The organism is Sulfitobacter sp. M05, from assembly GCF_029285175.1.
GTDB lineage: Bacteria > Pseudomonadota > Alphaproteobacteria > Rhodobacterales > Rhodobacteraceae > Sulfitobacter.
This window is the reverse complement of record NZ_JABEDH010000001.1, coordinates 1,080,075-1,134,933: the sequence shown is the minus strand read 5'-3', so window position 1 is coordinate 1,134,933 and position 54,859 is coordinate 1,080,075. Positions and strand designations below refer to the sequence as shown.

General features: G+C 58.1%; 59 protein-coding genes and 1 tRNA gene (2 of these 60 only partly in view). 32 read left to right on the top strand and 28 right to left on the bottom strand.

Going from position 1 to position 54,859, the window contains the following annotated elements:
• From cysS to HKX44_RS05735, 5 genes are all read left to right on the top strand, one after another.
• A protein-coding gene (gene cysS, locus HKX44_RS05755; RefSeq protein WP_276150323.1) for a cysteine--tRNA ligase crosses the window boundary here: on the top strand, positions 1-245 show its end. 1,159 nt of this gene lie to the left of the window's left edge; only the last 245 of its 1,404 coding nucleotides appear in the window; the start codon falls outside the window, past its left edge; its stop codon occupies positions 243-245.
• A gap of 106 nt (positions 246-351) precedes the next feature.
• On the top strand, positions 352-1,974 hold the full coding sequence (gene cimA / locus HKX44_RS05750) for a citramalate synthase (RefSeq protein ID WP_276150322.1): 1,623 nt from the start codon (positions 352-354) through the stop codon (positions 1,972-1,974).
• The gene (locus tag HKX44_RS05745) at positions 1,971-2,951 is read left to right on the top strand and encodes an alpha/beta fold hydrolase (RefSeq protein ID WP_276150321.1); all 981 of its coding nucleotides are present in this window, start codon (positions 1,971-1,973) and stop codon (positions 2,949-2,951) included. Before cimA ends, HKX44_RS05745 begins: the two co-directional genes overlap by 4 nt.
• Positions 2,941-3,666: a class I SAM-dependent methyltransferase gene (locus HKX44_RS05740; protein ID WP_276150320.1), complete on the top strand. Its 726-nt coding sequence runs from the start codon at positions 2,941-2,943 to the stop codon at positions 3,664-3,666. The genes HKX44_RS05745 and HKX44_RS05740 overlap by 11 nt, the downstream gene beginning before the upstream one ends.
• Positions 3,663-4,439 (top strand): squalene/phytoene synthase family protein, encoded by a 777-nt coding sequence (locus tag HKX44_RS05735; RefSeq protein ID WP_276150319.1) that lies wholly within the window; start codon positions 3,663-3,665, stop codon positions 4,437-4,439. The genes HKX44_RS05740 and HKX44_RS05735 overlap by 4 nt, the downstream gene beginning before the upstream one ends.
• A 4-nt stretch (positions 4,440-4,443) precedes the next feature.
• Here HKX44_RS05735 and HKX44_RS05730 read toward each other — a convergent pair whose 3' ends face one another.
• Entirely contained in the window at positions 4,444-5,652 is a 1,209-nt protein-coding gene (locus HKX44_RS05730) for an MFS transporter (protein WP_276150318.1), read from the bottom strand.
• 102 nt (positions 5,653-5,754) lie between these two features.
• Between HKX44_RS05730 and HKX44_RS05725 the strand changes: the two genes are divergently transcribed.
• The 4 genes from HKX44_RS05725 to HKX44_RS05710 all read left to right on the top strand — a co-directional run bounded on the left by HKX44_RS05725 (position 5,755) and on the right by HKX44_RS05710 (position 8,495).
• Complete coding sequence (locus HKX44_RS05725) at positions 5,755-6,492, top strand: precorrin-6A/cobalt-precorrin-6A reductase (protein WP_276150317.1); 738 nt, start codon at positions 5,755-5,757, stop codon at positions 6,490-6,492.
• 5 nt (positions 6,493-6,497) lie between these two features.
• Positions 6,498-7,124: a DNA-3-methyladenine glycosylase 2 family protein gene (locus HKX44_RS05720; RefSeq protein ID WP_276150316.1), complete on the top strand. Its 627-nt coding sequence runs from the start codon at positions 6,498-6,500 to the stop codon at positions 7,122-7,124.
• Positions 7,121-7,786 carry an alpha/beta fold hydrolase gene (locus tag HKX44_RS05715; protein ID WP_276150315.1) on the top strand — a complete coding sequence of 222 codons (666 nt, stop codon included), beginning with the start codon at positions 7,121-7,123 and terminating at the stop codon, positions 7,784-7,786. The genes HKX44_RS05720 and HKX44_RS05715 overlap by 4 nt, the downstream gene beginning before the upstream one ends.
• A gap of 124 nt (positions 7,787-7,910) precedes the next feature.
• On the top strand, positions 7,911-8,495 hold the full coding sequence (locus HKX44_RS05710) for an HNH endonuclease (protein WP_276150314.1): 585 nt from the start codon (positions 7,911-7,913) through the stop codon (positions 8,493-8,495).
• A gap of 444 nt (positions 8,496-8,939) precedes the next feature.
• On the opposite strand, the gene xth is transcribed toward HKX44_RS05710, so the two are convergent.
• The gene (gene xth, locus HKX44_RS05705; RefSeq protein WP_276150313.1) at positions 8,940-9,722 is read right to left on the bottom strand and encodes an exodeoxyribonuclease III; all 783 of its coding nucleotides are present in this window, start codon (positions 9,720-9,722) and stop codon (positions 8,940-8,942) included.
• Between the two features lie 351 nt (positions 9,723-10,073).
• Between xth and HKX44_RS05700 the strand changes: the two genes are divergently transcribed.
• Positions 10,074-10,358, top strand: a complete 285-nt coding sequence (locus HKX44_RS05700) for a DUF6749 family protein (RefSeq protein WP_276150312.1) — start codon at positions 10,074-10,076, stop codon at positions 10,356-10,358.
• A gap of 62 nt (positions 10,359-10,420) precedes the next feature.
• Entirely contained in the window at positions 10,421-11,503 is a 1,083-nt protein-coding gene (locus HKX44_RS05695; RefSeq protein WP_276150311.1) for a hypothetical protein, read from the top strand.
• Positions 11,504-11,505: 2 nt separating this feature from the next.
• On the opposite strand, the gene HKX44_RS05690 is transcribed toward HKX44_RS05695, so the two are convergent.
• On the bottom strand, positions 11,506-11,829 hold the full coding sequence (locus tag HKX44_RS05690; RefSeq protein ID WP_276150310.1) for an iron-sulfur cluster assembly accessory protein: 324 nt from the start codon (positions 11,827-11,829) through the stop codon (positions 11,506-11,508).
• Positions 11,830-11,911: 82 nt separating this feature from the next.
• Here HKX44_RS05690 and HKX44_RS05685 point away from each other — a divergent pair, with 82 nt between their 5' ends.
• From HKX44_RS05685 to HKX44_RS05655, 7 genes are all read left to right on the top strand, one after another.
• Entirely contained in the window at positions 11,912-13,063 is a 1,152-nt protein-coding gene (locus HKX44_RS05685) for a deoxyguanosinetriphosphate triphosphohydrolase (protein WP_276150309.1), read from the top strand.
• A 54-nt stretch (positions 13,064-13,117) separates the two neighbouring features.
• A complete protein-coding gene (argS, locus tag HKX44_RS05680) occupies positions 13,118-14,860 on the top strand; it encodes an arginine--tRNA ligase (RefSeq protein WP_276150308.1) in 1,743 nt (580 codons plus the stop codon).
• 77 nt (positions 14,861-14,937) lie between these two features.
• The gene (locus HKX44_RS05675) at positions 14,938-15,945 is read left to right on the top strand and encodes an SPOR domain-containing protein (RefSeq protein ID WP_276150307.1); all 1,008 of its coding nucleotides are present in this window, start codon (positions 14,938-14,940) and stop codon (positions 15,943-15,945) included.
• Positions 15,945-16,949, top strand: coding sequence for a beta-N-acetylhexosaminidase (gene nagZ, locus HKX44_RS05670; protein ID WP_276150815.1), 1,005 nt, complete (start codon positions 15,945-15,947; stop codon positions 16,947-16,949). Before HKX44_RS05675 ends, nagZ begins: the two co-directional genes overlap by 1 nt.
• Positions 16,942-17,736, top strand: a complete 795-nt coding sequence (locus tag HKX44_RS05665; protein ID WP_276150306.1) for a ScpA family protein — start codon at positions 16,942-16,944, stop codon at positions 17,734-17,736. Before nagZ ends, HKX44_RS05665 begins: the two co-directional genes overlap by 8 nt.
• Positions 17,720-18,388 (top strand): SMC-Scp complex subunit ScpB, encoded by a 669-nt coding sequence (gene scpB, locus HKX44_RS05660; RefSeq protein ID WP_276150305.1) that lies wholly within the window; start codon positions 17,720-17,722, stop codon positions 18,386-18,388. The genes HKX44_RS05665 and scpB overlap by 17 nt, the downstream gene beginning before the upstream one ends.
• 257 nt (positions 18,389-18,645) lie before the next feature.
• Positions 18,646-18,903, top strand: coding sequence for a hypothetical protein (locus HKX44_RS05655; RefSeq protein WP_276150304.1), 258 nt, complete (start codon positions 18,646-18,648; stop codon positions 18,901-18,903).
• A 79-nt stretch (positions 18,904-18,982) separates the two neighbouring features.
• Here the strand turns inward: HKX44_RS05655 and HKX44_RS05650 are convergent, their stop codons facing one another.
• The 8 genes from HKX44_RS05650 to HKX44_RS05615 all read right to left on the bottom strand — a co-directional run bounded on the left by HKX44_RS05650 (position 18,983) and on the right by HKX44_RS05615 (position 25,012).
• Entirely contained in the window at positions 18,983-20,056 is a 1,074-nt protein-coding gene (locus HKX44_RS05650) for a 2'-deoxycytidine 5'-triphosphate deaminase (RefSeq protein WP_276150814.1), read from the bottom strand.
• An 82-nt stretch (positions 20,057-20,138) separates the two neighbouring features.
• Positions 20,139-20,215: transfer RNA gene (locus tag HKX44_RS05645), tRNA-Pro, on the bottom strand.
• Between the two features lie 66 nt (positions 20,216-20,281).
• The gene (locus tag HKX44_RS05640; protein ID WP_276150303.1) at positions 20,282-21,508 is read right to left on the bottom strand and encodes a MerR family transcriptional regulator; all 1,227 of its coding nucleotides are present in this window, start codon (positions 21,506-21,508) and stop codon (positions 20,282-20,284) included.
• Positions 21,509-21,512: 4 nt separating this feature from the next.
• Positions 21,513-21,815 carry an integration host factor subunit alpha gene (gene ihfA, locus HKX44_RS05635; RefSeq protein ID WP_025044961.1) on the bottom strand — a complete coding sequence of 101 codons (303 nt, stop codon included), beginning with the start codon at positions 21,813-21,815 and terminating at the stop codon, positions 21,513-21,515.
• Between the two features lie 88 nt (positions 21,816-21,903).
• The gene (locus HKX44_RS05630) at positions 21,904-22,875 is read right to left on the bottom strand and encodes a beta-ketoacyl-ACP synthase III (RefSeq protein ID WP_276150302.1); all 972 of its coding nucleotides are present in this window, start codon (positions 22,873-22,875) and stop codon (positions 21,904-21,906) included.
• Positions 22,872-23,993, bottom strand: a complete 1,122-nt coding sequence (gene plsX, locus HKX44_RS05625; protein ID WP_276150301.1) for a phosphate acyltransferase PlsX — start codon at positions 23,991-23,993, stop codon at positions 22,872-22,874. The genes HKX44_RS05630 and plsX overlap by 4 nt, the downstream gene beginning before the upstream one ends.
• 43 nt (positions 23,994-24,036) lie before the next feature.
• Positions 24,037-24,243, bottom strand: a complete 207-nt coding sequence (gene rpmF / locus HKX44_RS05620) for a 50S ribosomal protein L32 (RefSeq protein ID WP_025044958.1) — start codon at positions 24,241-24,243, stop codon at positions 24,037-24,039.
• Between the two features lie 217 nt (positions 24,244-24,460).
• Positions 24,461-25,012 (bottom strand): DUF177 domain-containing protein, encoded by a 552-nt coding sequence (locus tag HKX44_RS05615; protein WP_276150300.1) that lies wholly within the window; start codon positions 25,010-25,012, stop codon positions 24,461-24,463.
• Between the two features lie 91 nt (positions 25,013-25,103).
• Here HKX44_RS05615 and bamE point away from each other — a divergent pair, with 91 nt between their 5' ends.
• The 3 genes from bamE to HKX44_RS05600 all read left to right on the top strand — a co-directional run bounded on the left by bamE (position 25,104) and on the right by HKX44_RS05600 (position 28,233).
• On the top strand, positions 25,104-25,568 hold the full coding sequence (gene bamE, locus HKX44_RS05610; protein ID WP_276150299.1) for an outer membrane protein assembly factor BamE: 465 nt from the start codon (positions 25,104-25,106) through the stop codon (positions 25,566-25,568).
• Between the two features lie 59 nt (positions 25,569-25,627).
• Positions 25,628-26,356, top strand: coding sequence for a GNAT family N-acetyltransferase (locus HKX44_RS05605; protein ID WP_276150298.1), 729 nt, complete (start codon positions 25,628-25,630; stop codon positions 26,354-26,356).
• A gap of 65 nt (positions 26,357-26,421) precedes the next feature.
• Positions 26,422-28,233: an ABC-F family ATP-binding cassette domain-containing protein gene (locus HKX44_RS05600; protein WP_276150297.1), complete on the top strand. Its 1,812-nt coding sequence runs from the start codon at positions 26,422-26,424 to the stop codon at positions 28,231-28,233.
• On the opposite strand, the gene HKX44_RS05595 is transcribed toward HKX44_RS05600, so the two are convergent.
• Together HKX44_RS05595 and tyrS are read right to left on the bottom strand one after the other, a co-directional pair.
• Positions 28,230-29,054, bottom strand: coding sequence for a GNAT family N-acetyltransferase (locus HKX44_RS05595; protein WP_276150296.1), 825 nt, complete (start codon positions 29,052-29,054; stop codon positions 28,230-28,232). The genes HKX44_RS05600 and HKX44_RS05595 overlap by 4 nt on opposite strands.
• A gap of 44 nt (positions 29,055-29,098) precedes the next feature.
• A complete protein-coding gene (gene tyrS, locus HKX44_RS05590; protein WP_276150295.1) occupies positions 29,099-30,349 on the bottom strand; it encodes a tyrosine--tRNA ligase in 1,251 nt (416 codons plus the stop codon).
• A gap of 83 nt (positions 30,350-30,432) precedes the next feature.
• Between tyrS and HKX44_RS05585 the strand changes: the two genes are divergently transcribed.
• Complete coding sequence (locus HKX44_RS05585) at positions 30,433-31,539, top strand: anhydro-N-acetylmuramic acid kinase (protein ID WP_276150294.1); 1,107 nt, start codon at positions 30,433-30,435, stop codon at positions 31,537-31,539.
• 139 nt (positions 31,540-31,678) lie between these two features.
• Here HKX44_RS05585 and HKX44_RS05580 read toward each other — a convergent pair whose 3' ends face one another.
• From HKX44_RS05580 to HKX44_RS05565, 4 genes are all read right to left on the bottom strand, one after another.
• Complete coding sequence (locus tag HKX44_RS05580) at positions 31,679-32,194, bottom strand: GNAT family N-acetyltransferase (RefSeq protein ID WP_276150293.1); 516 nt, start codon at positions 32,192-32,194, stop codon at positions 31,679-31,681.
• Between the two features lie 43 nt (positions 32,195-32,237).
• On the bottom strand, positions 32,238-33,512 hold the full coding sequence (eno, locus tag HKX44_RS05575) for a phosphopyruvate hydratase (RefSeq protein WP_276150292.1): 1,275 nt from the start codon (positions 33,510-33,512) through the stop codon (positions 32,238-32,240).
• A 75-nt stretch (positions 33,513-33,587) separates the two neighbouring features.
• Positions 33,588-34,457: a DMT family transporter gene (locus HKX44_RS05570; RefSeq protein ID WP_276150291.1), complete on the bottom strand. Its 870-nt coding sequence runs from the start codon at positions 34,455-34,457 to the stop codon at positions 33,588-33,590.
• A 138-nt stretch (positions 34,458-34,595) separates the two neighbouring features.
• Positions 34,596-35,024, bottom strand: coding sequence for a Fur family transcriptional regulator (locus HKX44_RS05565; protein ID WP_276150290.1), 429 nt, complete (start codon positions 35,022-35,024; stop codon positions 34,596-34,598).
• Between the two features lie 382 nt (positions 35,025-35,406).
• Between HKX44_RS05565 and HKX44_RS05560 the strand changes: the two genes are divergently transcribed.
• Positions 35,407-36,726 carry a DEAD/DEAH box helicase gene (locus HKX44_RS05560; RefSeq protein WP_276150289.1) on the top strand — a complete coding sequence of 440 codons (1,320 nt, stop codon included), beginning with the start codon at positions 35,407-35,409 and terminating at the stop codon, positions 36,724-36,726.
• 75 nt (positions 36,727-36,801) lie between these two features.
• Here the strand turns inward: HKX44_RS05560 and HKX44_RS05555 are convergent, their stop codons facing one another.
• Positions 36,802-37,662: a DUF533 domain-containing protein gene (locus tag HKX44_RS05555; protein ID WP_276150288.1), complete on the bottom strand. Its 861-nt coding sequence runs from the start codon at positions 37,660-37,662 to the stop codon at positions 36,802-36,804.
• Positions 37,663-37,795: 133 nt separating this feature from the next.
• Here HKX44_RS05555 and HKX44_RS05550 point away from each other — a divergent pair, with 133 nt between their 5' ends.
• On the top strand, positions 37,796-38,686 hold the full coding sequence (locus tag HKX44_RS05550; protein ID WP_276150287.1) for a DMT family transporter: 891 nt from the start codon (positions 37,796-37,798) through the stop codon (positions 38,684-38,686).
• A 98-nt stretch (positions 38,687-38,784) separates the two neighbouring features.
• Here HKX44_RS05550 and HKX44_RS05545 read toward each other — a convergent pair whose 3' ends face one another.
• The 4 genes from HKX44_RS05545 to mazG are packed head-to-tail and all read right to left on the bottom strand — an operon-like array spanning position 38,785 to position 42,485.
• A complete protein-coding gene (locus HKX44_RS05545) occupies positions 38,785-40,194 on the bottom strand; it encodes a protein adenylyltransferase SelO (RefSeq protein ID WP_276150286.1) in 1,410 nt (469 codons plus the stop codon).
• Positions 40,195-40,198: 4 nt separating this feature from the next.
• Positions 40,199-40,648: a GNAT family N-acetyltransferase gene (locus HKX44_RS05540; protein WP_276150285.1), complete on the bottom strand. Its 450-nt coding sequence runs from the start codon at positions 40,646-40,648 to the stop codon at positions 40,199-40,201.
• Positions 40,645-41,586 (bottom strand): nucleoside hydrolase, encoded by a 942-nt coding sequence (locus HKX44_RS05535; RefSeq protein WP_276150284.1) that lies wholly within the window; start codon positions 41,584-41,586, stop codon positions 40,645-40,647. The genes HKX44_RS05540 and HKX44_RS05535 overlap by 4 nt, the downstream gene beginning before the upstream one ends.
• 59 nt (positions 41,587-41,645) lie before the next feature.
• Positions 41,646-42,485 carry a nucleoside triphosphate pyrophosphohydrolase gene (gene mazG, locus HKX44_RS05530; protein WP_276150283.1) on the bottom strand — a complete coding sequence of 280 codons (840 nt, stop codon included), beginning with the start codon at positions 42,483-42,485 and terminating at the stop codon, positions 41,646-41,648.
• A gap of 63 nt (positions 42,486-42,548) precedes the next feature.
• Between mazG and HKX44_RS05525 the strand changes: the two genes are divergently transcribed.
• From HKX44_RS05525 to HKX44_RS05505, 5 genes are read left to right on the top strand one after another with little or no spacing between them, the layout of a single operon-like run.
• Complete coding sequence (locus HKX44_RS05525) at positions 42,549-43,718, top strand: M20 aminoacylase family protein (protein ID WP_276150282.1); 1,170 nt, start codon at positions 42,549-42,551, stop codon at positions 43,716-43,718.
• 1 nt (position 43,719) lies between these two features.
• Positions 43,720-44,685, top strand: a complete 966-nt coding sequence (gene speB, locus HKX44_RS05520; RefSeq protein WP_276150281.1) for an agmatinase — start codon at positions 43,720-43,722, stop codon at positions 44,683-44,685.
• The gene (locus HKX44_RS05515) at positions 44,682-45,083 is read left to right on the top strand and encodes a DUF5360 family protein (protein ID WP_276150280.1); all 402 of its coding nucleotides are present in this window, start codon (positions 44,682-44,684) and stop codon (positions 45,081-45,083) included. The genes speB (HKX44_RS05520) and HKX44_RS05515 overlap by 4 nt, the downstream gene beginning before the upstream one ends.
• Positions 45,080-46,027, top strand: coding sequence for an agmatinase (gene speB / locus HKX44_RS05510; RefSeq protein WP_276150279.1), 948 nt, complete (start codon positions 45,080-45,082; stop codon positions 46,025-46,027). The genes HKX44_RS05515 and speB (HKX44_RS05510) overlap by 4 nt, the downstream gene beginning before the upstream one ends.
• A gap of 48 nt (positions 46,028-46,075) precedes the next feature.
• The gene (locus tag HKX44_RS05505) at positions 46,076-46,510 is read left to right on the top strand and encodes a DUF1499 domain-containing protein (protein ID WP_276153195.1); all 435 of its coding nucleotides are present in this window, start codon (positions 46,076-46,078) and stop codon (positions 46,508-46,510) included.
• Here the strand turns inward: HKX44_RS05505 and HKX44_RS05500 are convergent.
• Positions 46,454-46,753 carry a hypothetical protein gene (locus tag HKX44_RS05500; RefSeq protein ID WP_276150277.1) on the bottom strand — a complete coding sequence of 100 codons (300 nt, stop codon included), beginning with the start codon at positions 46,751-46,753 and terminating at the stop codon, positions 46,454-46,456. The genes HKX44_RS05505 and HKX44_RS05500 overlap by 57 nt on opposite strands.
• 63 nt (positions 46,754-46,816) lie before the next feature.
• On the opposite strand from HKX44_RS05500, the gene prfA reads away from it, so the two are divergent.
• The 3 genes from prfA to HKX44_RS05485 all read left to right on the top strand — a co-directional run bounded on the left by prfA (position 46,817) and on the right by HKX44_RS05485 (position 49,501).
• Positions 46,817-47,872 (top strand): peptide chain release factor 1, encoded by a 1,056-nt coding sequence (gene prfA / locus HKX44_RS05495; protein WP_276150276.1) that lies wholly within the window; start codon positions 46,817-46,819, stop codon positions 47,870-47,872.
• Positions 47,873-47,889: 17 nt separating this feature from the next.
• On the top strand, positions 47,890-48,705 hold the full coding sequence (gene prmC / locus HKX44_RS05490) for a peptide chain release factor N(5)-glutamine methyltransferase (RefSeq protein WP_276150813.1): 816 nt from the start codon (positions 47,890-47,892) through the stop codon (positions 48,703-48,705).
• Positions 48,706-48,904: 199 nt separating this feature from the next.
• Positions 48,905-49,501, top strand: a complete 597-nt coding sequence (locus HKX44_RS05485) for a DUF4167 domain-containing protein (RefSeq protein ID WP_276150275.1) — start codon at positions 48,905-48,907, stop codon at positions 49,499-49,501.
• Positions 49,502-49,863: 362 nt separating this feature from the next.
• On the opposite strand, the gene HKX44_RS05480 is transcribed toward HKX44_RS05485, so the two are convergent.
• The 5 genes in view from HKX44_RS05480 to lptD are tightly spaced (at most 32 nt apart) and all read right to left on the bottom strand, a layout consistent with a single transcriptional unit that may run on beyond the window.
• Positions 49,864-50,448 carry a hypothetical protein gene (locus HKX44_RS05480; RefSeq protein ID WP_276150274.1) on the bottom strand — a complete coding sequence of 195 codons (585 nt, stop codon included), beginning with the start codon at positions 50,446-50,448 and terminating at the stop codon, positions 49,864-49,866.
• Complete coding sequence (gene rsmA / locus HKX44_RS05475) at positions 50,445-51,287, bottom strand: 16S rRNA (adenine(1518)-N(6)/adenine(1519)-N(6))-dimethyltransferase RsmA (protein ID WP_276150273.1); 843 nt, start codon at positions 51,285-51,287, stop codon at positions 50,445-50,447. Before rsmA ends, HKX44_RS05480 begins: the two co-directional genes overlap by 4 nt.
• Positions 51,284-52,258: a 4-hydroxythreonine-4-phosphate dehydrogenase PdxA gene (gene pdxA, locus HKX44_RS05470; RefSeq protein WP_276150272.1), complete on the bottom strand. Its 975-nt coding sequence runs from the start codon at positions 52,256-52,258 to the stop codon at positions 51,284-51,286. Before pdxA ends, rsmA begins: the two co-directional genes overlap by 4 nt.
• Entirely contained in the window at positions 52,255-53,451 is a 1,197-nt protein-coding gene (locus tag HKX44_RS05465) for a peptidyl-prolyl cis-trans isomerase (protein WP_276150812.1), read from the bottom strand. Before HKX44_RS05465 ends, pdxA begins: the two co-directional genes overlap by 4 nt.
• 32 nt (positions 53,452-53,483) lie before the next feature.
• Positions 53,484-54,859, bottom strand: partial view of an LPS assembly protein LptD gene (gene lptD / locus HKX44_RS05460; protein WP_276150271.1) — the 3' portion only. The gene runs 772 nt beyond the window's last position; only the last 1,376 of its 2,148 coding nucleotides appear in the window; the start codon falls outside the window, past its right edge — the gene reads right to left on this strand; it ends in the stop codon at positions 53,484-53,486.

The window sequence follows — 54,859 nt, the reverse complement described above, 5'->3', positions numbered from 1 at the left end:
TCTTGGGGTTGACGGGGGAGACGATCCCGAAATGGGCTGATCCCGATACGGTTGATTTGAGTGCCTTGGAACAACGGCTTGCTGAGGTGCGAGCAAAAGCCATGGAAAACAAGGACTTTAGCGAGGTTGATCGCCTTAAGAGCGCGCTTAGCGAAATGGGCATTCAGGTGCGCATGACCAAAGAGCAAGTATTTTTGACGGCGCCAGCGGGGTTTGATCCGGCGGTATTAGAGGTGTTGGAATGAACAGGTTTTCAGCAGTCCATGCCCAGCCACGACAGGGGGCGGTCGGGGGCTGTTCGTGCAAATCGCATGAACGTGGGGCTGGATCACAGAGTAAGGACCATAACCAATGAAACAACGTCTGTATCTCTACGACACCACCCTGCGCGACGGGCAGCAGACGCAGGGCGTGCAGTTCTCAACCGAAGAAAAACAGCAGATCGCCACGGCGCTTGATGGTCTTGGTGTGGATTATATCGAAGGTGGCTGGCCCGGTGCCAACCCGACCGACAATGCGTTTTTTGACGCTGCCCCGCAAACCCGTGCCAAGCTGACCGCCTTTGGCATGACCAAACGCCCCGGTATTTCTGCGCAAAACGACGATGTGTTGGCGGCTGTGCTGAATGCGGGCACGCAATCGGTCTGTATCGTGGGCAAGACCCATGAATTCCACGTGACCAAGGCGCTAGGGATCACGCTGGAGGAAAACCTTGTGCTGTTGAAAGACAGCATTGCGCATTTGGTGGCCTCGGGGCGCGAGGCGCTGTTCGATGCCGAGCATTTCTTCGACGGATATAAATCCAATCCCGACTATGCGCTTGAGTGTCTGAAGACGGTACAAGAGGCCGGTGCCCGCTGGATTGTACTGTGCGATACAAATGGCGGCACTTTGCCAGCCGAAGTGGGCCAGATTACAGCGGAGGTCATAGCCGCGGGCATCCCCGGTGACCTGCTGGGCATTCACACCCATGACGATACGGAAAATGCTGTTGCCTGCACATTGGCGGCAGTTGATGCGGGCGTCTGTCAGATTCAAGGGACGTTAAATGGTCTTGGAGAACGATGTGGTAATGCAAACCTCACCACTTTGATCCCGATCTTGTTGTTGAAGGAACCCTACGCCAGCCGCTTTGACACCGGCATCACAGATGAGGCGTTGAAGGGGCTGACCCGGACCAGCCGTATGCTGGATGAGATTCTAAACCGGGTGCCGCGCAAACAGGCGGGGTTTGTCGGGGCGTCGGCCTTTGCGCATAAGGCGGGCCTGCACGCCAGTGCCATCGCCAAAGACCCCAGCACATATGAACACATTGACCCTGCCGTGGTCGGCAATACGCGGATTATTCCGATGTCAAATCAGGCAGGCCAATCGAACCTGCGCAAAAGGCTGGCCGCAGCCGGGCTTGAGGTGGCAAAAGGGGATCCCGCGCTGGGTCGTATCCTTGAGGTGGTGAAGACGCGTGAGGCGGAAGGCTATGCCTATGATACGGCGCAAGCCAGTTTCGAACTGCTCGCGCGTGAGGCGCTTGGCGCTCTGCCCGCGTTTTTTGAGGTAAAAAGATACCGCGTCACTGTGGAGCGGCGCAAAAACAAATACGACAATATGGTTAGCCTCTCTGAGGCGGTGGTTGTTGTGAAGGTTGATGGTGAGAAACGTCAGTCCGTCAGTGAAAGCATGGATGATGCGGGCACGGACCGCGGCCCGGTGAATGCGCTGGCCAAAGCGTTGGCCAAAGACCTGGGGCAATACTCCGCCTTGATCGAGGACATGCGTCTGGTCGATTTCAAAGTGCGCATCACCCAAGGCGGTACCGAAGCCGTCACCCGCGTAATCATCGACAGCGAAGACGGGCAAGGCCAACGATGGTCGACCGTCGGGGTCAGCGCCAATATAATCGACGCCAGCTTTGAGGCATTGCTGGATGCCATTCGCTGGAAGTTGATCCGGGACTTGAATGGGGCGCAAAGGTGATCCGCAAAGTGCTGACGTTTATCATTACATCGCTGGTCATCACCCTTGGCATCGCCGGTGTGTTGATCCTGTCGCAACGGCCCGGTGATTTACCACCAGCGGCAGGGCTTGATTTTACCAATACGCTTGCTGCGGACGGGCAACCGCCGCAAGAGCTGACGGCGATAAAAATGCGCGACGGCTATCCGCTGCAATTGCGCCGTTACAGCGCCGCCGCGCCAGATGCTCCTGTGGTGATATTGATCCATGGGTCCGGCTGGCACGGGTTGCAGTTTGACGCATTGGCCCGCGCCCTTGCGGCGTCGGCTGATGTCATCGTGCCGGACCTGCGCGGACATGGAGCGAAACCGGGCCGACGGGGCGACATCGACTATATCAACCAGTTCGAGGATGATCTGGCCGATCTGATCACTGCCACTGCGAAACCGGGGCAAAAGGTTGTACTGGCCGGGCATTCCTCCGGTGGGGGGCTGGTGGTGCGGTTTGCAGGGGGGGCGCATGGCGACATGATGGATGCCGCTGTGCTGATGGCGCCGTTTCTGAAACATGATGCCCCAACCATGCGGCCTAATGCGGGCGGCTGGTCTTATCCGCTGTTGCGTCGGATCATTGGCCTTAGCATGTTGAACAAACTGCGCATTACCGCGTTTAATCATCTGACGATCATGCAGCTTCGGATGCCGCAGGTGGTGCTTGACGGCCCCTTGGGGGATACGGCGACCACGGCCTATTCATACCGGCTGAACACCGGATTTGCGCCGCGCCGCGCATACCTGAAGGATGTTGCCGCCTTGCCCCGTTTCACATTGATTGCCGGTGCGGCAGATGAAGCCTTTGATGCCGCGCAATACGAGCCAACTTTGTCTGCGGCCAATGACAAAGGCCGCTATGTGATTGTCGAGGACGTCGGCCATCTGGATATTGTGAACGCCCCGGAAACACGCGATGCGATAGAAAGCCTGATCAATGAGCTTTGATACGATGGATGCCTTTTTCGAACTTCACCGTGACCTCCCGCGTGAGGGGCCTGGAGAGCCTGCGGATATCGCATGGGCGAGTAACCTTGTCGACCTGAAGCCAGCTGCGCAAATGGCTGATGTGGCCTGCGGGCCGGGCGGCGATATCGCCGCTTTGCTTGCCGCTGCGCCTGATGGTCACGTCACGGCCTTGGACAAGACCGCGCATTTTGTCGGTGCGGCGCGGGACGCTTGGACGAACGACGGGCGGGTCACTGTACTAAAGGCAGACATGGCCAGAATCATGAACCGCTACGATATGATCTGGTGCGCAGGCGCGGTCTATTTCCTTGGCGTTACGCAGGCACTGACGGCCTGGCGCAAATCCTTGCACCCCGGTGGAGTCATCGCCTTTTCCGAAGCCTGTTGGTTCACCGATACCCCCTCGGATCGTGCCAAATCCTATTGGGACAGGGAATATCCGGCGATGACAGATGCCTCGGGCATTGCTGCACAGGTTTCTGACGCAGGGTATGAGGTGTTGGGTACACGTCGACTTGCCGATCCCGCCTGGGAGGCGTACTTCGCCCCGCTTGAAGCGCGTATTAATTTGTTGCGGCCTATGGCGAATGCACGTGTGCAGGCGGTTTTGGACGAGGCCGAAGAGGAGATTTCCTGTTGGCGTGCGCATCGCGATGACTACGGCTATTTGCTCAGCGTTGTCCGTCCCCGATGAGTTTTGACGCCGATTTGACAGCCTGCGCCGCTTTGGTCGAGCGCGCGGATCCCTGGCGGTTTCGTGCGGTTATGGCATCACCTGTTGCCGCGCGCCGGGTGTTGTTTCCGCTCTATGCGTTCAACGTCGAGGTCGCGCGCGCGCCATGGGTCACCCAAGAGCCGATGATCGCAGAAATGCGTCTGCAATGGTGGCGTGATGTCTGTGAGCAAATCAGCAAGGGGGAGCCTGTGCGCCGCCACGAGGTCGCCACCCCACTGGCTGGTGTCTTGACGCCGGAAGCGGCTCAAGTGATGGATGAGCTTGTCGCGGCAAGACGTTGGGATATTTATAAAGATGCCTTTGAAGATGACGCGCATTTTTCCCGCTATATCGACCAGACGGCAGGAAATCTGGCTTGGGTTGCGGCCTCTGCCTTGGGGGCTGCGGATGTGGCCACAGTGCGCGACGCCGCCTTTGCATCAGGAGTTGCTGCGTGGTTTCTTGCCATACCCGAGCTGGAGGCGCGTGGGCGTATCCCTCTGCTGGACGGTACAAAAGAAGGTGTTGCGGACCTTGCTCAAGAGGCGCTGTCGCGGTTGGCGCGGGCCCGTAAGGGACGCGCAAAGGTCAGCCGCGCCGCGCGTCCTGCTCTGCTTCATATAGGGGCGGCCAAGGGCGTTTTGTCCGCGGCACTGACGGACCCGCTGGCCGTGATCGAAGGGCGACTTCCCGATCCCGTGGAGGGGGACCGGTTTGGCCTGACGACCCGCGCAGTGACGGGGCGCTGGTAAAAAATCAGGCCTCTTTCGGGCGCATCACCAGCCAAATCAGCGATCCGCCTGCCAAAGCCAGAAACGGGATCATCGCCATATTGACTGCGGCCCAACCCGTCGCGGCATCCCCTCCAGAGCAGTTCATCAATCCGCCCGACGCGAGCGAGGCGAAGGTGACGCCGCCAAACACCAGAAGGTCGTTCAGGCCCTGCATCTGTCCCCGCTCATGGGGTTCATGTGCGCCAGCCAGCATGGTGGTGGCACCGATAAAGCCAAAGTTCCATCCTAGCCCGAGAAGGATCAGGGCGATGTAGAAGTTGCTCAATGCGACTCCTTGAAGGGCCACAACCCCGGCAACAGCCAGAATTGCCATGCCCAATCCGACGATCTTTTCGACCCCAAAGCGGTTGATCAGATGGCCGGTAAAGAACGATGGTGCAAACATAGCCAATACATGGCCGGTTACGATGTTTGAGGCATCGGCAACGCCAAACCCGCAACCAACTACGGCTAAAGGTGTCGAGGTCATCACAAGGTTCATCAGCGCATAGGCAACCATGCCGCAGATCACTGCGACGGCGATCCTCGGGGTGGTCAGCAGCTCAAGCCGGGTCCGCCCTTTGGGGCTGTCCAGCGTGGGGGGCACCGGTTTCGGGATGTCGAGCAGAAAGAACAAGCCCATGCCAATGACGTTCAGAGCCATTGCCGCCAGATAAACCGGGAAAAATCGCATTACTGTGGCATCCCCGCCAGCCGACAGAACCGAGACCAGCTGTGGCCCGATAATGGCAGAGATCAGCCCGCCTGCCATGACATAGGAAATGGCCTTGGGGCGAAAGGTCTCGGAAGCGGTATCGGTGGCTGCAAACCTGAAAAATCCCTGTGATGACATGTAGATACCGGTTAAGTAACTGCCGATCAGGAAGACCCAGAAGTTATTGATGCTCAGGGCGAAAGCACAGACGATGGCCCCGACAAGCCCGCCCAAGGCCCCCACCAAAAACCCGGCCCGCCGCCCGTGTTTCTGCATAAGAGGCGATAGCCATGGCGCGGTGGTCATGGACCCGAAGACGATCATTGAAATCGGTAGGGTGGCAAGGCAGACATTGGGTGACAACTGTTGGCCAGCAAGGCCTCCGATCACAAAAATCATCGTGATCTGGCTGCCTAGAAAGGCCTGTGCCGCGACCAGAACCGCGACATTGCGTTTGGCTCGTGTGTCATCAATCATGTCAAAAAATCCTTTGTTACGGGATGGGTAAACCTCGGTTTCCGGAGGGGCAACCCCTGCGGGGCACTTGTGCCTGCGCCGCGCTTGCCTAAAGTCGCGCAGATGGAACACGCTGGACATATTCTTTTGTTGGCAGGCAGCGCCGAGGCGCGCCGGATTGCCGTGGCTTTGCTGGGGCAGGGATGGCAGGTGCTGGCCTTGATGTCGGAACCACCACGCGGTGCCGATCCGATGCCGGTGCCCTTTGAAATATGCCCCGATGTGACACAGGCGCAGATCGAGCGGGCAGCACAGGGTGCGTATGCAGTGATTGATGCCAGCCACGGGTTTGATGGGCATATGACGCAGATGGGACATGCCGCCGCGCGGGTTTGTGGGCTGCCGATCCTGACCCTGTCGCGCCCGGCGTGGAGTTGTGACGAAGACGACCTGTGGCAAACTGCCCCGGACGTTGCGTCTGCGATGCCCATGATCGGGCCAGCCGATCGGGTGTTTTCTGCGACGGGATGGGCCAGTCTTCCTGAGTATAAGGGATTTCAGGGGGCTTGCTTGATGCTGCGTCAGACAGCAGCTCACCAGCGTCCGGTGCCATTCGATTTTGTTGAGTTGGTTTTTGGCACGGCACCGTTTTCCGTTGTCGATGAGATTGCATTGTTTAAGGCTCGCCGGGTTGATGTCCTCATGGCGCGCAACCTTGGGGGATTGCCCAGCCGGCCCAAGTTGGAGGCGGCCAAGGCGCTGCGCCTGCGGGTGATCCTGATTGACCGCCCGGTCTTGCCGGCGGGGATCAGGGTGGTGAAATCTGTGGATGATGTTTTGGTCTGGTTGGCGCGATTGTGAAGAACATGGGCTGGATCATCCGCACCGATCTGGATGTCGCGGAAGGGGCTGCATGGCTGGCGCAAAGCGATGTGCATTTTGCGCAGGCATTGGCGCTGACTGGCCCTCTGCCGCTGCGGCTAAAGCCAGACGGGTTTGGCGGGTTGCTTGAAATCATCATCAGTCAACAGGTCAGCGTCGCCTCGGCGGATGCCATTCGAGCGCGGTTGCTGGCCGCAGGGCTGAACACTAAAGCCGCTGTGTTAAAGGCCGGCGATGCGGGGCTGTGCGACGCAGGGTTAAGCCGGCCAAAAGCGCGTTATGCCTTGATACTGGCGGCCTCTGATCTGGATTACACCGGTTTGCACCGGCTTGATGACGCGCAGGTGCTGGCCACTTTGACCGCAATCACCGGCATTGGCCCATGGAGCGCGCAGATTTACGCGATGTTCTGCATGGGGCGGGCGGATATTTTTCCAGCGGGGGATCTGGCCCTGCAAGTGGCCGCACAGGGGCTTTTTGATCTGCCCGCACGCCCAACCGCACAGGAAATGGCAGAGATGGCAGAGGCTTGGACGCCCTGGCGGTCGGTTGCGGCCCGCGCGCTCTTTGCCTACTACCGTATATTGAAAAACAGGGAAGGTTTGGGATGACACGGGTATTGAACGCCGTTCGGCGTGAGGCGAAATCAGGGGAAACACGATCGGTTGTGGTGTTTCTGCATGGCTACGGGGCGAACGGGCCTGACCTTTTGGGCTTGGCGGATCCGCTGGCCGAACATTTGCCGGACACTTTGTTTGTGGCACCGGATGCGCCGGAAAACGTGGCCGGGATGCCGAACGGCTTTCAATGGTTCCCGATCCCTTGGATTGACGGATCATCGGAAGAAGAATCCATGCGCGGCATGGACAGCGCGGTGCAGGACCTGAATGCGTTTTTGGACGCTCTGATGGTCGACGAAGATGTCCTGCCAGAACAGGTTGTACTGTTCGGATTTTCGCAGGGCACCATGATGGCCCTGCATGTGGCACCACGTCGCGAGGATGAAGTGGCAGGAGTTGTGGCCTTTTCAGGCCGGTTGTTGTCACCCGAACTGCTGGCAGAAGAGGCGGTCGTCAAGCCACCAGTTCTGTTGGTGCACGGGGATGCCGATGATGTTGTCCCGCCGCAGTCCTTGCCACAGGCCGCCGAAGCACTGGAGGGGGCAGGCTGGCAAGACGTCTATGCCCATGTCATGAAAGGCACGGGACACGGGATTGCGCCAGATGGGCTGAGCGTTGCGCTGGCGTTTATGCGTGACAAACTGGGCCTTTGAGGCACGTCATCAAACTGTGACATCGACCCGATACTGTCGTCACCGACATCTTGTGGAATTCTTTGGCTTGCCAGCGCAAAACCACGAGATATAGTTGGATCAAACGGCAAGGGGTGCTTCCACGATGGATGGCGATTTCAGGACCGATTTTACCAGGCACCCGGCGGGGCTGAAACACAGGCCCGCCTTGGTGTTAAATGCGGACTATCGGCCGCTCAGTTATTATCCGCTGTCACTTTGGTCATGGCAGGATGCGATCAAAGCCAAATGGCTGGACCGTGTGGATATTGTCGCTGAATATGAAGACTGTGTGCACAGTCCGACCATGACGCTGAAAATGCCGTCGGTTGTTGTTCTGAAAGATTATGTAAAACCTCAAAAGCGCGTGGCCTTCACGCGCTTTAATTTATTTCTGAGGGATGAATTTTGTTGCCAATACTGCGGGGCACGGGGGGATTTGACTTTTGATCACGTAATTCCACGCGCCGCTGGCGGGGTCACATCGTGGCAGAACGTGGTGGCCGCGTGCAGCCCGTGCAACCTCAAAAAAGGGTCCAAACCCTTGCATAGCACCGGTCTGCATTTGCAAAAGGCACCGCGCCAGCCTGCTGCGGAAGAACTGCGCAATATGGGGCGAAAATTTCCGCCGAACATGTTGCACGAAAGCTGGATGGATTTCCTGTATTGGGATGCTGAACTGGAGGCCTGAGGACTCGTGCCGATGGCTGCACTCAGCGCGCGTCATTTCTTTGGCGCTCAGTGTTTGATCTCCCTGCGTTTCCCACAACTTGAATGCACAGGATTAGTGGGACCTGACCCTAAGATTGGCCCAATTGAGGGTTGATTTGTTGGGCATACCCAGATTGTTCCATAATTTGGGTATTTTTTGCCGACGACTTACGAAGATCAGTTTTTAACGTCGACCCGTGGAACCCGCCTGCGGTGGCTACGCTGAGTTAGAGGCGCTGTTTCCTCAACTTGTCAGGAATACCTCCCAAACTTGGCAGTCTGAGCGTCCCGTCCTAAAGCATCGCGAAGCGGCTCTATTGGTACCTTGAGAGACGAAATGGATTGCCCCGGTAGTCTCTAAAGCGGGTCTGGCCGAAATTCCTGATAGTGTCTTGTGCCGGCGTTGTTTGGCACTTGGGTGCGTCTAGAAGTCCAGTTCGACCCAGACCGGCACGTGATCCGAAGGTTTTTCACCTGCGCGCACATCCTTGTCGATCTGACAATCACGCAGCATATCCGCGCAGGCCGGGCTCAGCAGGAAATGGTCGATCCGAATACCGTTGTTACGGTTCCATGCGCCGGCCTGATAGTCCCAGAAACTATAATGCCCCGGTCCGGTGGTGCGCGCCCGAAAGGCCTCGGTCAGACCAAGGTTCAACAATCTGCGCCATGCGGCACGGGATTCGGGTCGAAACAGCGCATCCTCTCGCCAGCTTTCCGGTTTTGCGGCGTCTTCGGCCTGCGGAATGATGTTATAGTCGCCAGCCATCAAAAAGGGCATTTCTTCGGCCAGAAGTCTACGGGCGCGTTCCTCAAGCCGTGTCATCCACGCCAGTTTGTAGTCATACTTTGGTCCTGGCGCAGGGTTGCCATTGGGCAGGTACAGGCCGCAAATCCGCACCGCATCTTTTTCACCGACAACAGTGGCCTCAATCCAGCGGGCCTGTTCGTCACTGTCGTCGCCGGGTAGGCCGCGAGTGACATCTTCCAGTGGATATTTCGACAGGATTGCGACCCCGTTAAAAGACTTTTGCCCGTGGGTTTGGACATTATAGCCGCGCTCTTCAAAGACCTCGGCGGGGAATGCTTCGTCGACCGATTTGATTTCCTGCAACAGCACCACATCCGGTGATGCCGTATCAAGCCAGGCGGGCAGGGCGTCGATACGGGCTTTGATGCCATTGATGTTGAAGGTCGCGATCTTCATGTTGTTCTGCCCTGTATCCGTGATGTTTTTGGCGCTTTGCGCACCTTGGTTATGTTCAGCAATCTTACCTTAGGGTGATTCTCGTCTATTCGATTCAACCCATGAGGGATTATTGAGGTGCGGCCTTTTGCAAATCCAATTTCAACGCCCCTGTTGGTAACTCTTTTCTGGCCTGTGGAAAACCCTCGAAAATCACCCAAGGTCTGATTGCTAGTTGAGGAACTTCATGTGGACAATCTAGCGAAAGCCCGGGGGAGGGCAAAAAAAAGTTGGCAACTCATCTTTTGCGAGCAAGCCTCGAATCAGTTGCAACTAATGATTGCACGAACATTAAAAAGGATGGAACTTACCATGACTGCACTCGCATATCGTGACACTAACACCGCTTCATACATCGGTAACACCGTCGATCAAGACAGTTGTTGCGCCAGCCCGCTTTCATCATTGCCCGAAGATGGAAAAGGCGGTGATATGATGTCTGGTGAAGGATTGGAGATGTACACTTGCAGTGTCCTCGAAGCTGGTTCGTCCATAGCGGAGGGCGCTGGGACACAGATGTTCACCTGTAGCGTGCTGTCCAAGGGATCGGCCTTGTCCGCCGGCGATGCCACGGGGCTGTTCACCTGTAGCGTTTGATTCCCATGAGGTCCGGCTCGCCCGCCGGACCTGTCACCTTCAGAAATCGGACCAGCCGCGCCATGAGCAATGTCATTCCCTTTCCGTCGATCGCAAAACCCAGCCGTAAGCAGAATTTGCGTGCATTGTTGGTTGCCGTTGCGCGATATCGTCATGCACCGGACAGCGTGTTCTGGCTTAAGGAAAACGCGGAAGTTCTGGGAATGTTGGTCGGCACTCATGCCCGAATGTCCCGTGATGATCTTGCACCCTACGCCGCGTTTTACGACAAGATTGAAGACAAGTTGCAATTCTACCCGCAATATTACCGTTTTTTCCTATCGATTTGTCTGGATCTGGAGGATCTTGGGTTCGGCGGGAGCAAAGGGGAATCCTTGTGCCGGCAAGTGGCTGCCGCGGGGTTGATCGGGGTGGAATTGTCCGATTTGCAGCGTGCCGAGGCCTGCCATCTGTTGGCAAGGCGCGGGATGCAAGATCGGCTTTTTTCAAATACGATCAAAGACCGGCTACGTTATTTCGCCGAGCGCGCCGAGACATTCGTGCTGCCCAACAAGAAAGCAGCCTATGAATTGGCCCATATCGTCTTTTACTTGTCCGATTATGGCAAGCGGGACCCGCAGCTGAGCGAGGCGATGGTGACCAGCCTGAAATATGCCGGTGTTCTGGCCTATCTGGATCAGAACCACGATCTTCTGGCCGAGATTTGCACAGCCCTACATTTTGCCGGAATGCGCCCCAGTCAGGTGTGGGTCAAAGCCGTTGCTATGGCACATAGCCTTATTTACCCCGAAAATGGGGTTGCAAAATACCCCATGGAAGATGCCTTTCACTGCTTTCTGGTGACCGGTTGGGCGCAAACACTGTCGGGTGGGATGAGCTTTGCAGCGCAAGTTCCTGAAGATCATATACATTTTTCAGCAAGATTTCAATCCAGCAGTGTTTTGCGCCCGATGTCGGAGTGTTTGATGGGGCTGGGTCCATCCCGCAGCAGTGACTGGGATGCGATGCGGGGATGTGTTTTGGCTGCGCTCGATCCGGCGCGGCGCAACATTCTCAGGCAGGCTGAGGCCTCAACCGAAAGGTTCAATGCGTTTTTTCGGGGGTTCGCCCGGGTTCCGGCCGACCGCTCAACAGCCGCAGGATAGGGCTACATTGAAAACGAGGTGCCGCAGCCGCAGGATGATGTTGCATTCGGATTGTCGATAACAAACCTTGCACCGATCAGCTCTTCGGAGAAATCAATGACTGCATTCGCGAGGAAGGGCAGGGAGATGCTGTCCACGACAACTTTCTGTCCGTCGCCTTCCAGAACCAGATCGTCGTCTTTCGGGTCGTCCAGCGCGATTTCGTACTGGAACCCGGAACAGCCCCCACCATCCACAGCGATGCGCAGTGCTTTGCCCTCACCGGCAGCACCGATTTCAGCCAGACGTTCAAAAGCTCTTGGCGTCACTTTGGGGGGCAGGTTCATGGGGCACTCCGATGGGGCGGTTTTCAACACGGGTTTAACCTAATATAGAAAGCCCGATGACAGGCTACAAGGACCAGCCGCTATGCGCGCACCATACGCCTCTGATCCAGCGCTCGCCCGGGAACGGCGCGTGCCGGAAGAGGAAAGCACTTTTCGCTCCTGTTACCAACGGGATCGCGACCGGATCATCCATGCCAGCGCCTTTCGCAGGCTCAAACACAAGACACAGGTCTTTGTGGAGCATGAGGGCGATTACTACCGCACGCGGCTGACCCATTCTATCGAAGTGGCACAGGTGGCCCGTACGATTTCCGGCGCTCTGGGGTTAAATGCCGAACTGACAGAGGCGGTCGCACTGGCGCATGATCTGGGGCACACACCCTTTGGGCATACTGGCGAGGACGCCTTACATGCGGCGATGGCCCCTTACGGCGGGTTTGATCACAATGCACAGGCGATCAAGATTGTGACCTCGCTGGAGCGGCACTATGCGGAATTTGACGGGTTGAACCTGACCTGGGACACGCTGGAAGGGATTGCCAAACATAACGGGCCGGTCACGGGGGACTTGCCCTATGCCTTGGCGGAATATGATGCCCGCCATGATCTTGAGCTGCACACCCATGCCAGCGCCGAGGCGCAGGTGGCCGCCCTGTCTGACGACATTGCCTATAACAACCACGATCTGCATGACGGGCTGCGGGCCGGCCTGTTTACTGAAGATGAAATTATCGCGCTTCCTCTGGTCGGGCCGGCTTTCGCCGAGGTCGATTTGAGGTATCCGGATACCGACAGTTATCGGCGGAAACACGAGGCCCTAAGGCGGGTTTTTGGTGAAATGGTGGCTGATGTAATCGACACTTCGCGTCTGAACCTCAATGTCAGCGGGGCGACTTCTGCCCATGATATCAGGCATTTGGGGCGTCCGGTTATCATGTTCTCAGACCGGATCTGGCAAGACTTGAAAGAGATCCGCGCCTTCCTGTTCAGCCGGATGTACCGCGCGCCCTCTGTTATGGTAAAGCGGGCCGAGGTGACACAGATTGTCGAGGAATTGTTTCCTTTATTCCTTGAACAACCGGAGCTTTTGCCGCGCGACTGGGCCAAAGAAATCGAGATGGCCGCACAAGATCGCACAACTTTGGCGCGGATGGTCTGCGACTATATCGCGGGGATGACCGATCGTTTTGCCTATGCTGAACATGCTCGGCTCATCGGGAAAGGCGCGGGTTAGGGCTTGAGTGCGCAAATTGAGGTGATAGAGACAAAAGCGAATAAGGAACTGACTATGAATCTCTTTGCCGAAATCCGCGATCTTATCACCTCGACGCTGGACCAGATGGTCTCTGCTGGCACATTGCCCGAGGGTTTGAACTTTGACCCCATCACTGCTGAGCCACCGCGCGACCCGGCGCATGGCGATATGGCGACCAACGCCGCGATGGTTCTGGCCAAGCCGGCAGGGATGAAACCGCGTGATATTGCCGAAGTATTGGCGGCCAAACTCGCCGAAGATCCGCGCGTCACATCAGCCGAGATTGCCGGCCCGGGATTCCTGAACCTGCGGCTTGCACCTTCCGTCTGGCAGGAGATTGCCAAGACAGTTCTGAGCGAAGGGACGGCATTTGGCCGGGGCACCTTGGGGCAGGGCAAAAAGGTTAACGTGGAATATGTTTCGGCGAACCCTACAGGGCCTTTGCATGTGGGGCACACCCGGGGCGCGGTATTCGGTGATGCGCTGGCGTCTTTGTTGGATTTTGCCGGTTATGATGTGACGCGTGAATACTATATCAACGACGGCGGCGCACAGGTCGATGTTCTCGCGCGTTCCGTCTATCTGCGCTATCAGGAGGCCCATGGCCAAGAGGTGGCATTCCCCGATGGTACATATCCCGGCGATTATCTGATTGCGGTCGGTGAGGCGCTGAAAGACAAGGTCGGCGATGCCTATCTGGATAAAGGCGAGCAGTTCTGGATCAGCGATATCCGGGAATTTGCGACTGAAAAGATGATGGAGCTTATTCGGAGCGATCTCAAAGCCTTGGGCGTCGAGATGGATGTGTTTTATTCTGAAAAATCGCTCTATGGCACCGGCCGGATCGAGGCCGCCTTGCAGGATCTCAAGGACAAGGGGCTGATCTATGAAGGTGTGCTTGAACCACCTAAAGGCAAGAAGCCAGAGGATTGGGAACCACGCGAGCAGACCCTGTTCAAATCGACCGATCATGGTGATGACGTCGACCGCCCGGTGATGAAATCGGACGGCGGATGGACCTATTTCGCGCCCGACATCGCCTATCATTACGACAAGGTGCAGCGTGGGTTTGATCAGCTGATTGACGTTTTCGGGGCTGACCACGGCGGCTATGTTAAGCGGATGAAGGCGGCTGTCTCTGCACTCTCCGGTGGCACTGTGCCTTTGGACATCAAACTGACCCAGCTGGTGAAACTGTTCAAAAACGGTGAACCCTTCAAGATGTCCAAGCGGGCAGGGACATTTGTCACCCTGCGCGATGTAGTGGATCAGGTCGGGCCGGATGTGACGCGTTTTGTGATGCTGACGCGCAAGAACGACGCGATGTTGGATTTTGATTTCGACAAGGTGCTTGAGCAAAGCCGCGAAAACCCGGTTTTCTATGTGCAATACGCGCATGCGCGGGTGGCGTCGGTGTTGCGCAAGGCGGCAGAGGCGGGGATCGCGGCGGATGATGCCACCCTGGCGGGTGCCGACCTAAGCCTGTTGGATCACGACAGCGAGCTGGGCGTTTTGCGCAAGCTCGGAGAATGGCCGCGTCTTGTGGAAACTGCTGCGCGGACAAATGAACCGCACCGGGTGGCCTTTTATCTTTATGAACTGGCCGCTGATCTGCATGGACATTGGAACAAAGGCAACGAGGTGCCTTCCTTGCGCTTCATTCAGGATGACGCGGCAACAGCGCAGGCAAAAATTGCCCTGGCGCGGGCCACGGCGATTGTAATTGCGGCAGGTCTTGGTATTCTTGGTGTCACACCGGCAGAAGAAATGCGCTAAGACAGTTCTCGCCGACTTACAGGTAACCCCCAGACCAGACCCATCGGGCAATGTATCCGCTGGGCGATGAGGCACAGATGGCAGATTTCACGTCTTCCCCCATGGCGGGGGGGAACTATCAGGATTCAACTTCAAGCTATGCATTAAATAAGTCGGCGAACAGCCTGACAACCCTGACAAATGTGGCCGGGGCCGTAATGTCCTTTGCGCTGGTGATTGGCATTGGTGTCTGGGGTTACAAGCTATTGGTGCGGGATGTTAGTGGTATTCCGGTAGTGCGCGCGGCCAGCGGTGACATGCGCATTCGCCCAGCTGAACCGGGCGGTGACAAGGCCAGCCATCAGGGGCTTTCAGTGAATGCTGTGGCGGCAATTGGAACCGCGGCAAAACCTGCTGACCGGCTGATACTGGCACCCGAACCGATTGATCTGACCGTCGAAGATCAGGTGATGCCGGCCTCGATGGTGACAAGTTCGCCACAGCAACCCACAGTTGCCAGCCTTCCCGAAGGGGCTGCTGTTCTGGACGCAACAGAGGTGGCCGCTGCCCTTGAAAGCGGCGATGTCGGCGATCTGGTGGCGCAGTTGACCGCGGGCGTGGCCCCACTGGGCACCGCAGGCGAAACCACCCAAGAAACACTGGCCTCGGTAAACACCTCCATTGTTGAAGAAGTCAAAGCCGCTGAAGAGCGCGTTGCCGCCCTTGTGAATGCGCCGGGCCTGCGCCAGTCGGCACGCCCCAAGAAACGCCCCGCTGTGCGTGCGGTTGTGACCCCGGCGGCGGTTGCGTCGACGCGCGGCAGTGTCGCGGAAGTAAGCGCGGCCAGCCTGCCGGCAGGCACCCGTCTGGTTCAGCTTGGTGCCTTTGACAGCCCCGAAGTGGCGCGGGAACAATGGGACCAGCTAAGCCGTCGCTTTGATGTCTATCTGTCGGGCAAAACCCGCATTGTTCAAAAGGCCACAAGCGGCGGGCGGGTGTTCTACCGTCTGCGGGCGATGGGGTTCGATGATATCGCGGATGCGCGCCGGTTCTGCTCTGCTCTGGTGGCCGGAAACGCTGATTGTATTCCGGTCGTCACGCGCTGATGCCCTATGGTGCGACGATTATCGACGCGGAGGGTCTGCGCCTGAGCGCCGAGGAAAAGGCGTTGTTCCGCGCGGCGGATCCTTTCGGATTCATTCTGTTCGCCCGCAATATTGATACGCCAGATCAGGTGCGGGCGCTTTGTGATGAGATGCGCGAGGCCGTCGGTCGTGAGGCGATCATCACAATTGATCAGGAAGGCGGGCGTGTGCAGCGGATGCGCGCGCCGCATTGGCGCGAATGGGCTCCGCCGCTCGATCTGGTGGTACAGGCCGGACCACAGGCCGCGCGGGCAATGTATCTGATGTATCGGTTGATTGCAGACGAGCTGCGCAGTGTCGGGATCGACAGCAATTGCGCTCCGATGGTGGATGTCGCAGGGGATTTGACCCATTCGTTCCTGCGCAACCGGTGTTATGGGGAAGATCCGGCGCAGGTTACCGCTCTGGGGCGTGTGGTGGGGGATGCAATGCTGGCAGGGGGTGTCTTGCCGGTGGTGAAACACATGCCGGGCCATGGCCGCGCAACAATGGACAGCCATTTTGATTTGCCAACCGTGACGGCCGCTGCTGAGGACCTGAAGGCGGTTGATTTTGCGCCATTTAAGGCGCTGAACCATCTGCCGATGGGGATGACAGCCCATCTGGTCTATGAGGCGCTTGATGACCGCCCCGCAACCCTGTCGTCGACAATGATGCAGGTAATCCGCGAGGAGATCGGGTTTGATAACCTGATCATGACGGATGATATTTCGATGAAGGCCTTGGCTGGCACTCCGGCACAGAATGCCGTGGCTGCGATTGATGCCGGCTGTGATGTGGTTCTTTATTGCAACGCGTCTTTGTCAGACCGCCGCGCGGTAACCGAGGCTGTCGGGCACATGACACCTGCGGCCCAGACCCGCGCGGAACGGGCGCTTGCCATGCGCACGAAACCTGACACCGTTGACATTCCTGCCCTTGAGCGCGAATTTAGAGCGCTGTCGGGCGGGGCTCTACATGGCTGAAACTCTCTTTCAGGAAGACAAGGTATCGGTTGCCGAACGGATGGCCGCCGAGGCGCTAATTGTCGATGTCGATGGCTTTGAGGGGCCGCTTGACCTGTTGCTGACGCTGAGCCGGACGCAAAAGGTCGACCTGCGCAAAATATCCGTGCTGCAACTGGCCCGGCAATATCTGGCCTTTGTTGAAAAGGCCAAGGCGCTGCGGCTCGAACTGGCTGCGGATTATCTGGTGATGGCGGCTTGGCTGGCGTTTTTGAAATCCCGCTTGCTGCTGCCCCCCGATCCCACCGAAGAGGGGCCTTCCGGCGAGGAACTGGCGGCGCATCTGGCCTTTCAGCTGGAGCGGTTGCAGGCAATGCGTGATGCGGCAGCGCGGTTAATGGCGCGCGACCGGCTGGGGCGCGATTTCTTTGCGCGTGGCCAGACCAGCGAAGTCGAACAGGTGCGCAAGGTGACCTATACGGCGACATTGCTGGACCTGATGCAAGGCTATGCACGGATCAGGACCAAAGACGAGTTCCGCCCCTTTGTGATGGACCGTGACGCGGTTTTTACCATGGAACAAGCGCTGGAGCGTATGCGCGGCCTGATCGGCTATGCAGGGGATTGGGGGGATTTGTTAAGTTATCTGCCCGAGGGGTGGGAAAGTGATCCGGTCAAACGCCGTTCAGCCACCGCCGCGACATTTGCCGCCTCCTTGGAACTGGTCAAAGAAGGCCATCTGGAAATACGTCAAAGCGAAGTTTTCGCGCCGATCCAGTTGCGAAAAAGGGATGAACCACGTGGCTGAAGAGATTGAAACACAAGAAGAAAGCCTGTTTGAAGCCCCCCCGATGGCAGAGCAGGAGCGGATGATCGAGGCGGTGCTTTTCGCCACAACCGAGCCAATCAGCCTGCGTGAATTGGGCGCGCGGATGCCACATGGCTGCGATCCCGCAGAGGCGATGATGCGCCTGCGGAAGCGCTATGAGGGGCGCGGTGTGCAAGTGGTGCGTGTCGGCGATGGATTTGCCATGCGTACGGCGGCTGATCTGGGGTTCCTTATGCAGCAGGAAACCGTTGAGGTCCGCAAGCTGAGCCGGGCAGCAATCGAAACTTTGGCGATCATCGCCTATCATCAGCCGGTGACCCGCGCCGAGATTGAGGAAATCCGTGGCGTATCCGTGTCCCGTGGCACCGTGGACCAACTGCTTGAGATGGAATGGATTCGCTTTGGACGCCGCAAAATGACGCCGGGACGGCCGGTGACCTTTGTGGTGACACAGGGGTTTCTGGACCATTTCGGGCTGGAAAACGCGCGCGATCTGCCGGGCCTCAAGGAATTGCGTTCTGCCGGGTTGCTGGAAAGCCGCGCACCTTTGGGCGACCTGCCGCTGATGAGCGGAGAGGCCGAGCAGGAAGAAGAGGCGACGCAGGGCCAATCAGAGCTTTTCGAGGATTAACTTTATTCTGGGTGTCCGGTCTTTAACCTGAAGCATTTCGTATCCCCGATGTCCCGAGAACGCTTAGCGTGGCAGGGTATTGGGGATTGATGTTAAAGTTCAGGCGCTAAAACGTGTTGAAACCTTTGATTTCCGCAAGGGTTGTAGGAACCGTGTTACGTCGTACGTGCGATTTTCACGCGGGTTTCGGCTAACAGGCCTGAAAATCGCCGCAATCCCTGTTATATAGGGAGGTGAGGCAAAACGAGGAACAGTTCATGAACCAGATCATCAATATGATTATCCGTCAGGTGACGAACCAGTTGATCCGCCGTGGTGTCAACGCGGGTTTCGACAAGGCAAGCCAGATGGGACAACGCCGCAAGGGCCAGTCTTTGCCGCCGGATATGTTGGATGACTATGGCAATCCGATCCCGCCAAAGCCAACGCAGGAAGAGCGGCGGCAAGCCCGTCACGCCCGCCAACAGGCCCGTCAGGCGAAACAGGCGATGAAAGTGATGCGGCGGGTAAAATAGCGCCGGCGACGTCACAACATCCTCTGACAGGGTTCCTCTGTGCCTAGATTTAAGAATCGTCTGGTGAGGGGGAGCTGGATCAGGCCTTGAAGTGTTTTGACAGCTTGAGGCCCTGACCCTGATAATTGGACGCCAGTGCAGCCCCATAGAGCTGTGTAGGTGGCTCGCACATGCGTTCATAGACCAGACGGCCCACGACCTGCCCGTGTTCCAGCACAAACGGGGCCTCGTGACAGCGCACCTCAAGCACCCCGCGTGATCCGGCACCACCGGCATCGCCATGGCCAAAGCCAGGGTCGAAAAAACCGGCGTAATGCACGCGGAATTCGCCAACCATGGCCAGATAGGGGGCCATTTCAGCGGCGTAATCCGGTGGGATGGTCACGGCCTCACGGCTGACAAGGATGTAAAACGCACCGGGATCAAGGATGATCTGCCCGTTGCCGGTGTGAACTTCCTCCCAATATTCTGCCGGATCGTAATGGCCGATCTTGTCCAGATCAATCACCCCGGTGTGCGGCTTGGCACGGTAACCGACCAGCGTTGTGTCAGGCAGTTTCAGATCAACAGAAAACCCCAACCCCTCGTCAATCACCGCTGCGCCATCGACCAAAGGTGTGACATTGTGCAAGGCGCGCAGGGCGTCGTCCTGCAAGACCGCATCGCCGCGTCCGAATCTGATCTGGTTCAGGCGCATTCCGGGCCGTACCAGCACAGAAAACGAGCGCGGGCAGATTTCGGCGTAAAGCGGGCCGCAATACCCCGGCGCAATTCGGTCAAACTCGGTGCCGCCATCGGTGATGGTGCGCGTCAAAAGGTCAAGCCGTCCGGTCGAGCTTTTGGCATTGGCGACTGCAGAGAGATCGGCGGGCAAATCCAGCCGTTCCATCAGCGGCACAACATAAACACAGCCCTTTTCCAGCACAGCCCCGTCATTCAGGTCGACGCGGTGCATCTCAAATTCCGCAAGGCGGTCGGTCACTTTGGCATTGTGCCCGGCCAGAAACGACGCCCGCACGCGGTAGGCCACATCGCCCAAACGCAGATCCAGGCTGGCCGGCTGGATCTGTTCTGGAATGACCGCAGGACGGGCAGTGATTTCGCCAGTGTCGATCATTGTCTGGATCAATTGATTGGGGATCACACCCTGCATGACGTCTTTCATTCGAGGGCCTCTTCTGGAAAGTCAAACGCCCGCACACCCAAAGGGCTGCGAGCGTTTGATGTATGTCGGTTGGTCGGGCTAGCAGGACTCGAACCTGCGACCTTCCGTCCCCCAGACGGACGCGCTACCAGGCTGCGCCATAGCCCGACATGAGGGCGTTCATACCTGAACTTTGCAGGCGTGCAAGAGGGAAGTCGCAGGAAGTGCATCGGTTTAGTCGTTTGATACGGGGGACGCACCTGTTTGCGTGGCACCGGACCGCGTGGCCGCCATGGAATCGCGCAGGATCGTCAGTTTATCCAGCAGCGGCGCAAGCTTGCGGGCCTGCGCTTTGGTGATCTGCTTGTGCCGGTATGCGGCGCTCAGGATCGCGGGATGTGCAGTGATCTGATGTTCCGGTGTCAAGGCGGGCAGGTCAACCACGCGCGGCTTTGGTGCGGCTGGCGAGGCAGGCTCTGGTGCGGGGTCGGCGGGCAGGGCGCTCGCTTGGGCATCCTGTGCCGCGTCGGTGTCCGGTGTTTGGGGATGCGTTTCAACAGGGGTCGGTTCCGCTTCATCCAGCGATGTATCGACAGTGGTTTCCTGTACCTCGCTCTCGGTCTCTACCTTAGGCTCGTCAGCGACCAAAGGTATTTTCTCGAAATCGGGTTCCGGGCGCGGTGCTGGTGCGGGGTCAACAATCGTGATGTGTTCGTTCACCGGTGGTGCCGGTTCAACCGCGGCTTCCTGAGCTACCTCTGGTGCCTCTTCGGCCCGCGGCGTGTTGCCTGTGGGTTCCGGAACCTCGGCAGGGGCTGATGGGAGGGACGCTGTTTCGGATTCTGTCTTTTCGGCTACGGGCTTTTCGGCTAGGGGCGCTTCAGGTGCGGGAGCATCAGATTGTTGCGCGCTATCAGCGATGGCCTTGGCCGTCTCGCCGACCTGATCCGCTTGCGCGTCGGCCTTGGCATCCGGTGCCACCTCTGCGGCGTCTACAGTTGGCTCTTGAGGCTCTGGCGCGGCACCCTTTACCACATCCTCGGTGGGCTGCTGCTCAGCGGTGTCATCGGCTTGCGCCGGTTTCTTGTCAAAGCTCAACACAACGCCGGTTTCTTCCTGCGGCGCTTCGGGGGCTTCGATAAAGGGTGTCGGTGGTGTTTCGTCAATCAGGGATTGGGTCAGCTCGTCCAGCGGCTGGGACAGGCTCGCAACATGTGACATGCCTTCTTCGCGCAGAATTTTCTGCACGCCTTTGATGGTCAACCCATCCTCATGCAGCAACTGCCGGATGCCGCCCAGCAACAGCATGTCATTCGGGCGGTAATAGCGTCGCCCGCCAGCCCGTTTTACTGGGCGGACCTGTGTGAACTTGCTTTCCCAAAAGCGCAACACATGGGCCTGAATGCCCAGCCAGTCGGCAACTTCGGAGATGGTGCGAAAAGCGTCCGCAGACTTGGGCATGGGATCAGGACTTGTTGCCGTCCGCGACCCGGTCTTTCATCAGGTGCGAAGGACGGAAAGTCAGCACACGGCGCGGGTTGATCGGTACTTCTTCGCCGGTTTTGGGATTGCGGCCCACGCGGGCGGTCTTGTCACGGACAGAAAAAGTGCCAAAAGACGAAATCTTGACCTGATCACCGCTGACCAGCGCGTCGGACATATGATCCAGAACAGATTCGACCAGCTGCGCGCTTTCGTTGCGCGACAGACCCACTTCGCGAAAGACAGCTTCACTCAGGTCCATGCGCGTCAAGGTTTTATTCGTCATTCAACTTCCCCCGGGTTTTTCCCACCATAACGGCGGGCAAATTTAAGAGTCAATATCAATGACTTGGGCAGGCGTCTTTAAGAACGGCTTACCAGCGCAAGACAACCGCCCCCCAGGCCAGCCCGCCACCGATTGCCTCGGTTACAATCAAATCGTTCGGTTTGATCTGTCCACGCGCCCGCCCAACCGACAGGGCCAGAGGGATCGAGGCCGCAGAGGTATTGCCATGATCCTGCACCGTCACCACAACATTTTCCATCGGCAGGTCAAGTTTCTTGGCGGTGCCCTGAATGATGCGGATGTTGGCCTGATGCGGCACGATCCAATCGACGTCTGATGCGGTGACCCCTGCGCGTTCCATTGCCGTTGTGGCGGTGGCGGCCAGTTTGGCCACAGCGTGGCGGAACACCTGATTGCCTTGCATACGCAGATAGCCGGTGGTGCCGGTGCTGACCCCGCCGTCGACATAAAGCAATTCGCGGTGGCGACCGTCGGAATTCAGGTCAGTGGCAAGGATTCCGCGATCTGACGCGTCCCCGTTGCCATCTTGCGCCTCAAGCAACAGCGCACCGGCACCATCGCCAAACAGCACACAGGTGCTGCGGTCGGTCCAATCCATGATCTTGCTGAATGTCTCGGAGCCAATCACCAGCACACGTTTGGCCTGACCCGACGCAATCAGCGCATTGGCATTGCTAAGGGCGAAAACAAATCCAGCACAAACCGCTTGCACATCAAAGGCATACCCCTGTGTCATGCCCAGCTGGTCCTGTACCATGGTGGCCGCGGACGGGAAGGTGAAATCGGCGGTCGAGGTGGCCAGCACAATGGCGTCGACGTCATCCGGTTGCAGGCCGGCGTCCTCCAGTGCCGCCTTGGCGGCGGCAGTGGCCATGGTTGAGGTCGTCTCGCCTTCAGAGGCGAAATGCCGCCGTTCGATGCCCGAACGCGAGCGGATCCATTGGTCATCGGTGTCGAGCGTCGCTTCGAATTCAGCATTCTCGACCACACGGGTGGGCAGGTAGTGCCCACAACCGACAACAACAGCACGGGTGGTCATTCTGGGGACTCCTCGACCGGTAGGGTGGCAGCAATGCGTGCGGCCAATCTTTCGTTGAATTGGTTCTGGGCCAATTGCGCGGCCAGTTTGATCGCAGCCGAGACACCCGTTGCATCTGCGGAGCCGTGGGACTTGACGACTGTGCCGTTCAACCCCAAAAACACACCGCCATTTACGCGGCGGGGATCGATCTTGACGCTCAGCCGCCGCAAGGACGTATAGGCCAGAAGCGAGGCCAGCTTGGACAAAACTGAATATTTGAACGCTTCGCGCAGGCGCAGCCCGACAAGCTTGGCTGTGCCTTCGCCGGTCTTGATCGCCACATTGCCGGTGAAACCGTCAGTTACGATCACGTCGACCTTATCGCCGGAGATATCGCCGCCTTCGACAAAGCCGACAAAATCATAGCCGACTTCCATTTCTTGGGCGCGAATCAGATCATAAGCTTCTTTGAGTTCGGCGCGGCCTTTGTGTTCTTCGGTGCCCACATTCAGCAGACCCACACGTGGCTTTTTCAGGTCCATGCCGTTGCGGGCATAAGACGCGCCCATCAAGGCGAAACGCAAAAGATCTTCGGCGTCGGCGCGGATATCTGCGCCGACATCCAGCATCACGTTAAAGCCGTTCTTATTGGCAGACGGGTATAGCACCGCAATGGCAGGCCGGTTGACGCCGGGCAGCTTGCGCAGCCGGATCGTTGAAATCGCCATCAGGGCACCGGTATTGCCACAGGAAACCGCAACAGCGGATTCGCCCGAGCGGACAGATTCGACCGTCGCCCACATCGAGGTGTCCTTGCCGGTGCGCACCACATGACTGGGTTTGTCATCCATGCTGACCACACCGCTGGCATGGCGGATGTCACAACGTCCGCCCAGATGGGGGTCGCGTTGCACCAACGGGGCAAGCTGGGCCTCATCCCCGTGCAGGATAAAGGCAATATCCGGATTGATCTTGGCAGACAAAGAACACCCGGCAACAACAGCTGCCGGGCCTTCATCACCCCCCATGGCATCCACGGAAATCAGGGTGCGCCCTTGGGACAGGTTCCCGTTTGACTGGGCCTGATCCACCTGGGCAGGGTCCGTCGCGTCAGTATGATCGGTCGGTGCCGTCATGGATGCGCGTACCCCTTATGATCTGAACAAACGATGGCCCAGCTTAGGCTGCGTCGTCTTCCAGGTCGACTTCTTCTGTCAGTACGACGATTTCTTTTTCGTCATAGTGACCGCAAGATGCACAAACGTGGTGCGGGCGCTTCAGCTCGCCACAGTTGGAGCATTCATCTGGGTTCGCTGCGGTAAGCGAATCATGCGCACGACGGTTGTTGCGGCGCGACTTGGAAACTTTATTCTGCTGGACAGCCATGACTGGTGCCTTTGTCATTCGGGGGGCCGGGCCACATTTGCGCAGACCAAGCCCCGTGTTTCTATTTACCCCGGATCGGGCGTGTCGCCGCTTTAGGCAAAGCGGCGGGTGATGTCCAACCTTAATTAGGAAAGGTCGGGCCTAATTGGAGTGAGAGCGGCAAAATACTGCGAAAACGATCAGGCGCAAGGGGGATTCGCCGCTGCGCCGCTTCTTGTCAGTGGCCGCCCTTTTCCAGTTTGCTCTTTAGATCGGCCAATCCGGCAAACGGACGGGCATCTTCGTCGGTCATCGGGGCTTCGCCGGGCTTGGTATAAACCATCTGGCCCAGTTCGGCGTTGTCTTTACGGGGATAATCTGGTGCCGCCAGCGCCAGTGCCTCAAGCATAACGATACCGGGGTCGATCCAGCTGCCCAAAGGTTCGCAGGTGTCATCCTCCGGCATTTCGACTTCGGGTTCGTCAGGATAGGCGAATGTGCTGATGAAATGACGGGTTACGTCCACATCAATCCGGGTGGTGACCGGTTCGAGGGTGACCACACAGGGCTGCACAACCGTGGCCCCCAGACGCGCGGTCAGCGTCCAGTCGGTGCCAGCAAGGGGCGCAATACGCCCGTTGAACGAAAGTTTACGCAGAGAGCTAAAACCAAGTTCTGCGCCAATTTCCTTCAATTCCTCGCCCTCGGGGCGCAGTTCAAAGGTGTTTTCGACGGTTTGGGACAGCTCTGATACGCGTATCGCTGTTTCGCTGGGAGGAAGTTGCGCCATATCTGGTCTACTTTCGTTTCTTGAACACAAGGTGCAGCATGGTGTATGCGGAATAAAAGCCGGAAGTTCCATGGCCAAGAGGGCAGACATTATGCGTATCACTCGCCGAACGGGCCGTCACGCCCTACATGCAACGGTTTTTGCCTTGGCGTTTGGGGGTGCCGGATGTGCGCCCCAGTTTAACAACTATGGTTACGTGCCACCTGAAGAAGATCTTGCCCAGATTGCCGTAGGCAGTGACACCCGCGAAACGGTGGCCGAGAAGGTTGGTGTGCCGGCCTCGTCCGGGGTGTTGAATGAATCGGGGTATTACTACGTGCGGATGCGCACCCGCACGATTGGGCCCTTGGCACCACAGGAGATTGACCGGCAGGTTGTCGCGATCAGTTTTAGCGATGCCGGTATTGTTCAGAATGTCGAACGCTTTGGATTGGAGCGCGGGCAGGTTGTGCCGCTGTCGCGTCGAGTCACGTCCTCGGCTGTCAGTGACAACAGCTTCCTGCGGCAACTGCTGGGTAATATCGGACGGTTTAACCCGACAAGTTTCGGGAGCTAGCGCTGCATGAACAGCTGCTTCTTGTTTCGCATCAACGCGTTGCAAGGCGCAGTTAAGGTATGATTGAGCCGTTGATCAAAGGCAGGTTGCGGGCCCGCCCTGCAATTGATGATGCCGATAGGGCTGCGGCCTGTGCGCTGCGGCAGGCATGTTTCGGGGCAGAAACAATTGCCGGCGCGGATGTCTTTGATACGCGAAGTACCCAGATTCTTGTCGAAGATACTGCAAGTGACACATTGGTTTCTTGTTTTCGTTTGCTGTCCTTGGAAAGGGGCAGCCTGACCCAAAGTTATGCGGCGCAGTTTTACGAGTTGTCCGCGCTGGCAGCTTTTGGCGGGCGGATGCTGGAATTGGGGCGGTTTTGTGTGGCCCCCGGGTGTCATGATCCTGATGTGGTGCGCATTGTCTGGGCGGCAATCACCGAAGTTGTGGATCGGTTGCAGGTGGACATGCTGTTTGGGTGTACGTCGTTCCAGGGGGTAGACCCCGATATCTATCTTGACGCTTTTGCCTTGCTGCGGGCCCGCCATGTGGCGCCAGCAAGCTGGTCACCCGCGCGCAAGGCCGCTCATGTCTATGAATATGCTGAGAAAGCCAAATTCAAACCGAATTTGACCAAAGCCTGGCGTGTGATGCCGCCTTTGCTGCGTAGCTATTTGGCGATGGGTGGGCGGGTTAGTGATCATGCCGTTGTCGATTATGAGATGAACACCTTACATGTGTTTACCGGGCTGGAAGTCGCGGCGATTCCGGCGCAGCGCAAGCGTTTGTTGCGGGCGTTGGTTTGAGTTTATTGGCAAGATGAAGGTCAGGGCGCGTTGACCTTTGCAAGGTGCGGGTTTAGCAGCATGCCATGGCACGCGCTCCTCTTTTACAACTCAACGACATCTCGCTCACCTTTGGGGGTGATCCGGTGTTTGAAGGCCTTTCGTTGGTCGTACAGGCCGGCGATCGAGTGGCGCTGGTCGGGCGTAACGGGTCGGGTAAATCCACGCTGATGAAGGTGATGGCCGGTCTGGTCGAAGCCGATAGCGGGGATGTGATTGCCGGGCCAGGTGTCTCTGTCGGTTACATGGAACAGGATCCGGATCTGAGTGGCTATGAAACGCTGGGTGATTTTGCGTCGGCAACGCTTGAACTGTCGGAGATGTACAAGGTTGAACGCGCCGGTGAAGGATTGAAATTTGATCCCGCACGTCCGGTCGCGACGGCCAGCGGTGGCGAAAGACGCCGGGCGGCCTTGGCGCGGCTGATGGCGGAAGAGCCGGAGTTGATGTTGTTGGACGAGCCGACAAACCATCTGGATATTGAAGCGATCCGCTGGCTGGAAGACGAGTTGAAGGGCACGCGCACCGCCTTTGTTATCATCAGTCACGACCGTGCATTTTTACGTGAATTAACGCGTGCAACCCTCTGGATTGACAGGGGTTCTGTGAAACGACAGGAAAAAGGTTTCGCCGCATTCGAAGCCTGGCGAGATCAGGTCTGGGAAGAAGAGGACACCCAGCGGCACAAGTTGAATCGCAAAATCAAGGCGGAAGCGCGGTGGGCTGTTGAGGGCATTTCCGCGCGGCGCAAACGCAATCAGGGCCGTGTGCGAGCGTTACAGGATTTACGTGCGGAGCGGGCGTCGCAGATTAACCGGCAGGGCGCTGCGGCAATGGCGCTTGAGGCCGGGCCAAAGTCGGGCCGCAAGGTGATCGAAGCGGTAGGTATCGCCAAGAAATTTGGTGAAAAGACCATTCTGCGGGATTTTTCATTGAAGGTGCAGCGCGGTGATCGCATTGCCCTCGTCGGGCCGAATGGGGTGGGCAAAACAACGCTGTTGAACATGTTGATTGGCAAGGAATTGCCAGATCAGGGCACGGTGACCTTGGGCACGAATCTGGCGCTGGCGCTGTTTGATCAGGCGCGTGCCCAGCTGGATGGTGACATGACCCTTTGGGAATCACTGACCGGCGATCCAGAGATGCGGGTTTCGGGCAAGGCGGATCAGGTTCTGGTGCGCGGCAACCCAAAGCACGTTGTTGGCTACCTTAAGGAATTCCTGTTTGACGAGGGGCAGGCGCGCGCGCCGGTGCGTTCGCTTTCAGGGGGCGAAAAGGCCCGTTTGTTACTGGCCAAAATCATGGCCCGTGAAAGTAACCTGCTGGTGTTGGACGAACCGACAAACGATCTGGACGTGGAAACGCTGGATTTGTTGCAGGAGCTTTTGGGGCAATATGACGGCACGGTGATTCTGGTCAGTCACGATCGCGACTTTCTCGATCGGGTTGCCGCCACCACAATCGCCATGGAAGGTGACGGGCGCGCTACGGTCTATGCCGGTGGGTGGACTGACTATCTTGCCCAACGGGGGCAGGATGATTTCGAAACCAGCGTTACCGAGACTAAACGGCCGGTCGTGGCCAAGGCGGAGCCGAAGAAGGCCGCGAAAAAGGGGCTGAGCTTTACCGAAAAGCACCGGCTCAAGGCTTTGCCCGCCGAGATTGCACGGTTGGAAGCCGAGATTTCCAAGGTCGAAGGCTTGCTTGCCGATCCCGAATTGTTCACCCGTGAACCGGTTAAGTTTAAGAAAGCAACGCAAGCCCTTGTAGAACGTCAGGAAAAGCTGGCCTCTTTCGAAGAGGAATGGTTGGATCTGGAAGACCGCGCCGCAGGCTAGTGCCCCGTGAAGGGATGCCAGTAAAGATGTGTGCCACCGGTTTTTTGACGAGTTGCACCGCTGCGCAGTTTAAACCGGTTCAGCTCTGGCGTGTCCTTACGCAGCATACCTAGGTCCATTTGCAGGAAACCGCGATTTGCAAAGTACCGCATCGCCCGCCACAACAGCAGGTTATGCGCGCCCCTTTTTTTGCCATCATCGCTGATATGGCCAAGATGGTATGTGACGCAGGTCCCGTGGCTCAAGAACAGCATGTGCGCCACTGAGTGCCCTTTGTGAAGCGCCCGAAACACATGCGTCTGACTTTGGGCTGCTTTGGCAAACCCGGCGGTCAGCGGGGCGGGCCAGTTGGCATATCCGCGACTGCGCGATTGTATCATTTCTTGACGCAGAACGGCGGTATCGGGATCTGCAGGCAAAGGGCGGCGGTTGACTTTTAAATCTTGTTCTTCGCTGCGTTTCAATTGGTTGCGCCATTTACCATGTAGTCTGGCGCGTCGGTTTTTATGGCTGGTGCGCAAGTCAAGAACCGCCAAGTCGACAGGCGCGCGCAGGCGCATGGCACGCGGTAGCGGGCAGGGCACTTGGGGCGATAGGATCAGGGGGGTGCGGTGCAAGGCGAGGGTGCGCAACTGGTCTGCCAGATCGTCAGGTGGTGTCGCACGGGGCAGCATGGTTAGGGTGATACCTGCGATGCGTCGGCGCAGCAGCAACTGCCCGTTGGGCAGGATCACCGGCTCTTGCCCGCAAAGTTGCAAAGCCCTTGCAAAGGCGGGGTCTTGCATCAGGGGCGTGACAGGGGGGCGGGCTTCATCGAACATAATGCCGATGAAGCCCGTGTTTTGGTTAAGACGACGTTAAGTGCTTAGCCGATTTGCACCAGCGCGTGGCGTTTTTTGCCTGCGCTCAGCTTTACCGGGGACGACAATGCGCCCGTGTCCAGCATCAAGCCGGCATCGGTCAGCGGAGCATCGTCAAGCTTGGCACCGTTCTCGGAAATCAGCCGCTTGGCTTCCTTGCCCGATCCCGCGAGGCCAGATTTTACCAAAAGTTGCACGATGGATATCCCGTCGCCCACCTCGTCTGCGCTGAGGGTCAAAGTTGGCAGGTCGTCGCCCACACCACCTTTTTCAAACACTTCGCGCGCGGTGGCTTCGGCGGCTGTCGCGGCCTCCGCGCCGTGCAGCAGTTTGGTCACCTCATTGGCGAGGATGATCTTTGCAGCGTTGATCTCGGAACCTTCAAGCGCACCCAGACGTTCGCATTCCTCTACGGGTAATTCTGTGAATAGCTTCAAGAACTTGCCGGTGTCAGCGTCGGTGGTATTGCGCCAGAACTGCCAGAACTCATAAGGGGACAACATATCCCCGTTGAGCCAGATTGCCCCGCCCTGTGATTTGCCCATTTTGCGCCCGTCTGACGTGGTCAAAAGCGGTGTGGTCAGCCCGTAAATTTCGTTGTCCAGCACCCGGCGTGTAAGGTCGATACCGTTGACGATATTGCCCCATTGGTCCGAGCCCCCCATTTGCAACAGGCACCCATAGCGGCGGTTGATTTCCAGAAAATCATAGGCCTGCAAGATCATGTAGTTGAATTCGAGGAACGACAGCGATTGTTCACGGTCCAGTCGTGATTTTACGCTCTCAAAGCTGAGCATACGGTTCACGCTGAAATGGCGTCCGATGTCCCGCAAGAAATCAAGATAGTTTAACTGGTCCAGCCATTCGGCATTGTTCAGCATGATCGCATCGGTCTTTGCATCGCCGTATTGCAAATATTTTGCAAAAACCTGCTGCATTCCCGAGATGTTAGCCGCAATTTGTTCTGGTCCAAGCAGGGGCCGCTCATCGCTTCGGAACGAAGGATCACCCACCTTGGTGGTGCCGCCGCCCATCAAAGTGATCGGCTTATGACCACATTTCTGCAACCAGCGCAGCACCATGATGTTCATCAGATGACCCACGTGCAAGGACTGGGCGGTGGCGTCATAACCGATATAGGCAGGTACAACACCGGCGGCAAAGGCGTCATCCAGCCCTTGATAATCGGTGCAGTCGGCCAGAAATCCGCGCTCCATCATTACATTAATGAAATCCGATTTGGGGTGGTAGGTCATGGTGTCTTGCCTCACGCTTGCTTTGCGGGGCATCTATAGGCGCAAGGGTCGCCAAGGGAAAGGCCCGGCTTGAGGGGCAGGATATGAGCAAGGCAATCAGTAAGGATGGTGCGGTGCGTGCGTTGGGCGCGATGTCGGGTACTTCGCTGGATGGGGTGGATGCCGCGGTACTGGTCACGGACGGGCATGATATTCTGGCGTTCGGGCCATCTGCCTATCGGGCCTATACACCACAAGAGCGGGATGTGATCGCCGCCGGTTTTGGTCTATGGCATGGGGATAGGGTTCAGGCCGCGGCTGACGTAGTGGAACAAGCGCATATTGCTTTGCTTGATCCGATGGAACCGGTTGATATTATTGGATTTCACGGGCAAACTCTGTCACATGCGCCACGTATGCAGGGGACATTGCAGGTCGGTGATGGCGCGGCACTGGCCCAGCGATTGGGATGCCCCGTGGTCTGGGATTTTCGCAGTGCGGATGTGGAGATGGGCGGCGAGGGGGCACCACTGGCCCCATTTTTTCACCATGCCTGTGCGCGGTTTGCCGGGCTGAGGGAACCGGTTGCGTTTTTGAACCTTGGCGGCGTTGGAAATTTGACTTGGGTGGATCCGTCAGTGGCGCGACCACAGGATGTGGGGGCTTTGCTGGCTTTTGACACCGGGCCGGCCAATGCGCCGATGAATGATCTGATGCAGAGCCGTTTGGGCCGCCCCTTTGACGAGGGCGGCAAGCTGGCTGCGCGGGGCGTGGTGGAACAGGGGGCGCTGGAGTTGTTTCTGGCGGAACCATATTTTGCCCGTATCCCGCCCAAGTCATTGGACCGGAATGATTTTTCTGAGATGATCGCCTTAGTGGGGGAGTTGTCTGATGCCGATGCAGCGGCTACGCTGACAGCAATGTGTGCGACAGGTGTGGCCGAGGCCATGCAGCACTGTCCAAGTCTGCCATTACGGGTTTTTGTTACGGGGGGGGGACGCAACAATCCTGTGTTGATGCAAATGCTTGCCGTCAGTCTTGACTGCCCTGTGGTTGCGATTGAGGAAATCGGGCTGGACGGTGATATGCTGGAGGCACAGGCCTTTGCCTATCTGGCGGTACGGGTGGCGCGAGGGATGGCGACGTCTTGTGCGACAACAACCGGGGTACGTGCGGCTGTGGGGGGCGGGATCGTCAGCCTGCCGGGGTAGTTGGGCGTTGTGGGGCCTTACAAGGATTGTGCCCCTGTGTTGAACGTGGGCGACGGTGTTGGGTCTGCTGGTGGGATTGAGTTTATTGGCAAGATGAAGCTGAGGGGACGCGATACCGTTTCGGCGTTTCCGAATTGGGTTACAGGGCGCGTTCGTAGAACAACAGCTCTGGCAGCACGTCCTTGGGGATCGGTTGATAGGGCGCGCAGGGGGTAAAGCCGAGGCGTTGATAGAGGCGCTGCGCGGCGTGCAGGCTTTTGGAGGTGTCCAGAACGATGCGGGTAAAGCCGTCTGTTTTGGCCTGGGTGATCAGGGCGGTGCAGATCAGGGCGGCAACGCCTTTGCCCCGAGCCCTGTCACTTACGAAAACCCGTTTTACTTCAGAGGTTTCATCGTCAAGTGCATGGGTCATGCCACAGCCCAATGCCGTCCCGTCAGCGTCGCGGGCAAGCAGCACGATTCCTTTGGGGCGGGCGTGCAATATGGGCAGATCGGCCATCAGGGCGGTGTATTTCGCAACCGGGTAAAAGGTTTCGGTGATGTCACGATCAATGTCGGAATGTGACAGCAGGAAATCGCGGTAAGCCCAGCAGAGGGCGCGTACAGCGTTCAAATCGTCAGGCCGGGTTGCGTGGGTTAAAGTGATGCGAGACATCTTGTGGTTCGGGGTGCAGCAAGGCCGCACCCCGTATCCGTGATCATTTCAGAATGCTACGGCCGGCAAATTCAGCCGTTTCGCCAAGTATTTCTTCGATGCGGATCAACTGGTTGTATTTCGCCAATCTGTCGGAACGGGCCAGCGAACCGGTTTTGATCTGGCCACAGTTGGTCGCAACAGCGAGGTCGGCGATTGTCGCATCTTCGGTTTCGCCTGAGCGGTGCGACATCACATTGGTGAACCCGGCGCGATGGGCCATGTCAACGGCCTTTAGGGTTTCGGTCAGGGTGCCGATCTGGTTCACTTTGACCAGCATGGAATTCGCCGAACCTTTGGCGATACCATCGGCGAGGCGGGCAGGGTTGGTCACAAACAGATCGTCGCCCACCAGCTGAACCTTGTCGCCCAGGGCGTCGGTCAGGGCTTTCCAGCCATCCCAATCGTCTTCGGACATGCCGTCTTCGATTGAGATAATCGGGTAGTCATTGACCAGCGCAGCGAGATAGTCGACGTTTTCGCCGCTGGTAAGGGCTTTTCCTTCTCCGGCAAGCACATACTTGCCATCCTTGAAGTATTCTGTCGCGGCGCAATCAAGCGCAAGACACATGTCATCACCGGGCTTGTATCCGGCTTTTTCAATGGATTTCAAAACGAAATCAAGGGCATCTCGTGTTGAGCTAATGTTAGGTGCGAAGCCGCCTTCATCGCCGATACCTGTGGAAAGCCCAGCGTCGGAAAGTTCCTTTTTCAAGGTGTGAAACACTTCGGCGCCCATGCGCACAGCGTCGCGGATGTTATCCGCGGCCACGGGCATGATCATGAATTCCTGAATGTCGATCGGATTATCCGCATGTTCACCGCCGTTGATGATGTTCATCATCGGCACCGGCAAGACGCGGGCAGAGGTACCGCCAACATAGCGGAACAAGGGCTGTGTGCAGAAATCTGCGGCGGCCTTGGCGGCAGCAAGGGACACACCAAGGATTGCATTTGCACCAAGGCGCGATTTGTTTTCAGTGCCGTCGAGTTCGATCATGATCTCGTCCAGCTCAACTTGCTCGGTTGCGTCAAGTCCAACCAGCGCGTCAGCGATTTCGCCGTTTACCGCGGCACAGGCCTCCAGAACGCCTTTGCCCATATAGCGGGACTTGTCACCGTCGCGCCGCTCTACGGCTTCGTAAGCGCCGGTTGATGCCCCAGAGGGGACCGCGGCCCGGCCCATGGTGCCGTCTTCCAAAATCACGTCGACCTCGACGGTCGGGTTGCCCCTGCTGTCGAGAATTTCGCGGGCGTGAATATCAATGATCGTGCTCATGGCGATGTCCTTTAGCTGCTTTACGCGCTTCTTAACGCGACAAACCAGTCGGGGAAAGGTCTTAGGGTCCTGCCCCTAGGCCCGGGCAGCGACCCTTCGCTCGCGCCAAACCGAATAAATGCCGGACAGGACGATGATCGCCGCGCCGATCAGGGTGAGCATATCCGGGGATTCGGCGAACACGATCACCCCGATGATCAGCGCAAAGACCAGACGGGCATACCGGAAAGGGGTGACAAAGCTGACCTCACCGACCCGCATGGCTGCAACAATTGCGTAATAGGCAAAAACGCCGATGGTAAGCGCGGCGCAAAAGTAGATCCAGCCTTGGGCGTCAAAGATAACCACTGCATTGCCGCTTGCCAGCATCAGCAGCGCGCCGGCGGGGATCAGCACGATAAATCCGAGAAAGCTGAGCTGCATCGTGGAAATCGTCGCCGGGGTGCGCCGTGTTGCCAGATCCCGCAGGGCCAGCATGAACACCGCGACAACAGCCAACAGAGAAAGAACCTGAAAGCTGTCCATGCCGGGGCGGATGATCAGCAAGACCCCAAAAAGACCCACACAGATCGCGCTCCAACGCCGCCAGCCGACAGGTTCGCCGAGAAACAGGGCTGCGCCCAATGTCACCACCAGCGGGGTGGCTTGCAAAATCGCCGAGGCGCTTGAGATTGGGGTGAGTGACAGGGCAGATACGAATGCCACGGTGCCGACCATTTCGCCCAAGGCCCGCAGCCCAATCGGTGCTGACAGCATATCGCGCGAAAACAGAGACTTGCCCTGCATTAACACAATCACGCCAAAGACGATGCCACCCCCTGTGCCCAACATGACAAGGATTTGCCCAACACTGGAAACGCCCGACAACAGCTTGATAAACATGTCTTCCAGAGCGAATCCAAGCATCGCCAGCACCATCAGCACTGCGCCGCGCATATTATCCATACGGTTTCCTTAATTGTCCGAGGGTTTCACCTGTTGTCATCTCAGATGACCGGTTTGACCGGCAGGAGCAAGAAAATAGACGCGGGTTCTGGTGTTATTGAGGGAAGGCGGATGGGGCCGTCTGTTTGGGCCCTGAGCCTAGGAGGTCGGGCCGTCACTCTTTTTGATCGGAACGCCGTAAAGCTCCATCCGGTGGCCGCGCAATTCATAGCCCAGCTTTTGCGCAATCTTTTCCTGTAGTGCCTCGATCTCGGCATCGACAAATTCGATCACCGCGCCGGAATTGAGGTCAATCAGGTGGTCATGGTGGTCACGCTCTGCATCTTCATAGCGCGCGCGTCCGTCGCCGAATTCCAGCTTGTCCAGAATGCCCGCTTCTTCAAACAGCTTTACCGTCCGGTATACCGTTGCGATTGATATTGCCGCGTCGCGGTCTGATGCGCGCGCAAACAGCTCTTCGACATCAGGGTGATCATCGCTGTTTTCGATTACCTGCGCGATGATGCGGCGCTGGCCGGTCATGCGCAGGCCCATGCCCTCGCAACGTGAAATGATGGATTTAACCATGGTGCCGGCCTTTGGAGCGTAAAGTGGGTGTCGTGTAGCGTTCCTGTTTACGCGAGACCGGTCTTGCGCGCCAGTCTTTCGTGGCTGTTCGCGGGCGGTCTTTTGCCGCTCATGGCCAGCGGTTGGTTGACTTAGCCGCCGCAGTACCCCATGTGGAGACCAAGCGATGCCTTCTGCCGCGTGAGCAGTGCCAGACCCGATGATGCGGTCCGGCTGACCAAGGCCGCCGATGTTCCCAAAATCACGCGTGGGGCGAAGCGCGACGGACAGGCTTGTGACATTTGGTCCCTGCCTGTGATCCGGTTTCGCGTGATCCCATGGGGTGCAGATTTGTGCCCGACACATATCGCGTGCGGAAACGTCGTGCGCAGAAAGAAAATGAATGAGCGATTTTGACATGATGGAGCTGCCAGCGAAACTGGTGGCGCGCCTGACTGAAATGGGTCTGAAAGATCCGACACCGATCCAGAAACAAGCGATTCCACATGCGTTGAACGGGCGCGACGTGATGGGGCTGGCGCAAACCGGTACCGGCAAAACGGCCGCTTTTGGTGTGCCGTTGGTGGCGCAGATGCTGGAAAACCCCAAGCGGCCAGCGCCCAAATCCGTGCGTGCACTGGTGCTTGCGCCGACGCGTGAGCTGGCACAACAGATCATGCAGAACCTTAAAGGTTTCTGCGAAGGCACTCCACTTAAAGCACAAATGGTTGTTGGCGGTCAGTCAATCAACCCACAGATTTCGCGGCTTGCCAAAGGGGTGGACATGCTGGTGGCGACGCCAGGTCGTTTGCTTGACCTGATGGACCGCCGCGCCGTGCGCCTTGAAGAGACCACGTTTCTGGTCTTGGACGAAGCGGATCAAATGCTAGATATGGGGTTCATCCATGATCTGCGCAAAATCTCTGCGGTCCTGCCCAAAGAGCGCCAGACGATGCTGTTTTCGGCCACCATGCCCAAGCTGATGAGCGAGATTGCCAACAGCTACCTGAGCAACCCGATCCGCATCGAGGTTTCGCCTCCGGGCAAAGCGGCGGATAAGATCACCCAAGAGGTGCATTTCATTGCCAAGGCGGAAAAGCAGTCTTTGCTGATGGAGTTGCTGGCCAAACATAAGGGCGAACGTGCGTTGGTTTTTGGCCGCACAAAACACGGCTGTGAAAAGCTGATGAAAACGCTGGTGAAAGCAGGGTTCGACGCGGCATCCATCCATGGCAACAAATCCCAAGGTCAGCGCGACCGCGCGATTGCCGGTTTCAAGTCTGGCGATGTCACCGTGCTGGTGGCGACAGATGTTGCGGCGCGGGGGCTTGATATTCCAGACGTTAAACATGTCTATAACTATGAGTTGCCAAATGTGCCGGACAACTATGTCCACCGCATTGGCCGAACTGCTCGGGCGGGCAAGGATGGGGCGGCTGTGGCCTTTTGCGCACCCGATGAGATGGGCGAATTGATTGCCATTCAGAAGGTCATGAAAATCCGTATCCCCGTGGCCTCTGGTCGTCCGTGGGAAGGGGCCGAGATCGAGGAAAAACCCAAGCAGTCGCGCGGCCGTGGTCGTGGTGGCCGCTCTGGCGGCGGCGGTGGCCGTCCCGGTGGCGGTGGCGGTGCTGGGCAAGGTGCTGGAAAACCCGCAAGCGGCAACCGCAGACGTCGCGGTGGCGGTGGGCGCGGAAAACCGGGCGGGCAGCAGGCCGCGTAACAACCGTGAAAAATTAGAAACGCGCCCTGCATTGGAGGCAGGGCGCGCTTTTTGTGTCTATCAGGCAGTTTAGTCTCAGGTGTAAAGGGACGGCACACCCATCTGAGCGTGGATTTCGTTCACCTGCGCTGGTTTCATGCCATAGCCCTGAGCCAGCTCGTGCAGGTATTTCGCTTCTTGCTGAGTGTCCAGATCAATGCCCAGCAGCGACATGGCATAGATTTGCCCCTCCATGCCGTTTGGCGTTTCACGCACAAGGCCGGCCACATCAACGGGCGCTTGCAATTGGGCCTGAACAAATGCGGCTTCTTCCGCGTCGACATCGCCCAGCTGGTCCAACAGCTTGGCCTTTTCCGCCTCGTCAAAAGTGCCGTCGGATTTGGCGGCTTGGATCATCGCAGCCAACATCAGACCTGCGGCGGCTTCCTGATCCTGCGAGGGTTCTATTTCCGGTTCCGGTGTTGAATCAAACTGAGAGTTCAGAACTGCGCCGAAATCGTGATCGTTTGTCTTGGGGCGTTTGTTCACCGCTGCACCTGCGCCGGCCAAAAGTCCGCCCGCGCCAGCGGCACCGGCCAGACTGCCCAGCAGGCCACCCAGACCGCCACCTGATGCGCCGCTGCCGCCCAGCAATCCGCCAAGACCACCGCCGGACGCGCCCCCGCCGGCACCGCCCAGCTGGTTCAGCAATCCGCCCAGACCGCCAGACATGCCGCCCGCGCTTGCGCCGCCGGCACCGCCCAAAAGACCGCCCAACATGTCCTGAAGCCCGCCGCCAGCTGATCCCGCGCTGCCACCGGCCATGCCACCAAGCAACCCGCCAAGGCCACCAGCACCCTGTGTCTGGCCGCCACGGTTTTTGTCCATCATCGCCTTGGCACCTTTGGCCATGGCCACGCCAACCGCAACTTTTGCAAGGGTTTTCATCAAGCTCATTTGGTCTCTCCATCTATGATCAAGAGCAGTGTGACAGATTTGAACGGCGGGACGAGGGGAAAATATCCAAGGTCACCTCATCTGACGGGAGTTTTGCATTGACCTATCTGCATTCACCCGCGCTATTGGGCCGATGGAACGCAAGGATCATATGGATGCATTTGGCGCGGCGGCTTTGATCGCATTTGCGTTGCATCTGGCGTTCAATCAGGTGGTGATCAAGGTCACATCGGGCGGTTTTGGACCGGTGTTTCAGGCCGGGGTGCGCTCTGCCGGGGCGGTGCTTGTTCTGTATTTGTGGATGCGGATGCGCGGCGTCAGTTTTTCCGTGCCACGCCCGGCATGGGCCGGCGGAATTGCCTCAGGCCTGTTCTTTACCATTGAATTTATTTGCCTTTTTTCGGCATTGGATATCACAACCGTCAGCCGGGCCTCGGTGATCTTTTATTCCATGCCGGTCTGGTTGTCGCTGATTGCACATGTGTTTTTTCCCGGTGAACGCTTGACGCCCGCCAAGGTTTTGGGGCTTGTGCTTGCCATGTCAGGCGTGGCGGTGGCACTGGCTGATCGCAGCGGCGGCAGTGTCAGCTGGACGGGGGATGTGCTGGCGCTGGTGGCGGCATTCTGCTGGGCCGCCATTGTGATCTGCGTGCGCGCCACACCGCTGTCCACAGTGCCACCTGCCCAGCAGCTGATGTTTCAGGTTCTGGTGTCCGCGCCAATCCTGCTGGTGCTGGCACCGCTTTTCGGTCCCTTGCTGCGCGAGGTTGCACCGATCCATCTGGCCGGCCTGCTGTTCCAGATTATCGCCATCGCCAGCCTTGGTTTTCTGGTCTGGTTCTGGCTGATGACGATCTATCCGGCGTCTTCGGTCGCATCCTTCAGCTTTCTGTCACCGGTTTTTTCAGTGATCCTAGGCTGGGTGCTTTTGTCGGAACACGTGGCCCCCTCGGTCTGGGGGGCCTTGGTGCTGGTGGCCAGCGGGATTTACCTGATCAATCGTAAGCCCCGCGTTCACCCTTAGATCGTCCCGCCTTAAACATGCATCGTTTGTTCGCTGCTTCTGTCTTTGGGTGACCGCGAAAAGCGATATATGATGGCTCAGGTTAAAGGCGGGGCGCTTTAGGTGCCACAAAAGGTGGCCGGCACGATTTCATGTTCGGAAGGGGGGTGTGACAGGTCTGTATCCGTCTCTGTATAAGGGGTTGCCAGGGCCCGCATCAAACGTTCGAACGGGGCCATATCACCAGCGACGGCGGCTTGGATCATTTGTTCCATCCGATGATTGCGCGGTATGACCGCAGGGTTGACAGATTGCATGAGGGACTGCGGATCCGGTTCATCCTTGATCCGGCTGTGCCAGGTCTCGTTCCAACGCTCAAAGGCGTCGCGGTTGGTGAACTGGTCTCTGGCGGCCTCTGTCCCAAGTGCGCGGAAGGTATTGGTGAAATCAGCGCCGTCGGATTGCATCACCCCTAACAGGCCTTCGATCAGGTCCACATCGCCGTCGCGGGGCGTGCTGATGCCGATTTTGGCGGCAAAACGCTTCAGCCAGTTTGCCTCAAGCTGCGCTGGCATGGCGTGGACAATTTCGGTCGCCTCTTGCACCGCCGCGTCGCGGTCATCGAACAATTGGATCAGGCTGGTGGCAAGCTGGGCCATATTCCACACGGCAATGCCTGGTTGCGCCCCAAAGGCATACCGCCCCTGTGTATCAATTGAGCTGAAGACGCGGTTCTGGTGAAAGCCATCCATAAAGGCACAGGGACCATAATCGATGGTTTCACCGCTGATGGCGCAGTTATCGGTATTCATCACACCGTGAATAAAGCCGACTGACATCCACTGCGTCACCAGATCAGCCTGTGCAGTACAGACCGCGCGTAACAGATCCATTGGGCCGGCTGCGTCGGGATAGTGGCGGCGGATGGTGTAATCTGTCAAGGTGCGCAGATTGTCGACCTCGCCGCGATGGGCAAAGACCTGAAAGGTTCCAACCCGCAGATGGCTTTGCGCTACCCGGGTCAGTACAGCCCCGGGCAGGGCACCTTGTTCGCGCCAGATATCCTCTCCGGTGGACACCGCAGCAAGGGCACGTGTGGTCGGGATGCCAAGCGCGGCCATCGCCTCTGACACCACATATTCGCGCAACACCGGACCCAGCCAAGCGCGGCCATCTCCCCGGCGGGATAAGGGGGTCGGACCAGACCCTTTGAGCTGGATATCGCGGCGTATGCCGTCCGTGCCAATGACCTCGCCCAGCAGAACCGCGCGCCCATCGCCAAGCTGCGGATTGAAGTTCCCAAACTGGTGCCCGGCATAACGCTGTGCCAAGGGGATCGCATATTGGGGTATTAAATTACCCCCAAAAATTTGCGTTTTTTCCTTTAAATCAGTAACTTCTATGTTCAGTAGTTTTGCCAAACTCTCATTGAAGGCCAATAGTGTCGGTGCCGCAACGGGGGTGGGATCTTGTCGCGCAAAGAAAGCTTCGGGCAGTTCAGCGTAGCTGTTGGAGAAAGGTATGCGCATAGGATCAAAGCTCCCTCGACATGAACATATATTTCTCGCGGGATACAAATCCGGCGCGTTTATAGAGCTTAATGGCAGCGTCATTTTCCCGATCCACTTCGAGATGAATGGCCCGCAGGCCACCTTCCGCCAACGCGCGCGGCAAGGTGATCAAGCTCTCCGTTGCAATTCCGCGGCCGCGCACACCGGGCCGGATATAGAGTTCGTCAAGGATCGCATCGAGACCGCCAAATTCGATCGACCAGCCAAAGCACACAACAAGGTATCCGATCGGCGCGCGGGCAGGTCCGATCAGATAGGCGGCACCATAGGGCGACCCCTCCAGCAGCGGCGCGAGTGCTGCGCGGCGTGCTTCATCGGTTTGGGAAATTCCTTCCTCTGCATGGAAGGCCGCGCAGAGGGCGGCCAACCGGTCGAGGTGTTCAGGGCGGGCGAGGGTAAGTGCCGCGCTCACAACCTTGCCAATCGTTCGGTCAGCAGGTCAAAGAACCCTTCCGCGTCAAGATCACCAATAAACAGGGCATTTGGTTCCCGGTCCGTCACCCGCCACCAATCCGCGACGGTCATGCCCATGGTCAACTCGGATTGAGTTTCGATCTCAACATTGATGTGCCGACCGGTAAAAAGATCGGGTTTGATCAAATAGGCGGTGACGCAAGGATCATGTAACGGTGCGCCTTCCGTTCCGTATTTCTCTTTGTCAAAGCGTTCAAAGAAATCGGTCATCTGGGCCACGGCAATGCCGACAGGGGTGTCGAGCGCTCGAAAGGCGTTGTTGCGCGATTTGGTGACCAGAGCCTTATGGGTTACGTCAAGTGGCATAACCACAATGGGAGCGCCAGATTTAAACACAATATCAGCAGCTTGCGGGTCAACGTAAACGTTAAATTCCGCGGTGGGTGTGATGTTTCCCCCCTCGAAATATCCGCCGCCCATCAAGACAATTTCGCCGACACGCTCAATGATGTCAGGCGCTTTTTCAAAGGCGGTTGCGATGTTTGTTAACGGCCCCAAAGGGCAGAGAGTGATCGAACCGGCAGGTTCTTTTCGAAGTAATTCAATAATGAAATCAACGCCATGGCCATCACTTAATGTCATGGTCGGATCTGGCAGGTTTGGGCCGTCTAGGCCGGTTTTGCCATGAACATGCTCAGCTGTGACCAGGGGACGGCCCATCGGGCGGTCACATCCGGCATAAACCTTTACATCAGTTTTGCCTGCTAACTCACAGACAATACGTGCATTTTTTGATGTCAGGTCCAGTGGCACATTGCCCGCAACGCAGGTAATTCCCAATATGTCGATGTCTTCCGGACTTGCTAGGGCCAGCAGGATCGCGACCGCGTCGTCCTGTCCCGGGTCTGTATCGATGATGACTTTGCGTGGCTGCATGTTTTTTTCCTTCTTTCTCCTAGAGATAGGGGAAAAGAAGGTGAAAAAAAAGGGGCGCTTCAGCCTGTGTTGGCGTCGCTCCGCTCATCGGCTTTGACAGCGTCCCACAGGCTGTCCATTTCTTGCAGGGTGCTTTGGGCCGGGGTTTTTCCAGCTGCGGCAAGGCGCTTTTCTATTTCGCCAAAGCGCCGTTCGACCTTGCTGTTTGTCCGTCTTACCGCGACTTCCGGGTCCACCCCAAGGTGACGGGCGAGGTTGGCCATGACGAATAACAAATCGCCGAATTCATCCTCCATGGCGTCGGCGTCCATGGCATCGCGGGCCTCGGCCAACTCGCTTGCTTCCTCGACAATCTTGTCGAGAACGCTGGCGGTTTCACCCCAGTCAAATCCAACCCGCGCCAGACGTTTCTGAAGTTTTACGGCGCGTGTCATCCCGGGCAAGCCAAGAGCGACGCCGTCCAGCGTCCCCTGTTGCGCTTTTCCAGCGCGTTCCTTGGCTTTGATCGCTTCCCAATCGACGGTTTGCTGGTCGGCTGATTTATCGCGGCTTTCGTCGCCAAAAACATGCGGGTGGCGGGCGACCATCTTGTCCGAGATATTGCGCACCACAGAGGCAAAAGTGAAATGCCCCGCCTCTTCCCCCATGGCCGTGTGATAGACCGATTGCAGCAAGAGATCGCCCAGTTCACCCTCCAGATCGGGCCAGTCTTTGCGGGCGATGGCGTCGGCTACTTCATAAGCTTCTTCAATGGTATAGGGGGCGATGCTATCGAAATTCTGTTCGATGTCCCAGGGGCATCCTGTGTCAGGATCGCGCAGGCGACGCATGATTTCCAGCAGGCGTTCGATGCCGCCGTCGGGATTGTTGATAAGGTCGTGATTTTGATCGCGGGCCATTGCAGCATTGTCCTGTCTTGTGTCAGATGCACCCTGATGAACCTCACCAAAGGAGTCCAGCCCATGCCAGTGGTCAACCGCATTGCCGATTTCAGCGCCGATATGACGGCTTGGCGCCGGCACCTTCATACGATCCCGGAATTGGGTTTGGAATGTCATCAAACAGCAGCGTTCGTGGCCGAGCGTCTGCGCGAATTTGGCGTTGACGAGATTGTCGAAGGGGTGGCCAAAACCGGCATCGTCGCGATTATCAACGGGCAGGGCACGGGCCCGACAATTGGACTGCGCGCGGATATGGATGCCCTGCCAATCACCGAGGAAACCGGCGTGCCCTATGCCAGCACGCATGCGGGCAAAATGCACGCCTGTGGCCATGACGGACACACGGCGATGCTGTTGGGTGCTGCGAAATACCTCGCGGAAACGCGCAATTTTGCGGGGCGCGTGGCATTGCTGTTCCAACCGGCCGAAGAGTTTGGCGGTGGCGGCGAAGTCATGGTGCAAGAAGGTGTGATGGAGCGGTTCGACATCACGCAAGTCTATGCGATTCACAACGCGCCGGGTCTGGACTTTGGCCGGTTTCACACCACGCCGGGGCCAATTATGGCGGCCGCAGATACGTTTACGATCAACCTTACCGGCAAGGGCGGCCATGGCGCGCAGCCCCATGAATGTGTCGATCCGGTTGTCGCAGCTTGCGCAATTGTGCAGTCTTTGCAAACCATTGTAAGCCGGAATACCGATCCGTTGTCCCAGTTGGTGATTTCAACAACACAGATTCATACCGGCACCACTGACAATGTCATTCCCGGAGAGGTCTATATTAACGGGACTGTGCGTACCTTTGACAAAGAGGTGCAGGCGATGGCCGTACGCCGGATGCAGGCAATCGTAGACGGACATGCTGCAAGTTACGATTTGCAGGCCGAGCTGGATTTTGAATTTGGCTATCCGCCAACCGTCAATGACGCTGCCAAAACCGATTTCGCGATTGATGTTGCAGGTGAGGTTGCCGGTGAAGCAGGGGTCGAGGCTGCATTTTCGCCTGTCATGGGGGCCGAGGATTTCTCATATATGCTTGAGGCGCGCCCAGGGGCCTATTTGATGCTGGGACAGGGCGAAGGTGCCAGCGTGCATCATGCCAAGTATAACTTTAACGATGATATTGCGCCAATCGGAGCCTCGTTCTTTGCGCGGCTGGTCGAGCGGGCACAGCCTGTAGGAGGCGCATGAAATGGCACTGGAAGATGCAGCAAACCAGGTTGATCAGGCCTTTACGCGCGATGATTTGAAGGGGGCGAGTTTCGAGAATGCCTTTGGCGGGGCGACCTCCTTTCTGCGCCGCAAATATACCAAGGACCTGACCGGCGTGGATATCGCCGTGACGGGGGTGCCTTTTGATCAGGCTGTGACCAACCGAACCGGTACGCGGCTGGGTCCGCGGGCGATCCGCGAGGCGAGCAGCCTGCAACCCTATGATCCGCCTTATGGCTGGGACTTTGACGTGCTGAGCGAATTTGCCATCGCGGACTACGGGGATCTGGCGTTTGACTACGGCCATACATCAAAGTTTCCGGCAGCGTTGACTGCGCATATTAAGAGTATTCTTGATGCGGGCGCGGCCAGTGTGACCTTGGGCGGGGATCACTATATCAGCTTTCCGATCCTCAAGGCTTATGCCGAAAAATACGGCCCTATCAGTCTATTACAGTTCGATGCTCATTCAGATACTTGGCCGGACGACGATATGGATCGGATTGACCATGGCACGATGTTTTACAAGGCGGTGAAATCGGGCATCGTTGATCCGCATACGTCGGTGCAGGTGGGTATCCGGACAACAAACCCCGACACTTTGGGGGTGGCGACCATTGATGCGCGCGAGGTCCACGAGCGGGGGCCGCAGGCGGCGGTGATGCGTATTAAGGAGATTCTCGGCAACCGGCCTTGCTATCTGACATTTGACATTGATGCGCTGGATCCGGCTTTTGCCCCGGGCACAGGTACGCCGGTTTGGGGTGGTCTGACCTCCGGGCAAGCAGCGATTATGCTGCGCGATCTGGCGGGTATCAACATTATGGGCGGGGACGTTGTTGAAGTTTCGCCGCCGTTTGACACAACCGGCGCAACCGCGATTGCAGGGGCCCATGTGGCGACCGAAATCCTCTGCCTGCTGGGACACAGGATGCGGCAGAAATGAAAGTTGCCCTGACCGTCACAGAGGTGGGGATGCTGATCTATTGGGCATTTGCGTCGGTTGTTGCGCTGGGGTGGATCTCTGTTGATCCAGAAGCGATGTATCCAGATTACCGTAACCCTATGATCGTAGTTTGGAATTGGTCATTCCTGCCAATCGACATTCTGTTTGCGCTATGTGGTCTGGCTGCGCGTTTTGTCGCGATGCGACCCCAGCGGGCGATTGCTTTACAAATCGTTTCACTCACCTTGATGTTTTGCGCGGGCTTGATGGCGTTGAGCTTCTGGGTCTTGCAATGCTGGTTTGACATTGCATGGTGGGGGATCAACGCGTGGTTGGTTGTTTTGGAAGGTGTTGGGCTGGTGCGCATCTTCTGCCCGACAGAGAGGTCTTTGGCATGAGCGAAAAAAATCAACCGATCAGCGGTAACGATCTGGCCCGATTTTCTGGTCCGAATACCTTTATGCGGCTGCCGGCGGTGAACGCGCTGGCTGGGCTGGATGTGGCGGTTCTGGGCATCCCTTTGGACATTGGGACGTCATGGCGGTCGGGCACACGGTTCGGTCCCAAACAGGTGCGCGCGGAATCCGCGATGTTGCGGCCTTACAATCTGGGGACGGGTGCCGCGCCTTTTGATGGCCTGCAGGTAGCGGATATTGGTGATCTGGCGATCAACACCTTCTCATTGAGTGATAGTTTACGCATCATTGCAGAGAGTTACGACGGCATCCTCAAGTCCGACGTGAAGCCGCTGGCAATCGGCGGAGACCATTCAATCACGCTGCCGATCCTGCGCGCCATTGCAAAGCGACACGGGCCTGTAGCATTGATCCATGTGGATGCCCATGCAGATGTGAATGACGAGATGTTCGGTGAGCGCGAATGTCACGGCACCGTGTTTCGTCGCGCGTATGAGGAAGGTCTGATAATCCCTTCAAAAACATACCAAATCGGGCTGCGGGGAACCGGGTATTCCGCGGATGATTTTGCCGAAGCTGCGGGATGGGGGTTCCAGCAGTTTCCTGCACATGAGCTTTGGGGGCGCAGTCTGGCCACGCTGGGGGCGGAAATCCGGCGCGACATTGGTGAGGTGCCGGTCTATCTGACCTATGACATCGACAGTCTTGATCCGGCTTATGCACCGGGCACCGGTACGCCCGAGATCGGCGGCCTGACCACGCCGCAAGCGCTGGAGTTGATCCGCGCGTTGCGTGGGTTGAACATTGTAGGTGGTGATCTGGTAGAGGTTTCACCGCCTTATGATACTTCCGGCAATACGGCGCTGACAGGGGCAAATATCCTGTATGAGATGTTATGTGTCCTGCCGGGTGTTGTGTACCGCTGATGCGGTGGAATTGAGTTTATTGGCAAGATGAAGCTTGGGGGCCTGCGCATGATCATCTGGGGCGTGCTGTTTGTTGTGGTGGCGGCAATGGCCTATGTGCGGCTGACACCTGTGGTGCCTGAAGAGTGGCATCAGCAGGCCTATCCCTCCGGCATGGGGGCGAAACTGGGGGCAAAATCCTTTGTCTGGCGGGAACCGGTTGCCGGCGATGAGGAGGCGCGTTTGCGTGCACTGGCCGAAGTCATCTCTGCAACACCGCGCACGCAGGTTGTGGCGGGATCGGTGGATGCAGGGCAGGTGACATTTGTCACGCGTTCGCAAGTTTTCGGGTTTCCGGATTTTACCACGATCGGCATCTATCAGGGGCTCGTGGAAGAGGGCGACATCCGCTATCTTGAGGTCTATGGGAGGGCGCGGTTTGGCCGGTCAGATCTTGGGGTGAATGCCAAGCGGATCAAGGGGTGGCGCGCTGCGATCGAGTGACGAAGACAGGCAACCTTCCTGAACTTCGCGCCACATGGGGACATTCAGCGACATCTGGCATTGTGCCATGAACATGCGTCCGTCGACCTGTAAACAAATCGTTTCACCCAATTCGATCCGGTTGTGACTGCGGTCTGTGCAATAGCAATCAACGGTCTTGCCATTTGGGTAGGTTGCATCGGCAAAAGCTGCCGTATGGGCGGGCAGGGCCATCAGGCCCGCGAGGAAGCAAAGGCGTTTCATAGCGTGATCATAGCACGACGCGCCCCTTGACCAAAGCCTTTCTATCAGCGACAGGATGCCAGTATGATACCATTGGACCGGCTTGAACAAATCTCTCAGCGTTTCCAGTTTCTGGAAGCTTCCATGTCATCTGGCTCTGAGGGGGCGGATTTTGCGGCCTTGGCCAAGGAGTACGCGGATCTGCGGCCCGTGGTTGAACAGATCGACGCCTATATGCAGTTGCTGCGTGATCTGGACGAGGCGCAGGCGATGATGGCTGATCCCGAGATGGCCGAACTGGCGCAAGAGGAATTGCCACGGATCAAGGCGGCTTTGCCCGAGGCCGAGGCAGATTTGCAGGTGGCGCTGTTGCCCAAGGACGCGGCGGATGCGAAACCGGCCATGCTTGAGATCAGGCCGGGCACAGGCGGGGACGAGGCAGCGTTGTTTGCGGCGGATTTGCTGCGGATGTACCAGCGCTATGCTGAGGCGCGCGGCTGGGGCTTTGAATTGATCGAAGAGCAGATGACCGAACTTGGCGGTGTCAAGGAAGTGGTGGCGCATATCACCGGCCAGAATGTTTTTGCGCGGCTGAAATACGAAAGCGGCGTGCATCGGGTACAGCGGGTGCCAACCACAGAATCGGGGGGACGTATCCATACATCTGCCGCGACAGTGGCGGTTTTGCCCGAAGCCGAAGATGTGGACATTGAAATTAACGCCAACGACATCCGTATTGATACGATGCGGTCGTCGGGCGCGGGTGGCCAGCATGTGAATACCACCGATTCTGCTGTGCGCATCACCCATATTCCCACCGGTATCGTGGTGACCTCGTCGGAGAAATCCCAGCACCGTAACCGCGACAAGGCGATGCAGGTCCTGAAGGCACGGCTTTATGATATGGAGCGGAGCCGGATGGACGATGAACGCTCTGCGGATCGTGCGTCGCAGGTAGGATCGGGGGATCGCTCGGAACGGATCAGAACCTATAATTTCCCGCAAGGGCGGATGACGGATCACCGGATCAATCTGACGCTCTATCGGTTGGATGCGGTGATGCAGGGTGATCTGGACGAGATTGTCGATGCTTTGACGGCGGATGCGCAGGCCCGGCTGATGGCCGAGATGAACGGTTGAGTACGGCCGCACAGGCGATGGCGGCGGCTGCGGCGCGGCTGCGTGCCGCCGGGGTGCCCGATCCGGCGCGAGATGCGCGCCTTTTGCTGGCCCATGCTGCAAGTGTCGATGCGGCGCGGGTGACATTGATTGCGCCGGAAGAAATTGCTCCTGAGATTGCCGAACGTTTTGATCAACTTGTTGCATTGCGGGCGGTGCGGGTGCCGGTATCGCAACTGGTCGGGGCGCGGGCGTTTTATGGCCGTGATTTCAAAATCAGTCGCGAGGTACTGGATCCGCGCCCGGAAACCGAAACCCTGATTGATCTGGCCCTTGCCGCGCCCTTTGCGCGGGTGCTGGACCTGGGCACCGGATCGGGCTGCATCCTTGTGACTTTGCTTGCAGAACGAAGCGATGCCACGGGCGTCGGGGCCGACCTGTCTGAAACGGCTTGTTTGCAGGCCAGTGCAAACGCGGTTTTGCATGATGTGGCGGCGCGGGCGCAGGTCATTCAATCCGACTGGTTCAATGCGGTCGAGGGGCGGTTTGATCTGATCGTGTCGAATCCACCCTATCTGGCGATCACGGAAATGGCGGATGTTGCGCCGGAATTGCGTGACCATGAGCCGCGCATGGCCCTGACCGACGGGCTGGATGGGTTGTCGGTCTACCGGATCATTGCAGAGAATGCGCAATCTTACCTGACTGTAAATGGTCGTGTGATGGTTGAAATCGGCTGGCAGCAGGGCGCAGAGGTTTGCGCGATTTTCACGGCTGCCGGATGGGCCAGTGTCGAGCTGGCGCATGATCTGGACGGTAGGCCGCGTGTGGTTTGTGCGGCGCAACCGGCGTAAAACTGCATTTTTTGCGCCAAACGGGCGACTTTGCCCTTGCCGTAGGGGCGTTGGCATGGTTATTCAAAGGTGTTGCAGCGGTGGATGCCTTTGGCGGTCCCGCGCGGTTTTTAACCCAACATTTTCTCGACCGATGATCCCCGCGCGTTGCGCAATCGGTCTCCCTTGGCGAAACAGCACCAAAGGCTGATATCCTTTCATGAAATCCACAAGATCCCGGGGCCGGTCCAAGAACAACCGCAACCGCAGCAATAACAATCAGGGCGGCAATGTCGTCAACCGTGTCTTTGACAGCTCCGGCCCTGAAGGTAAGGTGCGCGGCACACCAAGTCAGGTGATTGAAAAGTACAATCAACTGGCGCGTGATGCCCAGTTGTCTAATGACCGGGTTGCCGCCGAGAATTTCCAGCAGCATGCAGAGCATTATCTGCGGATGTTATCAGAGGCGCAGCGCGAGATGGACGAGCGCCGCGAAGAGCAAGAGCGTCAGAACCGCGAGCGTCAGGCAGAGCGTGATCGTGAACGGGCAGAGCGCCAGGAGCGTGAAGCCAATCAGGCCGCACAGCAACAACCCGCTGGCCAACAGCCCCAGCCCGGTGGCAAAGAGCAGCGTGGCGGACATGCGGCTGAGGCAGAGCAGCCGGTGGTTGAAGCAGAGAATGACGATGACAGCGGGTTGGTTGAAACCCCTGAAAGCAAGCCCAAGCCGAAACGTGCCCCGCGGCGCAAGCCCAAGCCGAAGCCCAAACCCGAGAGTGCAGGCGACAGCGGTGATCAGCCAGAAGCTGCAGAGTAATTTGGAAAAGCCCCGCCGATGTGCGGGGTTTTTTCTATCTTGCGCTTAGGTTTCAGTGTTTCCGTTGTTCTGCGGGCAATGGCCTTGCTGGTCAGAGCGGTGTTTGCATTTGGGGTGAAACGAATATTGCAAAGTGCAAAATCTCTGCAAAGCGTGTTCCGATTCATTGAGGCCGGGACGAGACAGAGGGAGCCGCGGGGCGCTAATCCTTGAGCGTTTCGTGAAAGGAGTGGTTGCCGTAAACCTTGACTTAGATCATTTATTTCAACGTGTTAAATGGCGTTCTGCATGTGATGGTTCTGGCTCTCTCGTTGAGAGCGCCCGACCCTAGACATGTATCCATCAGTTAAAGGCCGGGGGCTTTAATCGACAGGTGGCGGTGCCAGTGATCCATCGGTGCGCTGGATGTAATGAATGCGCCCCAGCTCCCGCAGCACCTGTGCGCGGGGCAACCAGTCATAGCGTTGGTCATCCTTGACCGGTGCCCAAAACAACCGCCCACCGCCGCGCCATGGGTCAATCACCACACCGTCAGTCATGGCGGCCCCTTTCGGGATCAGCACGGCGGTGCTGTGATCAATCAAAATCCGTGAGTGTGCATTTGCAATGGCGCGGGTCACATCCAGCGTTTTGAACCCTTCACGCAACAGCCGCGCCTGCATGTCTTCGGCCCAATGGTAACACAGGCCGCGTGGTTTTGTGCCGGCGTTCACCTTGCTGTTGTGGATCAGCGGGTGGTCGGTGATCTGATAGGTTTGCGCCAGGGCAAAGGCCGTCTGGTATGAAATCCGCGCCGCGCGTGCGGCCTCTTGCGGGTCCACATCCGGTGACATCTGGCGCAGGTTTTGCGCGAGGGCCGCTATTTGGGTCTCGCTGCCTGCCTCGGGGCCTTTGGCGGCGCAGGCGGTCAAGGCAAGGATCATCACCAGTGCCGCCAGCTGTCTCACTTTTTTGCCACCTCACGGGCCAGGGCGCAAAAGGCTTCCAGCGATACTTGTTCGGCGCGTTCGGTGGGTTTAATCCCGGCAGCCCGCAGGCGGTCTTCCATATCCGGTGCGACCCCTTTCAGGGAGGCGCGCAGCATCTTGCGGCGCTGGTTAAAGCCAGCGGCTACAACCCGGTTCAGGATTGCAGGGTCCGCTGAAAAACGCGGCTCGGGCAGGGCAGTCAGATGCACCACCGCAGAGGAGACCTTGGGCGGGGGGGTAAAAGCTTCGGGGGGCAGGTGCAGCACAATGCGCGCATCCGCCCGCCACTGCGCCAGCAGGGCAAGACGACCATAGGCTTTAGACCCGGGCAGGGCGACGATCCGCTCTGCCACTTCGCGCTGGAACATCAAGGTCAGGCTTTGCCAGAACGGCGGCCACTGGGCGGGTGTCAGCCAGCGCACCAGCAATTCGGTGCCGACGTTATAGGGCAGGTTGGCGGCCACACGGATTGGCGGTGTCAGATGCTCCAGCGGGTTGATCTCAAGCGCGTCTCCCTCGATCACCTGCAACTTCCCGGCATATGCATCACCGATTTCGGCCAGTGCCGGCAGGCAGCGCGGATCTTTTTCAATGGCCAACACACGGCGCGCACCTTCGGACAGTAATCCACGGGTCAACCCGCCTGGGCCGGGACCGATTTCAAGCACATCGCAGTTTGTAAGGTCACCAGCCTGACGGGCGATTTTAGCGGTCAGGTTGAGGTCCAGCAGAAAGTTCTGGCCCAGTGATTTGCGCGCGGACAGCCCATGTGTTGCAATCACGTCGCGCAGTGGCGGCAGGGTGTCGATTGTACTCATCCGGTGGTTCCCATGCGATAGGCCAGACGGATGGCCTCGATCATGCTGGTGGGGTTTGCGAGGCCTTTGCCTGCGATGTCAAAGGCGGTGCCATGATCCGGTGAGGTGCGGATAAACGGCAAGCCCAGTGTGACGTTTACGCCCTTGTCAAAATCCAAGGTCTTGATTGGGATCAGCGCCTGATCGTGATACATACAAACCGCCGCGTCATAGCGGACACGTGCCGCTGCATGGAACATCGTGTCTGCCGGCAAGGGGCCGGATAGGGCATACCCTTCACCCTGCATCTGTGTGACCAGTTCATTGATCCAGTCGCGTTCCTGTGTCCCCATGGTGCCACCTTCGCCGGCATGTGGGTTCAGACCGGCAATGGCGAGGCGCGGGGCCGCAATGCCAAACCGGTCGCGCAGGCCAGCGTGGGTGGTTTCGATCACCTGTCGCAGGGCGTGCGGTGTCAGCTGTTGTGGCACCTGATCAAGTGCGATGTGGATTGTGGCAGGCACAACGCGCAGCTGTTCGCAGGCCAGCATCATCACAACGTTTTCGACCCCCGCCAATGCGGCAAGGTATTCGGTATGGCCGGGATGGGCAAAGCCCGCCCCGTCTTTCAGCGCCTTCTTGTGGATCGGGGCCGTACAAAGCGCCAGGGCCTGTCCTTCCTGCACCAGCGCCACACCACGGGCGATCATGTTGATGACATGCGGGGCATGGGCCGGATCGGGCGTGCCGGGCTGACGTGGCGTGCTGAAATCCTGAGCCAGGACCGGCAGGGCATTGGGGCTGATTTCGGCTGCGTCTTTTGGATCGGATACAACCCGGTGCGGGGTGTCTTCGGGCAGATGGGCCGGATCACCCAGCCAGACCATCGGCACCTCATCCGCCAAAGCAGACCATGCACCGGCTGCAACCTCGGGTCCGATGCCGGCAGGTTCACCGCAGGAGATTGCAACCGGCAGACGAGGCTGGCTCATTGCATCAGGATATGCGCATCGGCGCGCAATTGTTGCATATAGAGGTTTGCAAACCCCTGCAATTTGCGCTGGCGCAGGGCGCTGATCACATCGTCACGGGTGGCTTCGGCATTTGCGGCCGCCGTCCGGTTACACAGCATCAAGAATACCAACGTTTCGCCATTGGCGCGTGTCAGCGCTGTTGAGACTTCGCCGTTGTCCAGCTTTGCCAATTCAAAAGCGATGTCTTGCGGAATGTCTTTTGGCGCTTTGGTCTGATGTTCCAGAACCTCTTCGGGCTGACCTTTGGCGATGGCGTAAAGATCGTCACAGGTGTCGACTTCGCCGCGCAGGCGGGCGGCTTGCGCCAGCGTGTCCTCAGAGCGGCCACCGGGCATGAAATAGGCGGAGTATTCGATCTCGGAATAAACCTTGGCCGGCTTGCCGCTTTCCTCGATGCCGCGCAGCTGGAACAGGGCAACAGCGTTGGGAATTGGCAAAGGCGCGGTGACTTCACCCGGACCAAGGGCCAGCAACAGCGGGTGCAGGGTTGGCGGCAATTGGTCCAGCGGCGTCCATGGCATACGCCCGCCCCGCCCACGCGAAGCGGTGGCGGAATACTGCGAGGCGTAACGCGAGAACTCGGCTGCGGATTTCGACTGTGCGATCCGCTCGGCCAACGCCATCACCTGTGCGGCGCGCTGGGGCGGGGCGGGGATGATGATTTCGGACAACAGCACCCGCAGGCCGGAGCCGGTTGACTTGGTATTGCCAAGAGCTCGTTTGATTTCAGCCTCCGAGACCGTGGCCTGACGGGAATAGAGGCCCCGGATCAGTTCACGCCAGCCCAGTGAGTTGGCAACAAAGTCACGCAGTGTCTCACGGGACACGCCGGATTGCTCAAGCGCCTTGGTGAATTCCGGCAGGGTCAGGTTGGCGCGTGACGCAAATTCGGCAAGCCCTTCGTTCAGCCCCTCGTCGGTCAGGGAAATGCCGGCCTGCGCCACCGCAGCGGCCCGCAACCGATCGTCGATCAAACCTTGCAGGGCACTGTCGCGGTCCGAGCCGGGGGCATTCAGCAATTGCAGGAACCGCTGGCGTTGCTGCACTTCGAACTCGGTGACAACCGTGTCGTTCACCCGCGCCGCAGGGGCGAACAGGTTCTGCGCCTGCGCTGTCTGAACACCGAGGATCATCGCACCCGCAAGGGCCATGCCCCGAACCACTGCCGAAAATTTCATCTGGATCACCTTTTGCATGAGCGATTATATTTTTGGTTGCCCGCCTTGGCTGAAAAGCCTCTTAGACCGACGTTAAACCCCAAACTGGTGGTAGGCTCAACCGCCGTTGACGAAGAATAGCTGCGCGCCACCGAAAGATCGACGCCGACACATTCGTTGTTATAGCTGATGCCAAGGCCCGCGGTGGCCGCGCGGTCGTCTGCGACGTTAAAGCGCCAGTCGGCTTTGACTTCCCAGTTGTTATTGATCTCGTAGCGCCCGGCCAGCAGAATTTCCGATACCGCTTCGGCGCGTTCTTCTGCGGCATCATCGTCCAGCCAGATATAGCTGCCGGCCAGTGATCCTCGGCTGAACCCCCAATTGCCGCGCACCTCTGCCTTGGCAAAGCGGAAATTCTTGTCGAACAGGCTACGGCCAGACAAGGAAAGCCCGTTTGGCGTCACGATCTGGGCGGCCAACAGGATGTTCGACGACACCCCGCCAAGACCTGTGGTCGCCGAAAAGTCCGGATCGCTGTCACTGCGGAACACTTGCCCCACAGAGATATGGCTGTCCCAGCCTTGTGGGTTGATGCGCGACCAGTTCAACCCAACAGCCGCCACCGTGCCGCGTTCGCGACGGTCGGGGCGTGGAAAGCGCGACAGGGACAACAGGTTACCTTCGTCAAATTCAACCCGGGTGCTTTCGTCATTGGGCACGTTCAGGCGGCGTCCGCGGGTCCAGCCGATTTGCGCGATGGGTTCCAGAAACTGGGTCACGCCCGCACCTTCGCGCCGCAGCATCGGATAGCGCAGCGCCAAAGCGGCGACGGGTACAATATCGGAATGGTTCTGCGCAAAGGAGGCATCCTGCGTGATGTCAAAGAAGTTGAAGCTGACGCCGGTGCGCAGATCGGCAACCAACCCATTGTTAAAGGTAAACCGGCGGCGCCAGTCTGCTTGGCCATGCAGGCGCGCCACATCGCGTCCGTCGGTCACCAGATCGGTATCTGGCCCATCGCTGTCGCGGTCCGAATTGCGCCGGTGGGCATGGGCTTGCAGGCGCAGCCTCAGTTCGCCGCCCGTTGTCTCAGGAAAGATGCGGCGTTCATATTCGCCGTCCAGTACCACTGTGGGCAGGTTGTCATTGATGTCATCAGCCCGCAGGCTCTCGAAGTTATAAAAGCTGGCTCTGACAAATTCGTCACGCCGCGCACGGCTTGCGGTGATCTGGCTTTCCAGCCGGTCTTCGACAAAATACCCGTATTCGTTCAGATAGGCGCGGTCGGTTGTGGTTTCGATGTCGAAGTCCAGCTTGAAATCCCGTTCCAGATCGAAATGCCCGCGCCCGAACAGATAACCGCGCCGCTTGCCGGGGCGCTGATCGTCGCGGGTAAGGGCGC

Bases quoted from the DNA above. Each gene is read 5' to 3' on its own strand.
- cimA (WP_276150322.1), top strand. From the start codon at position 352: ATGAAACAACGTCTGTATCTCTACGACACCACCCTGCGCGACGGGCAG.
- HKX44_RS05740 (WP_276150320.1), top strand. From the start codon at position 2,941: ATGAGCTTTGATACGATGGATGCCTTTTTCGAACTTCACCGTGACCTC.
- HKX44_RS05735 (WP_276150319.1), top strand. From the start codon at position 3,663: ATGAGTTTTGACGCCGATTTGACAGCCTGCGCCGCTTTGGTCGAGCGC.
- HKX44_RS05730 (WP_276150318.1), bottom strand. From the start codon at position 5,652: ATGATTGATGACACACGAGCCAAACGCAATGTCGCGGTTCTGGTCGCG.
- HKX44_RS05725 (WP_276150317.1), top strand. From the start codon at position 5,755: ATGGAACACGCTGGACATATTCTTTTGTTGGCAGGCAGCGCCGAGGCG.
- HKX44_RS05720 (WP_276150316.1), top strand. From the start codon at position 6,498: ATGGGCTGGATCATCCGCACCGATCTGGATGTCGCGGAAGGGGCTGCA.
- HKX44_RS05715 (WP_276150315.1), top strand. From the start codon at position 7,121: ATGACACGGGTATTGAACGCCGTTCGGCGTGAGGCGAAATCAGGGGAA.
- HKX44_RS05710 (WP_276150314.1), top strand. From the start codon at position 7,911: ATGGATGGCGATTTCAGGACCGATTTTACCAGGCACCCGGCGGGGCTG.
- xth (WP_276150313.1), bottom strand. From the start codon at position 9,722: ATGAAGATCGCGACCTTCAACATCAATGGCATCAAAGCCCGTATCGAC.
- HKX44_RS05700 (WP_276150312.1), top strand. From the start codon at position 10,074: ATGACTGCACTCGCATATCGTGACACTAACACCGCTTCATACATCGGT.
- HKX44_RS05695 (WP_276150311.1), top strand. From the start codon at position 10,421: ATGAGCAATGTCATTCCCTTTCCGTCGATCGCAAAACCCAGCCGTAAG.
- HKX44_RS05690 (WP_276150310.1), bottom strand. From the start codon at position 11,829: ATGAACCTGCCCCCCAAAGTGACGCCAAGAGCTTTTGAACGTCTGGCT.
- HKX44_RS05685 (WP_276150309.1), top strand. From the start codon at position 11,912: ATGCGCGCACCATACGCCTCTGATCCAGCGCTCGCCCGGGAACGGCGC.
- argS (WP_276150308.1), top strand. From the start codon at position 13,118: ATGAATCTCTTTGCCGAAATCCGCGATCTTATCACCTCGACGCTGGAC.
- HKX44_RS05675 (WP_276150307.1), top strand. From the start codon at position 14,938: ATGGCAGATTTCACGTCTTCCCCCATGGCGGGGGGGAACTATCAGGAT.
- nagZ (WP_276150815.1), top strand. From the start codon at position 15,945: ATGCCCTATGGTGCGACGATTATCGACGCGGAGGGTCTGCGCCTGAGC.
- HKX44_RS05665 (WP_276150306.1), top strand. From the start codon at position 16,942: ATGGCTGAAACTCTCTTTCAGGAAGACAAGGTATCGGTTGCCGAACGG.
- scpB (WP_276150305.1), top strand. From the start codon at position 17,720: ATGAACCACGTGGCTGAAGAGATTGAAACACAAGAAGAAAGCCTGTTT.
- HKX44_RS05655 (WP_276150304.1), top strand. From the start codon at position 18,646: ATGAACCAGATCATCAATATGATTATCCGTCAGGTGACGAACCAGTTG.
- HKX44_RS05650 (WP_276150814.1), bottom strand. From the start codon at position 20,056: ATGCAGGGTGTGATCCCCAATCAATTGATCCAGACAATGATCGACACT.
- HKX44_RS05640 (WP_276150303.1), bottom strand. From the start codon at position 21,508: ATGCCCAAGTCTGCGGACGCTTTTCGCACCATCTCCGAAGTTGCCGAC.
- ihfA (WP_025044961.1), bottom strand. From the start codon at position 21,815: ATGACGAATAAAACCTTGACGCGCATGGACCTGAGTGAAGCTGTCTTT.
- HKX44_RS05630 (WP_276150302.1), bottom strand. From the start codon at position 22,875: ATGACCACCCGTGCTGTTGTTGTCGGTTGTGGGCACTACCTGCCCACC.
- plsX (WP_276150301.1), bottom strand. From the start codon at position 23,993: ATGACGGCACCGACCGATCATACTGACGCGACGGACCCTGCCCAGGTG.
- rpmF (WP_025044958.1), bottom strand. From the start codon at position 24,243: ATGGCTGTCCAGCAGAATAAAGTTTCCAAGTCGCGCCGCAACAACCGT.
- HKX44_RS05615 (WP_276150300.1), bottom strand. From the start codon at position 25,012: ATGGCGCAACTTCCTCCCAGCGAAACAGCGATACGCGTATCAGAGCTG.
- bamE (WP_276150299.1), top strand. From the start codon at position 25,104: ATGCGTATCACTCGCCGAACGGGCCGTCACGCCCTACATGCAACGGTT.
- HKX44_RS05605 (WP_276150298.1), top strand. From the start codon at position 25,628: ATGATTGAGCCGTTGATCAAAGGCAGGTTGCGGGCCCGCCCTGCAATT.
- HKX44_RS05600 (WP_276150297.1), top strand. From the start codon at position 26,422: ATGGCACGCGCTCCTCTTTTACAACTCAACGACATCTCGCTCACCTTT.
- HKX44_RS05595 (WP_276150296.1), bottom strand. From the start codon at position 29,054: ATGTTCGATGAAGCCCGCCCCCCTGTCACGCCCCTGATGCAAGACCCC.
- tyrS (WP_276150295.1), bottom strand. From the start codon at position 30,349: ATGACCTACCACCCCAAATCGGATTTCATTAATGTAATGATGGAGCGC.
- HKX44_RS05585 (WP_276150294.1), top strand. From the start codon at position 30,433: ATGAGCAAGGCAATCAGTAAGGATGGTGCGGTGCGTGCGTTGGGCGCG.
- HKX44_RS05580 (WP_276150293.1), bottom strand. From the start codon at position 32,194: ATGTCTCGCATCACTTTAACCCACGCAACCCGGCCTGACGATTTGAAC.
- eno (WP_276150292.1), bottom strand. From the start codon at position 33,512: ATGAGCACGATCATTGATATTCACGCCCGCGAAATTCTCGACAGCAGG.
- HKX44_RS05570 (WP_276150291.1), bottom strand. From the start codon at position 34,457: ATGGATAATATGCGCGGCGCAGTGCTGATGGTGCTGGCGATGCTTGGA.
- HKX44_RS05565 (WP_276150290.1), bottom strand. From the start codon at position 35,024: ATGGTTAAATCCATCATTTCACGTTGCGAGGGCATGGGCCTGCGCATG.
- HKX44_RS05560 (WP_276150289.1), top strand. From the start codon at position 35,407: ATGAGCGATTTTGACATGATGGAGCTGCCAGCGAAACTGGTGGCGCGC.
- HKX44_RS05555 (WP_276150288.1), bottom strand. From the start codon at position 37,662: ATGAGCTTGATGAAAACCCTTGCAAAAGTTGCGGTTGGCGTGGCCATG.
- HKX44_RS05550 (WP_276150287.1), top strand. From the start codon at position 37,796: ATGGAACGCAAGGATCATATGGATGCATTTGGCGCGGCGGCTTTGATC.
- HKX44_RS05545 (WP_276150286.1), bottom strand. From the start codon at position 40,194: ATGCGCATACCTTTCTCCAACAGCTACGCTGAACTGCCCGAAGCTTTC.
- HKX44_RS05535 (WP_276150284.1), bottom strand. From the start codon at position 41,586: ATGCAGCCACGCAAAGTCATCATCGATACAGACCCGGGACAGGACGAC.
- mazG (WP_276150283.1), bottom strand. From the start codon at position 42,485: ATGGCCCGCGATCAAAATCACGACCTTATCAACAATCCCGACGGCGGC.
- HKX44_RS05525 (WP_276150282.1), top strand. From the start codon at position 42,549: ATGCCAGTGGTCAACCGCATTGCCGATTTCAGCGCCGATATGACGGCT.
- speB (WP_276150281.1), top strand. From the start codon at position 43,720: ATGGCACTGGAAGATGCAGCAAACCAGGTTGATCAGGCCTTTACGCGC.
- HKX44_RS05515 (WP_276150280.1), top strand. From the start codon at position 44,682: ATGAAAGTTGCCCTGACCGTCACAGAGGTGGGGATGCTGATCTATTGG.
- speB (WP_276150279.1), top strand. From the start codon at position 45,080: ATGAGCGAAAAAAATCAACCGATCAGCGGTAACGATCTGGCCCGATTT.
- HKX44_RS05505 (WP_276153195.1), top strand. From the start codon at position 46,076: ATGATCATCTGGGGCGTGCTGTTTGTTGTGGTGGCGGCAATGGCCTAT.
- HKX44_RS05500 (WP_276150277.1), bottom strand. From the start codon at position 46,753: ATGAAACGCCTTTGCTTCCTCGCGGGCCTGATGGCCCTGCCCGCCCAT.
- prfA (WP_276150276.1), top strand. From the start codon at position 46,817: ATGATACCATTGGACCGGCTTGAACAAATCTCTCAGCGTTTCCAGTTT.
- prmC (WP_276150813.1), top strand. From the start codon at position 47,890: ATGGCGGCGGCTGCGGCGCGGCTGCGTGCCGCCGGGGTGCCCGATCCG.
- HKX44_RS05485 (WP_276150275.1), top strand. From the start codon at position 48,905: ATGAAATCCACAAGATCCCGGGGCCGGTCCAAGAACAACCGCAACCGC.
- rsmA (WP_276150273.1), bottom strand. From the start codon at position 51,287: ATGAGTACAATCGACACCCTGCCGCCACTGCGCGACGTGATTGCAACA.
- pdxA (WP_276150272.1), bottom strand. From the start codon at position 52,258: ATGAGCCAGCCTCGTCTGCCGGTTGCAATCTCCTGCGGTGAACCTGCC.
- HKX44_RS05465 (WP_276150812.1), bottom strand. From the start codon at position 53,451: ATGGCCCTTGCGGGTGCGATGATCCTCGGTGTTCAGACAGCGCAGGCG.